Source organism: Paraconexibacter sp. AEG42_29 (assembly GCF_040581415.1).
Lineage (GTDB): Bacteria > Actinomycetota > Thermoleophilia > Solirubrobacterales > Solirubrobacteraceae > Paraconexibacter.
Window position 1 is genome coordinate 3,695,223 of sequence record NZ_CP114014.1, and the last position, 53,782, is coordinate 3,749,004.

The 53,782-nt window shown below is 72.8% G+C and carries 58 protein-coding genes and 1 tRNA gene (2 of these 59 only partly in view); 31 read left to right on the plus strand and 28 right to left on the minus strand.

The window, feature by feature from the left end:
* Nucleotides 1-292, minus strand: partial view of a M3 family oligoendopeptidase gene (locus DSM112329_RS17955; protein WP_354697926.1) — the 5' portion only. 1,505 nt of this gene lie to the left of the window's left edge; the window shows 292 of its 1,797 coding nt (coding positions 1-292); it begins with the start codon at nt 290-292; the stop codon falls past the left edge of the window.
* A 67-nt stretch (nt 293-359) separates the two neighbouring features.
* Between DSM112329_RS17955 and DSM112329_RS17960 the strand changes: the two genes are divergently transcribed.
* The 3 genes from DSM112329_RS17960 to DSM112329_RS17970 are packed head-to-tail and all read left to right on the plus strand — an operon-like array spanning nt 360 to nt 3,075.
* Nucleotides 360-968 carry a DJ-1/PfpI family protein gene (locus DSM112329_RS17960; protein WP_354697927.1) on the plus strand — a complete coding sequence of 203 codons (609 nt, stop codon included), beginning with the start codon at nt 360-362 and terminating at the stop codon, nt 966-968.
* Nucleotides 965-1,474, plus strand: coding sequence for a MarR family transcriptional regulator (locus DSM112329_RS17965; protein ID WP_354697928.1), 510 nt, complete (start codon nt 965-967; stop codon nt 1,472-1,474). The genes DSM112329_RS17960 and DSM112329_RS17965 overlap by 4 nt, the downstream gene beginning before the upstream one ends.
* A 56-nt stretch (nt 1,475-1,530) precedes the next feature.
* Nucleotides 1,531-3,075, plus strand: coding sequence for an HD domain-containing phosphohydrolase (locus DSM112329_RS17970; RefSeq protein ID WP_354697929.1), 1,545 nt, complete (start codon nt 1,531-1,533; stop codon nt 3,073-3,075).
* Here the strand turns inward: DSM112329_RS17970 and DSM112329_RS17975 are convergent.
* The 4 genes from DSM112329_RS17975 to DSM112329_RS17990 form a co-directional block, all read right to left on the minus strand.
* On the minus strand, nt 3,063-3,818 hold the full coding sequence (locus tag DSM112329_RS17975) for an ABC transporter permease (protein WP_354697930.1): 756 nt from the start codon (nt 3,816-3,818) through the stop codon (nt 3,063-3,065). The two genes, DSM112329_RS17970 and DSM112329_RS17975, sit on opposite strands and share 13 nt — an antisense overlap.
* A complete protein-coding gene (locus DSM112329_RS17980; protein WP_354697931.1) occupies nt 3,815-4,807 on the minus strand; it encodes an ATP-binding cassette domain-containing protein in 993 nt (330 codons plus the stop codon). Before DSM112329_RS17980 ends, DSM112329_RS17975 begins: the two co-directional genes overlap by 4 nt.
* A gap of 168 nt (nt 4,808-4,975) precedes the next feature.
* Nucleotides 4,976-5,338 carry a TraR/DksA C4-type zinc finger protein gene (locus DSM112329_RS17985; protein WP_354697932.1) on the minus strand — a complete coding sequence of 121 codons (363 nt, stop codon included), beginning with the start codon at nt 5,336-5,338 and terminating at the stop codon, nt 4,976-4,978.
* Between the two features lie 49 nt (nt 5,339-5,387).
* Entirely contained in the window at nt 5,388-6,719 is a 1,332-nt protein-coding gene (locus tag DSM112329_RS17990) for an aspartate aminotransferase family protein (protein WP_354697933.1), read from the minus strand.
* Between the two features lie 131 nt (nt 6,720-6,850).
* On the opposite strand from DSM112329_RS17990, the gene DSM112329_RS17995 reads away from it, so the two are divergent.
* The 11 genes from DSM112329_RS17995 to DSM112329_RS18045 all read left to right on the plus strand — a co-directional run bounded on the left by DSM112329_RS17995 (nt 6,851) and on the right by DSM112329_RS18045 (nt 20,531).
* Entirely contained in the window at nt 6,851-8,308 is a 1,458-nt protein-coding gene (locus DSM112329_RS17995) for a DUF3089 domain-containing protein (RefSeq protein WP_354697934.1), read from the plus strand.
* A 147-nt stretch (nt 8,309-8,455) separates the two neighbouring features.
* Entirely contained in the window at nt 8,456-10,306 is a 1,851-nt protein-coding gene (locus DSM112329_RS18000) for a DUF3556 domain-containing protein (RefSeq protein WP_354697935.1), read from the plus strand.
* A 6-nt stretch (nt 10,307-10,312) separates the two neighbouring features.
* Nucleotides 10,313-11,779, plus strand: a complete 1,467-nt coding sequence (locus tag DSM112329_RS18005) for an NAD(P)/FAD-dependent oxidoreductase (RefSeq protein WP_354697936.1) — start codon at nt 10,313-10,315, stop codon at nt 11,777-11,779.
* 89 nt (nt 11,780-11,868) lie between these two features.
* Nucleotides 11,869-13,128: a helix-turn-helix domain-containing protein gene (locus DSM112329_RS18010; RefSeq protein WP_354697937.1), complete on the plus strand. Its 1,260-nt coding sequence runs from the start codon at nt 11,869-11,871 to the stop codon at nt 13,126-13,128.
* Nucleotides 13,129-13,167: 39 nt separating this feature from the next.
* Nucleotides 13,168-13,878 carry an NUDIX hydrolase gene (locus tag DSM112329_RS18015; RefSeq protein WP_354697938.1) on the plus strand — a complete coding sequence of 237 codons (711 nt, stop codon included), beginning with the start codon at nt 13,168-13,170 and terminating at the stop codon, nt 13,876-13,878.
* A gap of 103 nt (nt 13,879-13,981) precedes the next feature.
* The gene (locus tag DSM112329_RS18020; protein WP_354697939.1) at nt 13,982-15,367 is read left to right on the plus strand and encodes a nicotinate phosphoribosyltransferase; all 1,386 of its coding nucleotides are present in this window, start codon (nt 13,982-13,984) and stop codon (nt 15,365-15,367) included.
* 34 nt (nt 15,368-15,401) lie between these two features.
* Nucleotides 15,402-16,043: an isochorismatase family protein gene (locus tag DSM112329_RS18025; protein WP_354697940.1), complete on the plus strand. Its 642-nt coding sequence runs from the start codon at nt 15,402-15,404 to the stop codon at nt 16,041-16,043.
* The gene (locus tag DSM112329_RS18030; RefSeq protein WP_354697941.1) at nt 16,040-16,492 is read left to right on the plus strand and encodes an NUDIX hydrolase; all 453 of its coding nucleotides are present in this window, start codon (nt 16,040-16,042) and stop codon (nt 16,490-16,492) included. The genes DSM112329_RS18025 and DSM112329_RS18030 overlap by 4 nt, the downstream gene beginning before the upstream one ends.
* Nucleotides 16,489-18,309 carry an NAD+ synthase gene (locus DSM112329_RS18035; RefSeq protein WP_354697942.1) on the plus strand — a complete coding sequence of 607 codons (1,821 nt, stop codon included), beginning with the start codon at nt 16,489-16,491 and terminating at the stop codon, nt 18,307-18,309. Before DSM112329_RS18030 ends, DSM112329_RS18035 begins: the two co-directional genes overlap by 4 nt.
* A 54-nt stretch (nt 18,310-18,363) precedes the next feature.
* Complete coding sequence (locus DSM112329_RS18040) at nt 18,364-19,890, plus strand: CoA-acylating methylmalonate-semialdehyde dehydrogenase (protein ID WP_354697943.1); 1,527 nt, start codon at nt 18,364-18,366, stop codon at nt 19,888-19,890.
* Nucleotides 19,891-19,901: 11 nt separating this feature from the next.
* Nucleotides 19,902-20,531, plus strand: a complete 630-nt coding sequence (locus DSM112329_RS18045) for a methyltransferase domain-containing protein (RefSeq protein ID WP_354697944.1) — start codon at nt 19,902-19,904, stop codon at nt 20,529-20,531.
* 8 nt (nt 20,532-20,539) lie between these two features.
* Here the strand turns inward: DSM112329_RS18045 and DSM112329_RS18050 are convergent, their stop codons facing one another.
* The 3 genes from DSM112329_RS18050 to DSM112329_RS18060 are packed head-to-tail and all read right to left on the minus strand — an operon-like array spanning nt 20,540 to nt 22,466.
* A complete protein-coding gene (locus tag DSM112329_RS18050; RefSeq protein WP_354697945.1) occupies nt 20,540-20,893 on the minus strand; it encodes a DUF2200 domain-containing protein in 354 nt (117 codons plus the stop codon).
* Complete coding sequence (locus DSM112329_RS18055) at nt 20,890-21,435, minus strand: hypothetical protein (protein WP_354697946.1); 546 nt, start codon at nt 21,433-21,435, stop codon at nt 20,890-20,892. Before DSM112329_RS18055 ends, DSM112329_RS18050 begins: the two co-directional genes overlap by 4 nt.
* A complete protein-coding gene (locus tag DSM112329_RS18060) occupies nt 21,432-22,466 on the minus strand; it encodes a tocopherol cyclase family protein (protein WP_354702495.1) in 1,035 nt (344 codons plus the stop codon). The genes DSM112329_RS18055 and DSM112329_RS18060 overlap by 4 nt, the downstream gene beginning before the upstream one ends.
* Before the next feature lie 110 nt (nt 22,467-22,576).
* Between DSM112329_RS18060 and DSM112329_RS18065 the strand changes: the two genes are divergently transcribed.
* Entirely contained in the window at nt 22,577-23,545 is a 969-nt protein-coding gene (locus tag DSM112329_RS18065; RefSeq protein WP_354697947.1) for a hypothetical protein, read from the plus strand.
* Nucleotides 23,546-23,568: 23 nt separating this feature from the next.
* Here DSM112329_RS18065 and DSM112329_RS18070 read toward each other — a convergent pair whose 3' ends face one another.
* The 7 genes from DSM112329_RS18070 to DSM112329_RS18100 all read right to left on the minus strand — a co-directional run bounded on the left by DSM112329_RS18070 (nt 23,569) and on the right by DSM112329_RS18100 (nt 28,758).
* Entirely contained in the window at nt 23,569-23,961 is a 393-nt protein-coding gene (locus DSM112329_RS18070; protein WP_354697948.1) for a nuclear transport factor 2 family protein, read from the minus strand.
* Complete coding sequence (locus tag DSM112329_RS18075) at nt 23,958-24,920, minus strand: zinc-binding dehydrogenase (protein ID WP_354697949.1); 963 nt, start codon at nt 24,918-24,920, stop codon at nt 23,958-23,960. Before DSM112329_RS18075 ends, DSM112329_RS18070 begins: the two co-directional genes overlap by 4 nt.
* A gap of 45 nt (nt 24,921-24,965) precedes the next feature.
* Complete coding sequence (locus DSM112329_RS18080) at nt 24,966-25,577, minus strand: TetR family transcriptional regulator (protein WP_354697950.1); 612 nt, start codon at nt 25,575-25,577, stop codon at nt 24,966-24,968.
* A gap of 5 nt (nt 25,578-25,582) precedes the next feature.
* On the minus strand, nt 25,583-25,750 hold the full coding sequence (locus DSM112329_RS18085; protein WP_354697951.1) for a rubredoxin: 168 nt from the start codon (nt 25,748-25,750) through the stop codon (nt 25,583-25,585).
* Nucleotides 25,750-26,937 carry an alkane 1-monooxygenase gene (locus DSM112329_RS18090; protein ID WP_354697952.1) on the minus strand — a complete coding sequence of 396 codons (1,188 nt, stop codon included), beginning with the start codon at nt 26,935-26,937 and terminating at the stop codon, nt 25,750-25,752. Before DSM112329_RS18090 ends, DSM112329_RS18085 begins: the two co-directional genes overlap by 1 nt.
* Nucleotides 26,938-27,031: 94 nt before the next feature.
* Nucleotides 27,032-27,445, minus strand: a complete 414-nt coding sequence (locus DSM112329_RS18095) for a GFA family protein (RefSeq protein ID WP_354697953.1) — start codon at nt 27,443-27,445, stop codon at nt 27,032-27,034.
* Between the two features lie 368 nt (nt 27,446-27,813).
* Nucleotides 27,814-28,758 carry a LysR substrate-binding domain-containing protein gene (locus DSM112329_RS18100; protein WP_354697954.1) on the minus strand — a complete coding sequence of 315 codons (945 nt, stop codon included), beginning with the start codon at nt 28,756-28,758 and terminating at the stop codon, nt 27,814-27,816.
* Between the two features lie 71 nt (nt 28,759-28,829).
* On the opposite strand from DSM112329_RS18100, the gene DSM112329_RS18105 reads away from it, so the two are divergent.
* Nucleotides 28,830-29,165 (plus strand): hypothetical protein, encoded by a 336-nt coding sequence (locus DSM112329_RS18105; protein ID WP_354697955.1) that lies wholly within the window; start codon nt 28,830-28,832, stop codon nt 29,163-29,165.
* Between the two features lie 19 nt (nt 29,166-29,184).
* Here the strand turns inward: DSM112329_RS18105 and DSM112329_RS18110 are convergent, their stop codons facing one another.
* Nucleotides 29,185-29,670 (minus strand): helix-turn-helix domain-containing protein, encoded by a 486-nt coding sequence (locus DSM112329_RS18110; protein ID WP_354697956.1) that lies wholly within the window; start codon nt 29,668-29,670, stop codon nt 29,185-29,187.
* Between the two features lie 97 nt (nt 29,671-29,767).
* Between DSM112329_RS18110 and DSM112329_RS18115 the strand changes: the two genes are divergently transcribed.
* The 3 genes from DSM112329_RS18115 to DSM112329_RS18125 all read left to right on the plus strand — a co-directional run bounded on the left by DSM112329_RS18115 (nt 29,768) and on the right by DSM112329_RS18125 (nt 32,870).
* The gene (locus tag DSM112329_RS18115) at nt 29,768-31,192 is read left to right on the plus strand and encodes an MFS transporter (RefSeq protein ID WP_354697957.1); all 1,425 of its coding nucleotides are present in this window, start codon (nt 29,768-29,770) and stop codon (nt 31,190-31,192) included.
* The gene (locus DSM112329_RS18120) at nt 31,189-31,692 is read left to right on the plus strand and encodes a PaaI family thioesterase (protein ID WP_354697958.1); all 504 of its coding nucleotides are present in this window, start codon (nt 31,189-31,191) and stop codon (nt 31,690-31,692) included. Before DSM112329_RS18115 ends, DSM112329_RS18120 begins: the two co-directional genes overlap by 4 nt.
* A 116-nt stretch (nt 31,693-31,808) precedes the next feature.
* A complete protein-coding gene (locus tag DSM112329_RS18125) occupies nt 31,809-32,870 on the plus strand; it encodes an iron-containing alcohol dehydrogenase (RefSeq protein ID WP_354697959.1) in 1,062 nt (353 codons plus the stop codon).
* A 7-nt stretch (nt 32,871-32,877) separates the two neighbouring features.
* On the opposite strand, the gene DSM112329_RS18130 is transcribed toward DSM112329_RS18125, so the two are convergent.
* The 8 genes from DSM112329_RS18130 to DSM112329_RS18165 form a co-directional block, all read right to left on the minus strand.
* Nucleotides 32,878-33,738: an SDR family oxidoreductase gene (locus tag DSM112329_RS18130; protein WP_354697960.1), complete on the minus strand. Its 861-nt coding sequence runs from the start codon at nt 33,736-33,738 to the stop codon at nt 32,878-32,880.
* 68 nt (nt 33,739-33,806) lie between these two features.
* Nucleotides 33,807-35,741: a CocE/NonD family hydrolase gene (locus tag DSM112329_RS18135; protein ID WP_354697961.1), complete on the minus strand. Its 1,935-nt coding sequence runs from the start codon at nt 35,739-35,741 to the stop codon at nt 33,807-33,809.
* A gap of 103 nt (nt 35,742-35,844) precedes the next feature.
* Entirely contained in the window at nt 35,845-36,432 is a 588-nt protein-coding gene (locus DSM112329_RS18140) for a putative glycolipid-binding domain-containing protein (protein ID WP_354697962.1), read from the minus strand.
* Nucleotides 36,429-36,821: a cupin domain-containing protein gene (locus tag DSM112329_RS18145; RefSeq protein WP_354697963.1), complete on the minus strand. Its 393-nt coding sequence runs from the start codon at nt 36,819-36,821 to the stop codon at nt 36,429-36,431. Before DSM112329_RS18145 ends, DSM112329_RS18140 begins: the two co-directional genes overlap by 4 nt.
* 48 nt (nt 36,822-36,869) lie before the next feature.
* Nucleotides 36,870-37,103: a preprotein translocase subunit SecG gene (secG, locus tag DSM112329_RS18150; protein ID WP_354697964.1), complete on the minus strand. Its 234-nt coding sequence runs from the start codon at nt 37,101-37,103 to the stop codon at nt 36,870-36,872.
* Between the two features lie 19 nt (nt 37,104-37,122).
* Nucleotides 37,123-37,509, minus strand: coding sequence for a hypothetical protein (locus tag DSM112329_RS18155; protein WP_354697965.1), 387 nt, complete (start codon nt 37,507-37,509; stop codon nt 37,123-37,125).
* Nucleotides 37,510-37,544: 35 nt separating this feature from the next.
* A complete protein-coding gene (locus DSM112329_RS18160) occupies nt 37,545-39,740 on the minus strand; it encodes a cytochrome c-type biogenesis CcmF C-terminal domain-containing protein (RefSeq protein WP_354697966.1) in 2,196 nt (731 codons plus the stop codon).
* Nucleotides 39,741-40,139, minus strand: coding sequence for a cytochrome c maturation protein CcmE (locus tag DSM112329_RS18165; RefSeq protein ID WP_354697967.1), 399 nt, complete (start codon nt 40,137-40,139; stop codon nt 39,741-39,743).
* Between the two features lie 189 nt (nt 40,140-40,328).
* Here DSM112329_RS18165 and DSM112329_RS18170 point away from each other — a divergent pair, with 189 nt between their 5' ends.
* The 6 genes from DSM112329_RS18170 (at nt 40,329) to DSM112329_RS18195 (ending at nt 46,450) form a co-directional block, all read left to right on the plus strand.
* Nucleotides 40,329-40,586, plus strand: a complete 258-nt coding sequence (locus DSM112329_RS18170; protein WP_354697968.1) for a hypothetical protein — start codon at nt 40,329-40,331, stop codon at nt 40,584-40,586.
* 54 nt (nt 40,587-40,640) lie between these two features.
* A complete protein-coding gene (locus DSM112329_RS18175; protein ID WP_354697969.1) occupies nt 40,641-41,054 on the plus strand; it encodes a hypothetical protein in 414 nt (137 codons plus the stop codon).
* A gap of 180 nt (nt 41,055-41,234) precedes the next feature.
* A complete protein-coding gene (locus tag DSM112329_RS18180) occupies nt 41,235-41,795 on the plus strand; it encodes an HNH endonuclease (protein ID WP_354697970.1) in 561 nt (186 codons plus the stop codon).
* Between the two features lie 27 nt (nt 41,796-41,822).
* Nucleotides 41,823-43,664 (plus strand): ABC transporter ATP-binding protein, encoded by a 1,842-nt coding sequence (locus DSM112329_RS18185; protein WP_354697971.1) that lies wholly within the window; start codon nt 41,823-41,825, stop codon nt 43,662-43,664.
* 113 nt (nt 43,665-43,777) lie between these two features.
* Nucleotides 43,778-44,578 (plus strand): alpha/beta fold hydrolase, encoded by an 801-nt coding sequence (locus tag DSM112329_RS18190; RefSeq protein WP_354697972.1) that lies wholly within the window; start codon nt 43,778-43,780, stop codon nt 44,576-44,578.
* 255 nt (nt 44,579-44,833) lie between these two features.
* A complete protein-coding gene (locus DSM112329_RS18195; protein WP_354697973.1) occupies nt 44,834-46,450 on the plus strand; it encodes an adenylate/guanylate cyclase domain-containing protein in 1,617 nt (538 codons plus the stop codon).
* Here the strand turns inward: DSM112329_RS18195 and DSM112329_RS18200 are convergent.
* Nucleotides 46,421-47,185 (minus strand): 3-oxoacyl-ACP reductase family protein, encoded by a 765-nt coding sequence (locus tag DSM112329_RS18200; protein WP_354697974.1) that lies wholly within the window; start codon nt 47,183-47,185, stop codon nt 46,421-46,423. The two genes, DSM112329_RS18195 and DSM112329_RS18200, sit on opposite strands and share 30 nt — an antisense overlap.
* A gap of 16 nt (nt 47,186-47,201) precedes the next feature.
* A complete protein-coding gene (locus tag DSM112329_RS18205) occupies nt 47,202-48,503 on the minus strand; it encodes an acyl-CoA dehydrogenase family protein (RefSeq protein ID WP_354697975.1) in 1,302 nt (433 codons plus the stop codon).
* A gap of 86 nt (nt 48,504-48,589) precedes the next feature.
* Here DSM112329_RS18205 and DSM112329_RS18210 point away from each other — a divergent pair, with 86 nt between their 5' ends.
* The 3 genes from DSM112329_RS18210 to DSM112329_RS18220 all read left to right on the plus strand — a co-directional run bounded on the left by DSM112329_RS18210 (nt 48,590) and on the right by DSM112329_RS18220 (nt 50,333).
* Complete coding sequence (locus DSM112329_RS18210) at nt 48,590-49,252, plus strand: TetR/AcrR family transcriptional regulator (protein WP_354697976.1); 663 nt, start codon at nt 48,590-48,592, stop codon at nt 49,250-49,252.
* Between the two features lie 126 nt (nt 49,253-49,378).
* Nucleotides 49,379-49,855 (plus strand): hypothetical protein, encoded by a 477-nt coding sequence (locus DSM112329_RS18215; RefSeq protein ID WP_354697977.1) that lies wholly within the window; start codon nt 49,379-49,381, stop codon nt 49,853-49,855.
* Between the two features lie 100 nt (nt 49,856-49,955).
* On the plus strand, nt 49,956-50,333 hold the full coding sequence (locus DSM112329_RS18220) for a hypothetical protein (protein WP_354697978.1): 378 nt from the start codon (nt 49,956-49,958) through the stop codon (nt 50,331-50,333).
* A 25-nt stretch (nt 50,334-50,358) separates the two neighbouring features.
* Here the strand turns inward: DSM112329_RS18220 and DSM112329_RS18225 are convergent, their stop codons facing one another.
* On the minus strand, nt 50,359-51,546 hold the full coding sequence (locus DSM112329_RS18225; protein WP_354697979.1) for a DNA polymerase IV: 1,188 nt from the start codon (nt 51,544-51,546) through the stop codon (nt 50,359-50,361).
* 66 nt (nt 51,547-51,612) lie between these two features.
* Here DSM112329_RS18225 and DSM112329_RS18230 point away from each other — a divergent pair, with 66 nt between their 5' ends.
* Complete coding sequence (locus DSM112329_RS18230) at nt 51,613-51,993, plus strand: hypothetical protein (protein WP_354697980.1); 381 nt, start codon at nt 51,613-51,615, stop codon at nt 51,991-51,993.
* A gap of 50 nt (nt 51,994-52,043) precedes the next feature.
* Nucleotides 52,044-52,116, plus strand: a tRNA-Gly gene (locus DSM112329_RS18235).
* A 573-nt stretch (nt 52,117-52,689) separates the two neighbouring features.
* On the opposite strand, the gene DSM112329_RS18240 is transcribed toward DSM112329_RS18235, so the two are convergent.
* Nucleotides 52,690-53,220 (minus strand): limonene-1,2-epoxide hydrolase family protein, encoded by a 531-nt coding sequence (locus tag DSM112329_RS18240; RefSeq protein ID WP_354697981.1) that lies wholly within the window; start codon nt 53,218-53,220, stop codon nt 52,690-52,692.
* 160 nt (nt 53,221-53,380) lie between these two features.
* On the opposite strand from DSM112329_RS18240, the gene DSM112329_RS18245 reads away from it, so the two are divergent.
* Nucleotides 53,381-53,782 carry the start of an FAD-dependent oxidoreductase gene (locus DSM112329_RS18245; RefSeq protein ID WP_354697982.1) on the plus strand. The gene runs 576 nt beyond the window's last position, so only the first 402 of its 978 coding nucleotides appear in the window; it begins with the start codon at nt 53,381-53,383; its stop codon lies beyond the right edge, outside the window.

Consider the following 53,782-nt stretch of genomic DNA (forward strand, 5'->3'; position numbering starts at 1 on the left):
CGGCGGCGACCGCGTCGTCGGCGTCGGTCGTGACGAGCAGCATCAGGTACGCCGACACCCGGCGGTTGTCGGCCAGGAGCGCGTCGAGCGCGGGCAGCACCACGTCGAGCGCGGCGCCGTCCGCGGCGGTGGCCCGCCGCGCCTGACCGGTCCGGATGTCGTGCTCGTCGAACAGCGACTGCAGCGCCCCGAGGTCCGCCGTCACGGCCGCCACGGCCTGCACCAGCTCCGGCGAATCGGCGCCGGGGTAGATGCTGTCGGTGTCCCAGCGCGGCAGCTCGAGCGTGCTCATGGGCAGGAAGCTACCGCTGCCCGCGACTCGATTGACATCATGCTGTCGTTTTGACATCATGATGTCCATGCCCACTGCCCACATCGCCGTGTACGACACCTTTGCCGACTGGGAGCCGGGCCACCTGCTGGCCGAGCTCCGCACCGGTCGCTTCACCGGTTGCCCGTTCGACGTCGTCACCGTCGCGGACACCCTCGACCCGGTCACGACGATGGGCGGCCTGCGCGTCGTCCCGGACGCCCTCGTGGCCGACCTCGACCCGGCCGCCAGCGACCTCTTGATCCTTCCCGGCGCCGAGCTTTGGGACAGCGGCGGCGGGGACGCCTTCGTCGACGCGGCGCGGCGCTTCCTGGACGCCGGCGTCCCGGTCGCCGCGATCTGCGGCGCCACGTTCGGCCTCGCCCGCGGCGGGCTGCTGGACGCGCGCGACCACACGAGCGCGGCCGCCGAGTACCTCGCGGCGTCCGGGTACGGCGGCGGCGACCGCTATGTCGAGGCCCGCGCGGTCGCCGACCGTGGCCTGATCACCGCCGGCCCAGACGCCCCCGTGCAGTTCGCCGCCGCGACGCTCGAGGCGCTGGGACAGATCGCACCGCAGACCAGGAGCGCGTACGAGGCGGTCTTCGGCGACGGGGACGCCGCCGCCTACGGAACGCTGATGGCCGCCACCGCATGACGGACGCTGCGCGTCCGGTCGTCCCGCCCCGGGCGGATTGGCCCGAGCCGGCGCCGGAGACGGACGCCGGCGCCGCCCTGACCGCGGTGATCATGACCACGTTCCGCCTCAACGGTCGCCTGATGGACGCCGCGCAGGACATGGCCGGACGCGGCGGCCTCACTACCGCGTGGTGGCAGGTCATCGGCGGGGTCCTCGACGAGCCGCGCACGGTCGCGGAGGTCGGCCGCCGGATGGGCATGGCACGGCAGGGTGTGCAGCGGATCGCCGACCTCCTCGTCGCCCGCGGGCTGGCCGAGTACCGGCCGAACCCGGCCCACCGCCGGGCCAAGCTCCTGGCCTGTACCGAGGCCGGGTACCACGCCGTGCGCCAGGCGTCGGTCGCGCAGCACCCCTGGGCCGATCGCATCGGGAGCGCGGTCGGCGCCGACGACCTGCGGGCGGCGCTCGGCGTGATGCAGCGGCTCGTCGACGCGCTGGAGGGCGACGGTGCGGCGGCCCGCTGAACATCGCCCGCCGCCGCGGACTCAAGGGAACGCGCCGAGCACCCGATGACCGATAGATGGACACCCTGCCGCCCGTGTCCCCGGGCGTCGTCTCCCCCCTCTACCGCACGCTCGTCGACAGCCTCGAGCTTGGCGTCGTGGTCGTCGACGGCGCAGGCACCCTGCTCAGCGCCAACCCCAGCGCGGAGCGGCTGCTCGGGTTCGACGCCGGCCGGGTCTGCGGGACGGGCGCGGTCACCTGGTCGTTCGTCGACACGGAGCACCGTCCCGTCGCGCTCGCCGACCTGCCCTGCCAGCGCAGCCTCGCCACCGGCTCGCCGCAGCTCGACGTGACGCTCGGCGCCCAGCGGGCCGACGGGTCGCTCGTCTGGCTCGAGTTCAGCGCCCGGCCGACCGCGCACGAGGGCACGCCGGTGACCGTCCTGTCCTTCACCGACATCACCGCCCGCCGCCACGCGCTGGCGCTGGCGCTGGAGAAGGGGCCCGGCGCCGGGCACCCGCCGGACGCCGTCGATCGCGGCGCGGGGACCGCCGCGCTGGTGGAGCGCGTGTTCGAGGCGGTGGGCCGCGAGTCCGGCAGCCTCGGCATGCAGAGGATCTGCGAGTTCGCGCAGGAGCTGCTCGGCGTGGACATCGCCTACGCGACGGAGCATGACGCGACGCACCAGCACTTCCGCGCGCTGGTCGGCGACGGTCCGTCGTTCGGCGTGGACGCGGCGACCAGCCTGCCGCTCGAGCAGACCTACTGCGCGGCGATCCTCGCCGGTCGTCTGCCGGCGCTGATGACCGACCTCACCGAGCACGCCGAGGCGATGGCCCTGCCGGTGACGGCCGCGGCCCGGGTCGGTTCCTACGTGTCGGTGCCGATCGTGGATGCGACGGGCACCGCGCGCGGCACGCTCTGCGGGGCGTCCCACGGCGCCCGGCCGGACCTGGGCGACCGCGACGTCGCGTTCCTGCGTGTGCTGGCGGCCGTGCTCGCCCATCACCTGGAGGCGGACGACGCCACCGACCGGCGTGCGACAGCCGCCAGCGCGCGGGCGCTCGCCGCAGCGGTCGAGATCCGTGACCGCTACACGGCCGACCACTCGGCGGAGGTCGTCGAGCTCGCCCGCCGCGTCGCCGCCGAGATGGGTGTCACCCCCGCCGAGGCGCGCGAGGCGCAGCAGGTCGCGCTGCTGCACGACCTCGGCAAGCTCGGCATCGCCGACGCGATCCTGCAGAAGCCCGGGCCGCTGACCGACGCGGAGTGGCGGGTCATGCGGACCCACCCCGACCTCGGCGCCGCGATCGTCGCCATCGTCCCCGAGCTCGCGCACCTGGCCGACGCGATCCGCGCCGAGCACGAGCGCTGGGACGGGGCGGGCTACCCGCGCGGGCTGACCGGCGAGGAGATCCCGCTGGCCAGCCGCATCACGTTCGTCTGCGACGCCTTCCACGCCATGACGTCGGACCGTCCGTACCGCGCCGCCCTCGGTGCCGCGGAGGCGCTCGAGGAGATCGCTGCGCAGCGGGGCCGGCAGTTCTGCCCGCGGTCCGTGGACGGGCTGCTCGCCGTCGTCGGGACCGCGGTGCCGGCGCGGCCCGTTCAGCGGTCGTAGTTCTCGATCGCCCGCAGCGACAGCACGGTCAGCAGCGCCGTCAGTCCGACGATCACCGCCGAGCAGTAGGCCAGCTTGTCCCACTCCCAGCCCTCGATCACGAGCGACCGCAGCCCGTCGATGACGTAGCTGACCGGGTTCGCCCGCGCCAGCACCTCCATCACCGGGGAGAGCCGGTCGAACGGCACGAAGTTCGGGGACAGGAACAGCAGCGGGAAGAACAGCAGGAAGCTCGTGTTCGTCGCCTGGACGTTGCGGGTCCGCAGCGCGACAAGGATGGCGAAGCCGGCGTAGCCGACGCCGAAGCAGGCCGCCAGCAGGACCAGGACGATCGCCCCGAGGATCCCGGCCTCGACGTGGGCGCCGAACGCAATGCCGGCGATCAGGACGACGATCGACCCGGCGATGCCCCGGACGAAGTCGGCCGCCAAGCGGCCGAAGATGATCGAGGAGCGCCGGATCGGCGCCGCGAGCAGCTTGTCGAAGTAGCCGCCGTCGATCTCGGTGACGAGCGCGAGCCCGGAGCTGGCGGTGGCGACCGCGAACATCAGCGACACCGGGAGCTGGAAGGCGACGTAGCCCTGGCCCTCCAGGAACGGCGTCGAGGACGGGAACGTCTTGGACACCTGGCCGACGTTCACCGCGAGGAAGAACAGCGGGATGAAGAGCGCAGGGATCGTCGCCTCGGGGTAGCGGGCGATCTCCCGCACCGAGCGCTTGGCGAGCAGCAGGATCTCGTTCATGTGGCGGGGGTCTCCTCGGCACCCTCCAGGCGCCGTCCGGTGGCCTGCAGGAAGACGTCGTCGAGCGACGGGCGGGCGACGGTGATCGCGCTGGCGCGCAGGCCGGCCGCCTCGAGCAGCCGGACGACCTCCGTGATCGACCCGGCGCCGTCCTCGACGTAGAGGGCGAGGCCGTCCGCCTCGGGGACGGTGCGCTCGAGACCCGGCAGTCCGGCGAGCGCCTGTTCCGCGGCCGCGCGGGCGTCCTCGCCACCCCCGTCGCCGTCCGCCGCGAACGCCAGCGTCACGACGTCGCTGCCCATGCGCGCCTTCAGCTCCGCGGGTGTCCCCTCGGCGACGATCGTGCCGGCGTCGATGATCGCGAGGCGGTCGCAGAGCTGGTCGGCCTCCTCGAGGTACTGGGTGGTGAGGAACACGGTTGTCCCGGCCTCGTTGATGCGCCGGACCTCCTCCCAGACCGTGCGCCGGGACGCCGGGTCCAGGCCGGTCGTCGGCTCGTCGAGGAACAGCACCTCGGGCGAGTGCACGAGCGCGCTGGCCAGGTCAAGGCGGCGCTTCATGCCGCCGGAGAACGTCTTGGTGCGGCGGTCCCCGACGTCGGAGAGGCCGACCAGCTCGAGCAGCTCGGTGGTGCGCTCGCGGGCGCGGGCCGCCGAGAGGCCGTACAGCCCGCACTGCAGCTCGAGCAGCTCGCGCCCGGACTGCACCGGGTCCAGGCCGATCTCCTGGAGCGCCACGCCGATGCGGCGACGCACCTCCGCGCCGTCCTTGACGACGTCGAGGCCCGCGACGGTGGCGGTCCCCTCCGTCGGCGGGAGGAGCGTGCAGAGCATGCGGACGGTCGTCGTCTTGCCGGCGCCGTTCGGGCCGAGGAAGCCGAAGACCTCGCCGCGGGCGACCTCGAGGTCGACGCCCCGGACCGCCTCCACGTCGCTGCCCTTGAACGTCTTGCGCAGGCCCTGCGTGCGAATCGCCGCGTCGCTGCTCATCGCCTGCCTCCGTCTCTGCTGCCGCCGCCGAAGTCCACCTCGGCACCTCCTGGTCGTGATTGCTCTGAGTCGGGACGGGGATCGCCGCCGGAACTCATCGGTGCTGCCAGGAACCTCTCACGGCGGACCGCGATGGACCAGGCCCTCGCGGTCAGGAACGGGCCGCAATCAGCCGCGTGCGCAGCTCACGCAGGTGACGGACGCGGGTGCGAAACGCAGCCGGGCCGTCGGAATCGCCTCGCCGCAGCTGTCGCACACGCCGTAGGTGCCCTCCTCGAGCTTCACGAGCGCGCGCTTGACCCGTGCCTCGGCGGGCTCGAGCGCCTCACCGACGCCCGCGTCGGTCATGCGGCTGACGGCCTCGATCGTCCCGTCGCCGACCCGCTTGCCGAAGCCGAGGCCCGATCCGCGCTCGGGCGCGGCCGCGAAGCGCTCGAGCCGCTGGGACAGCTCCGCCTCACGGGCGCGCAGCTCCTGCTCGACGGCCTCCAGGTCGATCGGTGCGTCGGAGTCGGCAGCGCGTCGGGACATCGTCCAGGCATGCCCCGTCGGCGCCCGCGCCATGCCCACCGGGCCTGGATCAGCCGGTGAACGCGGGTGCGACCTCGCCGATCGCCTGGTCGAGGCGTTCGAGGCCGAGCGCGATCTCCTGCTCGGTCGCGGTCAGGGCGGGCGCGATCCGGAAGGTGCCGCCCATCTCGCGCAGCTGGACCACGTTCATGTGCAGCCCGAGCTGCAGGCAGCGCTCGGTGATGGCGACACCGAGGTCGGGCGAGCTCGCCTTCGTCGCGCGGTCCAGGACGAGCTCGAGGCCCATCAGCAGCCCGCGGCCCCGCACGTCGCCGACCACCTCGTGCCGGTCGTGCAGCTCCAGCAGGCCGGCGCGCAGCTGCGCCCCGCGCGTCCGGACCCGAGCCAGGATGTCGTCCTGCTCGAGGACGTCGAGCACCGTGTTGCCGACCGACGCCACGAGCGGGTCTGAGACGTGCGTGGTGAAGAACAGGAACCCGCGCTCGTACGCCGCAGCCTCGATCTCGGCGCTGGTGATCATGGCGGCGAGCGGCAGGCCCGCCCCGAGCGTCTTGGAGAGCGTGATGATGTCCGGGACCACGCCGTCGTGCTCGAACGCGTACCACTCCCCCGTCCGGCACAGCCCGGTCTGCGCCTCGTCGAAGATCAGCAGCATCCCGCGTTCGTCGCACTTCTGCCGCAGCGCCGCCAGGTAGCCGGGCGGCGGGACGACGACCCCGGCACTCGACAGCACCGGCTCCACGATGCAGGCCGCCAGGCTGCCGGCCGACTGCGCGTCGACCATCGCGAAACCCAGGTCCAGCTGCCGGCGCCAGTCGAGCTCGCCGTCCGGGCCCACGACGTCCGGCCGGTAGGCGTCCGGGGTCGGGATCGCGAAGTTGCCCGGCGGCGGCGGCCCGTACCCGGGGCGCGCGGCCGAGTACGTGGCCCCGGCCGCCCCGAGCGTCATGCCGTGCCAGGACCGGCTGAAGGACACGACCTCGTACTTGCCCGTGACGAGCTTCGCCATCCGGATCGCCGCCTCGTTGGACTCGGCGCCGGTGGACAGCAGCAGGACCTTCTCGAGCGGGTCCGGCAGGCTCGCCGCCAGCCGGCGGGAGAGCTCCGCGACGGGCCGGCTGATCATGCCGCTGAAGAGGTGGTCGAGCGTCCCGGCGGCCTCGCGGAGGGTCGCGACGATCGCGGGGTGCGAGTGGCCGAGGATCGCGCTCATCTGCCCGGAGGTGAAGTCGAGCAGCTCCCGGCCGTCGCTCGTGTAGAGGGTGCTGCCGGCCGCGCGCTCGACGATCGCCGGGGTGAAGCTCGGGGCGTAGCGGACGACGTGCCGGTCGACGTCGGCCCAGAACGCGTCGTCGGTCGTCGGTGCCGGCTGCAGGTCCATGTCCCGAAACGCTAGAGCGCGTGTCGAGCGGAGCCCGGGCCGGCAGGCCGCGCGGGAGTCCCCGCAGCAGCACGACTTGAGCGCCGCGGCTCGGCGCACCCGCAGCTGCGCGCCCGGGATAACGTCCGCGCATGCGCAACTGCGTCCGCATGCTCGCCCTTGGCCTCGCGGCCGCCGCGGCCCTCGGCGCGGCGCCCGTCGCCACGGCCGCCAACGGCGACGAGACCGTCTGGCTCTGCCACCCGTCCGCCGCGACCGACCCGTGCCGGGGCAACCTCGACACGTCCGTCCTGCACGGCGACGGGACCGCGGGCGTCACGAGCCCGCTCGTCCCCGCCGCCCCGCCGGTCGACTGCTTCTACGTCTACCCGACGGTCAGCAACCAGCTCGGCGCGACCGCGACCAAGACCGCGGACCCCGAGGTGAAGTCGATCGCGACCTACCAGGCCCAGCGGTTCTCGCAGCAGTGCCGCGTCTTCGCGCCGGTGTACCGGCAGGGGACGGTGGTCAGCATCTTCAACGGCGGCTTCACCGACGCCTCGCGGGAGGTCGCGTACGGCGACGTGCTGCGGGCGTTCAAGGAGTACCTCGCGCAGGACAGCCGCGGCCGGGGCTTCGTCCTGATCGGGCACTCGCAGGGGACGGGCGTCCTGCGCCGCCTGATCCGCGAGCAGATCGACACGGTCCCGGCGCTGCGGAAGCGGCTCGTCTCGGCGCTGCTCCTGGGCGGGAACGTCCTCGTCAAGACGGACAGCGACCGCGGCGGCGACTTCCAGAACGTCCCGCTGTGCCGCAAGGACCGCCAGCTCGGCTGCGTGATCGCCTACTCGACGTTCCTGGACGACCCGCCGGACGCCACGCGCTTCGGCAAGCCGCCGACCGGGGTCGACCGCCTGACTGGCCTTCCGCCGAAGGCCGGCCTGGAGGTCGCGTGCACGAATCCGGCGTCGCTGGCCGCGAACGCCGACTCGCCCTTCACGACCTACGTGCCGTCGGAGCCGTTCGCGCCGGGCTTCCTCGCGCTGGGCGTCATCGCGACGTTCAACGGCCTGCCGCCGACGGCGGGGACGCCGTGGATCCAGCCGGCCGACCGCTACGCGGGGCGCTGCGCCACCGTGAACGGCGCGAACGTGCTGAAGGTGCGTCAGCTCCCGGGCGCCCGGCACCTGACGGCGTTCCCGGACTCCGGCTGGGGCCTGCACCTGGTCGACGTCAACGGCGCGTTCGGCGACCTGCAGCGCGCCGTCGACACGCAGAGCGCCGCCTACCTCGCCCGCCTGGCCGCCGCGAAGCGCGCACCGCGCGTGTCGCTCGTCGCCGCCGGGGGCTTCGGACGCACGCCCGCGGGGCTGCGCTGCCTGCGGTCCGCGACCACCGTCCGCATCGCCGGCGCCGACCGGCGCAAGGTCGCCCGCGTGGACTTCGGCGTCCGCGGGAAGCGCGTCGCCCGTGACCGCACGACCCCGTTCAGCGTGCGGGTGGCGCGGACGTCGTTCCGCCGCGGTGTCCCGGCCCGGGTGACCGCGGCGGTGACGCTGAAGGACGGGCGGACGCGGACGGTGGCGACGACGCTGCGGCGGTGTGGGTAGCCCTGACCCGGCTCAGGCTTGTGGCACCACCACAAAGACACCCCGACATTCGTCAGGGCGTTCCATAGGACGGCGACCGCGCCCGCCGTTAGCTTCGTCACATTGGGAATCCGTCCGGCGTCCGCCGGACCGAAGTGAGGAGAGAGCATGGGACTGAAGGAAGGCGACTTCCCGCCGGTCGATCCGGCGACGTTCGAGGACATGACGTACCAGGAGCGCATCAAGACGCTCTCGCGCCACTGGGCCGAATTCGGCTTCGGCGCGCCGAAGATCACGGCGATCATCTACATCGTCAAGCTGCTCGTCTTCTTCTGCATCGGCGGCATCCTCGTCGGGACGCTGACCTCGGACCTCGATCCGCTCAGCCCGAGCGAGTGGTGGGACCAGCCGATCTTCTGGCAGAAAGCCGTCATCTGGACCATGATGCTCGAGGCGCTCGGCGTCGCCGGCTCGTGGGGTCCGCTCGCCGGGCACTTCAAGCCGATGACCGGTGGCGTCCTGTACTACGCCCGGACCGGCACGCTGCGCAACCCGCCGTGGCCGTCCAAGGTCCCGGCGACCGCCGGCTTCACGCGCACCCCGGTCGACGTCGCGCTCTACCTGACCTTCATCGGCGCCCTCGTCGTCTCGCTGGCGCTCCCCGGCACCACCGACGTCGACACGGTCGCCGGCGTGTCCGTCGACCTCGTCGAGCGGGCCCCGATGGCGGTGGCGATCGTCGCCCTCGCGCTGCTCGGCCTGCGCGACAAGATCGCGTTCCTGCAGGCCCGCGCCGAGCAGTACGTTCCGGCGCTGATCTTCTTCACGCTGTTCGACTTCGTCGACATGGTCGTGGCCGCGAAGCTCCTGATCGTCATCGTCTGGTGCGGTGCGGCGTTCTCCAAGGTCGGCCCGCACTTCGCGAACGTGATCCCGCCGATGGTGTCGAACACCCCGTGGCTGTCGCACAAGGGCATCAAGCGGATGCACTACCGCAACTTCCCCGAGGACATGCGGCCGTCCGAGCGCGCGACGGGCCTCGCCCACGGCGCCGGCACGCTGGTCGAGTTCGGTGCGCCGCTCGTCCTGCTGTTCTCGCAGAACACGACGGTCACCGCGATCGCGGCGATCGCGATGATCGGGTTCCACCTGTTCATCATCTCGACGTTCCCGCTGGCGGTTCCGCTGGACTGGAACGTGCTGTTCGCCTACATCACGGCGTTCCTGTTCCTCGGCTTCGCCAACTACGACGGGTACGACCTGGCGGCCATGGACACCGGCCTGCTGATCGTCGTCGTCGCCGGCTGCCTGTTCTTCCCCATCCTCGGCAACCTGCGACCCGACCTCGTGTCGTTCCTGCCATCGATGCGGCAGTACTCCGGCAACTGGGCGACCGCCATGTGGGGCTTCGCGCCCGGCGGCGAGCAGAAGCTGAACGACCACATCAAGAAGCCGGCCCTGATGCAGAAGCAGCAGCTGACGGAGATCTACGGCGAGGAGGCGGCCGAGGTCGTCATGCAGCAGCTCCTCGGCTGGCGGTCCCTGCACAGCCAGGGTCGCGGGCTGAACTCGCTGATGATGAAGACGCTCGGGCCGGACATCGACACCTACACCCTGCGTGAGGCCGAGTTCAGCTGCAACGCCCTCGCCGGCTTCAACTTCGGCGACGGCCACTTCCACAACCAGCAGTTCATCAAGGCCATCCAGAGCGAGGTCAACTACAAGCCCGGCGAGTTCATCGTCGTGTTCATGGAGTCCGACCCGTGGGGCCCGAAGCGCGGCCGCCAGGACTACTGGATCATGGACGCCGCGGTCGGCGTCGTGGAGACCGGCAGCATCGCGGTGAAGGACTGCGTCAAGGAGCAGCCGTGGCTGCCGAACGGCCCGGTCGCCACCAAGGTCGACTGGACGCTCGACGGCTACGAGCGCGTGCGGTACGAGCGCCCGGCCCGTCCCGCCCCCGACCCGGGCGGCGACGATCCGAGCCAGCTGGCCAAAGAAGCCCGGATCGGCGCGTAGGGCGCCATGGCGACTGCGGTCGTCGTCGGCAGCGGGCCCAACGGGCTCGCTGCCGGCCTCACCCTGGCCGCTGCCGGTGTGGAGGTCCGCATCCTGGAGATGGCGGACCGCCTCGGCGGCGGCACCCGCAGCAGCGAGCTGACGCTGCCGGGACTGATCCACGACGAGTGCTCCGCAGCGCACCCGCTAGCGCTGGACACGCCGTTCTCGCGGCAGTTCGACCTCACCGCGCACGGCCTGACCTGGCGCTGGCCCGAGGTGCAGTACTCCCACCCGCTCGACGGCGGCGGCGGCGCCGCGGCGTGGCGGTCCGTCGAGGCGACGGCCGAGGCCCTTGGTGGGAAGGACGGCAAGCGCTGGCAGTCGATCTTCGGGACGCTGACGAACCGGTTCGACAAGATCGCGTCCGAGATCGTCCAGCCCGTCCTGCACGGCCCCACGCACCCGATCGCCATGGGCATCTTCGGCGCCTTCTCGGGGATGCCGGTCAGCGTGCTGGCGCGCGCATGGTCCACCGACGAGGGCAAGGCGCTGTTCGCCGGCGTCGCCGCCCACGCGTTCCGGCCGTTCGGCGCCCCGATGTCGTCCGCCGTCGGCGTGACGCTCGGCACCGCCGCCCATCGTTACGGCTGGCCGGTCGCCGAGGGCGGCTCGTCGGCCATCAGCGGCGCGATGATCCGCCTGCTCGAGCAGCACGGGGCGAGCTTCGAGACCGGCGTGGAGGTGACGTCGCTCGACGAGGTGTCCGGCGCCGACATCGTGATGCTCGACGTCGCGCCGTCGGCGGCAGCGCGGATCGCGGGCGACAAGATGCCGCGCCGCGTCGCCCGCGCCTACAACAAGTACCGGCACGGGCCCGGCAGCTTCAAGGTCGAGTTCGCCGTCCAGGACGGCGTCCCGTGGACCCACGAGCCGACGCGCCTGGCCGGCACCGTGCACGTCGGCGGCGGCCTCGCCGAGATCGCGGCGGCCGAGAAGGCCACCTCCCGCGGCCAGATGCCCGACCACCCCTACGTGCTCGTCTGCCAGCAGTCGGTCGCCGACCCGACCCGGGCGAACGGCGATGTCCACCCGCTGTACGCCTACGCACACGTCCCGTCCGGCTTCACCGGCGACGCCACCGCGCAGATCGAGGCGCAGATCGAGCGTTTCGCCCCCGGCTTCCGCGACCGCATCCTGGGCCGACACGTGCGCAGCGCCGTCCAGATGGCGGAGCACAACGTCAACTACCTCGGGGGCGACGTGGTGACCGGCGCGAACGACCCGCGGCAGATGGTCTTCCGGCCGCGGATGACGCTGTCGCCGTACTCGGCCGGGATCCCGGGCGTCTACATCTGCTCCGCCGCGACCCCGCCCGGAGCGGGCGCCCACGGGATGTGCGGGTACAACGCGGCCAACGCGGCGCTCAAGCACCTGGGTGTCGAGACGGCCGCATCCACCCGCGCCGAAGGCGAGCCGGTCCACGGCTGGTGACCGCCACGGCTCTCCCATCGTCCCGGAGCGGTACGGTCAGCCCCGGACGCGCGACCGCCGGTCAGGGCGCGGTGGACGGGAGAGAGAGCTTGAGCCGGGACGAGCAGGAGCTGCAGACGGTCGTCGACCGCCGCATCGCCGAGGTGGCCGCGACCATCTCGGCGGACGACCTCGGCCGGCTCATGGGCGCGCGACTGCAGTCGGCCATCCCAGAGCTGACCAGCACCACCGACGAGGACTTCCTCGCCGGCCTCGTCCGCAGCTGCACCAGCAACGTCGTCGAGATCCTGAACAACCTGCAGAGCGGCGCGCCGGCCGAGGCGTCCACCCCGCCCCCGGACGCGATCGCCTGGGCACACGAACTGGTCCACCGCGGCCTGCCCCTCGCGTCGCTGCTGCGGTCCTACCGGCTCGGGCACGGCCTCTTCCAGCAGACGTTCGAACGGGCCGCGTCGGCGATCGACCTCGACCCGGACATCCGCTGGCGCGTGCTGTCCGGCGCTGCGCAGCGGACCTTCGCGTACATCGACATCGTCTGCACGCAGCTCGTCGAGGACTACGAGGCCGAGCGCGGCCAGTGGCTGCGCGGCGCCGCGGCGGTGCAGGCCGAGCTCGTCCAGGCCATCGTGGCCGGCGCGCCGCTTGACCCGGACACCGTCGCCACCACGCTGCGCTACGACGTCACCGCGACGCAGCTGGCGTTCATCCTATGGCGTGATCTCGGCGGCGCCGTCCCGCACCAGTCCGTGCCGCTCGCGTCGGTCGCCAAGCAGCTGGCGGCCGAGCTCGGCGGAACCCACTCGCTGATCCTCCCGGTCGGCGACCACGCCGCCTGGGTGTGGACGACCGGGCCGCAGCTGTCCGACCGGCTGCCGGCGCGGTCGGCCGCGCTCGGCGATCGCGCCGGAGCCGCCATCGGCGGGATCCACCGCGGCCTGGAGGGCATGTGCCGCAGCCACCGCGAGGCACGGGCCGCGCGCCGCGTCGGCGACATCTTCGGCTACCGCCCCGGGACCCTCCTGCGCTTCCCCGCGGTCGCCCTCACCTCGCTGATCAGCGCCGACCCCGAGCAGGCAGCCGAGCTGGCCGTCACCGAGCTCGCCGGACTCGGCGCCGACAGCGACAGCGCACGGCGCCTGCGCGCGACGATCCAGGTGTACCTCGACGAGCGGCTCAGCCCGTCCCGCACCGCGCGCCGCCTCGGCATCCACCAGAACACGGTGACGTACCGCGTGAAGCGCGCAGAGGAGCTCATCGGGCACCCGCTCGACGACCGCCGGCTGGAGCTCGAGCTCGCCCTGCGGCTGTTCGACGGCCTCGACGGCCTGCGAGCGCAGACGACGGAGTGACGCCGGCAGGCAGGTACGATCGCCTTCACGATGAAGGGGATGAAGACCGCCACGAACTCCGACGGGTACGCGACGCTCGTCGGCGCGACCGCGGACCCGGTCGTGCTGACGGTCATCGGCGAGCAGCTGTTCGTGCTCCTCGTCCCGCGCGTGTCCGAGCCGTACGCCGGGATGCACGGCCTGCCCGGCGGGTTCGTGGACTTCGACCAGGCGGGCGGGCACGCCGAGCATCCGCGCCAGGCCGCACTGCGCAAGCTCGCCGAGAAGACGGGCCTGTCCGAGCCCTACGTCGAGGAGATCGGCGTCTTCGCCGCGCCCGGCCGCGACCCGCGCGGCCTGCTGTGGTCGGTGGCCTACCTCGCGCTCGTCCCCGCCAGCGAGCTTCCCGACGACTCGGACGCCGCGTGGCACCCCGTCGACGACCTGCCGCCGCTGGCGTTCGACCACGCGGACATCATCGCGGCCGGGCTCGAGCTCGCCCGCGGCAAGCTCTGGCTCAGCAACATCGCGGTCGGCCTGCTGCCGGCGGAGTTCACGTTCACCGAGGCCCGGCGCGTCTTCACGGCGATCAGCGGGATCACCCCGAACCCGCGCAACTTCGGCCGCGACCTGAACCTGACGGGCCTCGTCGAGCCGGGCGACGGTCCGCCGCGCCGGTCGGGTCCCGGCCCCGGGGCGAACGCGTCGGTCTGGCGCTTCCGCGAACGGACGCCGGCCTGGGGCCGCGCGTACACGAAGCGGATGTCGTGAGTGACGGAGTATTACCTTCAACTTGAAGTTATTACTCCGGCGTGCCATCATGGCGGTACGCAATTCCCTTCAACTTGAAGGGAAACGGAAAAGGACACCAGCGATGACCCTTCCCCTCCCCCACCAGCCGCTCGCCGACATCCTCGACGAGGACCGTTACTGCCTCCGGATGGCCCAGGCGCACCTCGCCGACGGCCGCACCCACGAGAGCACCGTCGAGCTCTTCCTGCGCAAGCCGCCCGCCCAGCGCGGTTACCTGGTCGCCGCCGGCCTCGACGAGGCGCTCAAGGTGCTGCAGGACGGCGCCGTGCCCGCCGAGGCGCTGGCGTGGCTTCAGGCCGAGCAGCACCCGTCGGGCCGCCGCGTCTACACCGACGAGTTCCTGCGGTGGCTCGGCGCCTTCCGCTTCACGGGCGACGTCGACGCCGTGCCCGAGGGGACCATCGTCCCGGCTGGAGTCCCGCTGCTGCGCCTGCGCGGCCCGCTTCCCGAGGTGACGCTCGTCGAGACGGTGATGCTGTCGATCCTGAACCAGCAGGTCGGCGCGGCGACCAAGGCCGCGCGGATCGTCCAGGCCGCGGGCGACCTCCCGGCGTGGGAGTTCGGCGCCCGCCGGGCCCACGGCCCGCAGGCGGGGCTCCTGACCGCCCGCGCCGCCTGGATCGCCGGGTTCGCCGGCACGTCGCTGGAGCGCGCCGGATACCGCTACGGGATCCCGGTCACGGGCACCACCGCCCACGCCTGGATCCTTGAGTTCGGCGGACCGGAGGGCGAGCTCGAGGCCTTCCGCGTCTGGCTGCGTGACAACCCCGAGGGCTCGGTCCTGCTGATCGACACGTTCGACGTCGCCGAGGGCGCCCGCAACGCCGCCCGCGCCGCCCGCGACACCGGCGTCCCGCTGCTGGGCGTGCGGATCGACCGTGACCCGCTCGGCCCGCTGGCGGCCGAGGTCCGCGCGATCCTGGACGCCGAGGGCCTGCCGAACGCCCGGATCTTCGTCTCGGGCGACCTCGACGAGCACCGCATCACCGCGCTGCGCGACTTCACCGGCGCCGTCGACGTGCTCTGCATCGGGACCAAGCTCGCGGTCGTGGAGGACGCGCCCTCGACCGGCGCCGTCTACAAGACCGTCGAGCGCCATGCCCCGGACGGCCCGCGATACGTCGCCAAGCGCCAGGCGGGCAAGCCGTCGGTCCCGGGCGCCCACCAAGCGTGGCGAGGCCCGGACGGCGACGTCCTCTGCCTCGTCGAGGAGACCTGGCCGCGGACCGCCGGCATGCGCGCGCTGCTCGAGCCCGCGCTGCGCCGCGGCGAGCGCGTCGGCATCGGCACCGAGCCGCTGCAGGCCGCCCGCGACCGCTGCGCCACCGAGCTCGCGACGCTGCCGCCCGCCGCCGGGCGGCTCGTCGACCCCGAGCCCCTCCCGCTGGCCCACAGCGAGGTCCTGGTCCGGCTGACCGCCGAGGTCCGCGGGACCACCCTCGCCTGACCCGACCTGACACCAAGCGACCAAGGAGCCGGCCATGCCCATCCAACCCGCCACCACCGCGCTCGCCATCGTCGACGCGCAGAACGGCTTCCTCGATGGCCCGCACGGCGAGCTGCCCGCCCCCGGCGGCCTCGCGGCGATCCCGCGCATCGTCGGGCTGGCCGAGCACCTGATCCGGCGCGAGCGCGACGCCGGCCGCGGGCTCGTGGTCGCCGCATGCGGGGACGAGCACCGCGAGGACTGTCCCGAGTTCACGGGACCGGACGCGCCGTGGCCACGGCACTGCGTCGCCGGGACGGTGGGCGCGGAGCTCGAGGAGCGCATCGCGCCGCTGGTCACGGAGGACGCCGGCGGGCGCTGGTTCTTCGGCAAGGGCCGCACGAACGACGACATCGAGTACTCGATGACGCGCGGGCACGACGACGCCGGCCGCGGGATCGTCGACCGCGCGCGTGCGGCCGGCATCACGGCGTTCGTCGTGACCGGCTACGTGACGAACGTCTGCGTCCTGGCCACGGTCCTGGACCTGCGGGCCGCCGGCTTCGAGGTCCTCGTGTACACGCCGGGGGTCGTCGGCATCCCGGGCGGGGACGGACTGCCGACCCCGGACGAGGCGATCGCGCAGATGGCCGCCGCCGGTGCGGACATCGCCGACTCGGTGGCGGCGGTCGCATGACGTTCTCCTATCCCCACCCCCGGCCGGCCATGACCGTGGACCTCGTCGTCCGCCACGCCGGTCGCGTCCTGCTGATCCAGCGCGGCGGCGAGCCGTTCGCCGGCGCGTGGGCGTTCCCCGGCGGCTTCGTCGACGGCGACCGCTCCGGCGACGCCGCGAAGGAGACCGTCGAGGCGGCCGCCGTGCGCGAGCTGCTCGAGGAGACGCGCGTGACCGTCGCGGAAGACGACCTGCACCTCATCGGCGTCTTCAGCGCGCCCGGCCGCGATCCGCGCGGCTGGACGATCAGCGCCGCGTTCGCGGTCGAGCTGCACGAGGCGCCCTCGCCGCAGGCCAGCGACGACGCCCGCGCCGCCGAGCTGTTCGCCACGGACGCCGTCCCGGACCTCGCCTTCGACCACGCGGAGATCCTCGCGCGCGGCCTGGCCCTTCTGGATCGGCTGCCATGACCGCAGACGAGACCGCACACCCCGTCCCGCGCGACCTGCCCCGCCGCGCGCCCGCCGCCGATCCGCTGCTGCGGGTCGCGCTCGCGCAGCAGAACGCGGTCGTCGGGGACCCGGCCGCGAACGCCGCCGGCCTCGCGATGCTGATCCAGCGTGCCCAGGCCGCGGGCGCGCAGCTCGTCGTCGCGCCCGAGCTGGCCATCTCCGGCTACCCGCCGGAGGACCTGCTCCTGCACCATGACTTCGTGCGCGCCTGCCAGGACGAGTGCGCGCGCCTCGCCGCCGCGTACTCGAAGGGGATCGTGGCCATCGTCGGCTGCCCCTGGCACGACGCCCGCGACCGACTCGTGAACGCTGCCGTCGTCATGGCCGACGGCGCGATCCAGGGCGTGGTCGCCAAGACCCATCTGCCGAACTACGGCGTCTTCGACGAGCGGCGCTACTTCGCGGCCGGCGACGGCGGCGGGCTGCTGCGCCTCGGCCCCTGGAAAGTCGGCATCACGATCTGCGAGGACCTCTGGGTCCCGGCCGGCCCGGTCGCCGACTGCGCGCGGGGCGGCGCGCAGCTCGTGGTCAACCTGTCCGCGTCGCCGTACCACCACGGCAAGCTCGACGTCCGGGAGCGGCTCGTCGGCCAGCGCGCGGCGGACAGCGGCTGCGCGATCGCGTACACCGGCCTGGTCGGCGGCCAGGACGAGCTGGTCTTCGACGGGGGCTCGCTCGCGGTCGACCACCTCGGCGGGCTGATCGCCCGTGGCGATCACTGCGCCGAGGACCTCGTCGTCGTCGACTTCGACCTCGGTGCCGCGCGGGCCGCGCGGCACGTCGACATCCGCCTGCGCGACCTGCCCGCCGCGACGATCCCGACCGTGGCCACCCTCGAGCTGCAAGCGGTCGAGCGCGTGGGTCCGCCGGCGCCGCTGCGTCCCCGGCCGGATCGCCTCGAGGAGGTCTGGGGCGCGCTGCGGCTCGGGCTGCGCGACTACCTGCACAAGCAGGGCTTCGAGCGAGTGGTCCTGGGCATGTCGGGCGGCGTCGACTCCGCGCTGGTCGCCGATCTGGCCTGCGACGCGCTCGGCGCGGGCAACGTGCAGTGCATCGTCATGCCCGGCCCACACAGCAGCACGGCGACCCAGGACGACGCCCGGGCGCTGACGGAGGCGCTGGGCGCCCTGTGCGCGACGATCCCGATCGCACCGGTCTACGAGGCCGCGACGGACGCACTGGCCGGGGCCGGGCTGTTCGACACCGGTGTCTTCGACGTCGCGAACGAGAACACGCAGAGCCGCGCGCGGATGATCGTCCTGATGGCCTATAGCAACCGCCACGGCGCGATGCTGCTGTCGACCGGCAACAAGTCGGAGATGAGCACGGGCTACGCGACCTACGCCGGGGACATGACCGGCGGCTTCAACCCGCTGAAGGACGTCCCCAAGCTGCTGTGCTTCGACCTCGCGCACTGGCGCGCCGGCCTGGTCGACGGCCCGGGCGGGGCGGTCTACGAGCGGATCGCCACCCGGCCGCCCTCCGCCGAGCTGCGGCCCGACCAGCGCGACGACCAGTCGCTGCCGCCCTACGAGCGGCTGGACCCGATCCTGCGGGCGCTCGTCGAGGAGCGCCGCGGCGTCCGGGAGACCGTCGCGCTCGGCCACGACCCGCGGGAGGTCGCGCTCGCCGCCCGCCTGATCCGCGGCGCCGAGTTCAAGCGGCGGCAGGCGCCGACCGGGGTCAAGATCACGCCGGTCGCGTTCGGGCGGGACAGGCGCATGCCGATCGCGAACCGCTGGCTGCCGCCGGTCGATCCGCTGCCGGAGGAGTGACCGCCGCGAGCCCGTCCGCCGATCCGGCACGGGCCGGCGCGTTACGGTCAGTGGATGAGCATCGCCGAGCAGCCCGCCCTCTCTGCCGACCTGGCCACCGTCGGCCACTGGATCGCCGGCCGCGCCGAGGAGGACGCGACGCGGTTCGCGCCGGTCTATGACCCGGCCACCGGCGAGGTCGCCCGCCGGGTGGCGCTGGCGGAGGCTGCCGACGTCGACCGGGCCGTCGTCGCCGCCCGCACGGCGTTCGCGGACTGGTCGCAGGCCTCGCTCGCCAAGCGCAGCGGCGTCCTGTTCCGGTTCCGCGAGCTGCTCGCGGCGGGCGCCGACGAGGTCGCGCGGACCGTCACCGCCGAGCACGGCAAGACGCTGGACGACGCCCGCGGCGAGGTCCAGCGCGGCCTGGAGGTCGTCGAGTTCGCCTGCGGCATCGCGCACCTGATGAAGGGCGAGGCGTCCGAGCAGATCTCCACGCGCGTGGACTCCACGAGCTACCGCCAGCCGCTCGGCGTCGTTGCCGGCATCACGCCGTTCAACTTCCCGTCGATGGTCCCGATGTGGATGTTCCCGATCGCGATCGCCTGCGGGAACGCGTTCGTCCTGAAGCCGAGCGAGAAGGACCCGTCGGCGTCGCTGATCCTGGCCCGGCTGCTGGCCGAGGCCGGGCTGCCGGACGGCGTCTTCAGCGTGGTGCAGGGCGACAAGGTCGCGGTCGACGCGCTGCTGACCCATCCGGAGGTGGACGCGGTGTCGTTCGTCGGCTCCACCCCGATCGCGAAGCACGTCTACGAGACGGCGACCGCGCACGGCAAGCGCGCACAGGCGCTGGGCGGCGCGAAGAACCACGCGGTCGTCCTGCCGGACGCGAACCTCGACGTGGCGGCGGACGCGATCGCGTCTGCGGCGTTCGGCTCGGCCGGGCAGCGCTGCATGGCGATCAGCGCGGTGGTCACGGTCGGCGACGAGGCGGGCGACGCACTGTCCGCTGCGGTCGTCGAGCGGGCCCGGGCGCTGACCGTCGGGCCGGGGGCGGCGGACGGCAGCGAGATGGGCCCCGTCATCAGCCCCGAGGCGCGCGAGCGCGTCGCCGCCTACGCCGGCCGCGGCGCCGACGAAGGCGCGACGCTGGCGCTCGACGGCCGCGAGCTCGTCGTCGCCGGCCACGAGGGCGGGTTCTTCGTGGGGCCGACCGTCCTGGACCACGTCACCCCGGCGATGGACGTCTACAAGGACGAGGTCTTCGGACCGCTCCTCGTCATCCTGCGCGCTGCCTCCTTCGAGGACGCGCTGGCCCTCGTGAACGCGAACCCTTACGGCAACGGGGCGGCGATCTTCACCGCCGACGGCGGGGCCGCGCGCGAGTTCCGCTCGCGCGTGACCGCGGGCATGGTCGGCATCAACGTCCCGATCCCGGTGCCGATGGCGTACTTCTCCTTCGGCGGCTGGAAGAACTCGCTCTTCGGCGACCTGCACGTGCACGGCCGCGAAGGCGTCCTGTTCTACACGCGGGGCAAGGTCGTCACCGAGCGCTGGCCGGAGCGCGCGCACGGCGTCGACTACGGCTTCCCGACCCAGACCTGATCGGCGCTGCCATGGCCGCCACCGAACATCCCGTCTTCGCCCGCGTCTGGAACGCGCTCGCGCCGAAGGCCGTCCCCCGCAGCCACCGGCGCGAGCTGCTGGCCGGCGCGTCCGGGAGCGTCGTCGAGATCGGCGCCGGCACCGGGCTGAACTTCCCGTTCTACGGGCCGGGGGTGACGTCGGTCCTGGCCGTCGAGCCCGAGCCGTTCCTGCGCGACCGGCTGGGCGAGGCCGCCGCCGAGACGCCCGCGCCGGCCATCGAGGTCGTCGACGGGACGGCCGCCGCGATCCCCGCCCCCGACTCGTCGTTCGACGTCGCCGTCGTCTGCCTGGTGCTGTGCTCGGTCCCCGACCAGGGCGCCGCGCTGACCGAGATCCGCCGCGTCCTGCGGCCCGGCGGCGAGCTGCGGTTCTACGAGCACGTGATCGCCGACAGCACGGCGGGCGCCGGGCTGCAGCGGGTCCTGGACGGCACGCACGTCTGGCCGACGGTCGGGGCCGGCTGCCACCTGGCGCGGGACACCGGGGCGGCGATCCGGGCGGCCGGCTTCACCGTCGAGCGTTACCGGCGCCTGGTCTCCGGCCCCGGACCGGGCGACCGCGTCGGCCTCCCCCACATCCTGGGGACCGCGCGCGCCTGAGCGCCCGGTCACGGCGTCCGCAGGATCTTCTCCATCGCCTTGCCGCGCGCGAGCTCGTCGACGAGCTTGTCCAGGTAGCGGATCTCCTGCATCGTCGGCTCCTCGACGTCCTCGACGCGGACACCGCAGACCACGCCGGTGATCAGGCTCCGCGACGGGTTCATCCGCGGGGCCTGAGCGAACAGCGTCTCCATGTCCGTCCCGTCCGCGATCACGGTGGCCAGCCCGTCTTCGCTGTGGCCCGTGAGCCAGCGGACGATCTCGTCGACCTCCGCCTGCGTGCGGCCCTTCTTCTGGGCCTTGGCGACGTAGTGCGGGTAGACGCTGCCGAAGCTCGTCGTGTAGATCCGGTGCTTCTTCATGGTGTGGCGGAACTCTCCTCGGCCATGCGGACGACCAGCGACAGCGGCTCGGCGCCGATCAGCCGCTCGAACGGGCTGACCGTCACCCACAGGGCCTTCAGCGCCCACTGCGCGCGGCGGTCGGTCGGCTGCACGCGCGCCTCGCTGACGATCGCGCTGCGCCCGTCCGGCTCCTCCTGGACCCAGTTGGCGAACAGGACGCGGACCGTCCCCGATTCGTCCCACGTCAGGTACTGCTCGGCGTCGACGTCTGGGTAGTCGTCCCGTGTGGTCCAGATCCGGCCGCAGAGCCCGGACACCGACCAGCGCTCGCCCTCGTCGAGCACGGTGAAGGGGTGGGACGCGAGCAGGCCGCGGAAGCCGATGTCCGGCGGCGTCCCTGGGATCCGCCACTGGACGAGGCGCCCGAGGGTGCGGGTCTGGTCCATGCGCAGCGACGCCGCCGCGTCCCAGACGGCGTCCGGGTCGGCCCGCGCGACGCGCCGATGCCGGGTGCGGATCGACGGGTCCGGCAGCCAGCGGTCGAGCTCGGCCTGCTTCATGTCGCGGCGCCCTCGGCGGTCACCTGGTCGGTCGCCCGGCGCCGCGCGATCTCGGTCTTCAGCTGCTCGACGCCGCCGCGCTCCAGCCCCGCCAGCGGGGAGGTCCCCGAGAACTGCACGCGGCCCCGCCGGCGGACGACGAGCCGCAGCTCGCCCGCGAAGTGCTGCAGCGCCCCGGCGACGCTGTAGCCGCTCGCGGGCAGCGGGACGGGCAGGACATGGGCGTCCGACGGGCCTGCGGTCGCCTCGATCTCGACGCTGTACCGCGGCCCGCGCGCCCTGAGCGACCACGAGCCGTCGCGTGCGACCACGCGGGCCCGCGACAGGACCGGGTCGCCGAGGCGGATGAGCCGGTCCCCGAGCCGGACGGCGACCGCGCTGGCCGTCGTCGTCAGGCCGGCGACCGCGACGGTCCCGCCCGCGAACGCGACGCACGTATCCCCCTCGGGGAAGCACTGCGCCTGCCCCCACCACCACTGCTCCGGGAAGCCCTCGCGGCCCCAGTTCTTCTCCGCGTACACCCTGAAACCCGCGAGGTCGACGGCCTCGCCGCCCACCTGCGCGGTGCCGGACGCGCGCGCGCCGAGCACGTACGGGTGCCAGTGCTGGCTCAGGACCGGCGCCACCTGCCCGATGCCGAGGCCGCCGAGCGAGCGCCGGGACCACGGCCGGACGTCGTCGAGCCGCAGATCCAGGCGGGCGTCCGGGCCAAGGTCGACACGGACACCGCGTGCATCGGCGTCCAGGACGCCGTCACCGGCACGCACCCCGAGCGCCTGCGGATCGGCGAAGGCACTGTCCACGTCGGCGGCGGCCACCGTCCCGCCCGGGTGCGACGCCAGCGCGACGTTGGCCCAGGTCTTCCCGGCGCGTCCGCGGTGCACCCCGCAGAGCGCGACGATCACGCGGCCCGACGCGGGATCGCTCAGTCGCCAGAAGTACCCCTCCATCGCGACCCCGTGCGCGCGCAGGGGATCACCGAACGGCAGATCGGCCCCCGTGGCGCGGTAGCGGCTCAGCATCCCGCCCATCTTGCCCGACGCGCCGGGGAAACACACGGCCGGGGCGGGGTACGCTCGGCCGCGGGTGTGCCGGAGCCCGCCCGCCGTCACCATGTCCGGCCCGGGCCGTTCCCTCTCCGATGCCCCGCTCCGTCGCGATCGCGCTCGCCCTCTCCAGCCTGCTGGTCGGCCTGACCGCCTGCGCGGTCGCCGCCACCAGCACCGCGAAGAACGCCTACATGGGGCGCACCTGCCTGCCGCCGAAGGGGCACAAGGTGGCGGACTGCCGCGTGGGGCGCAACGGCGCCCCCGACCTCAGCCGGAAGGCCTTCCGTGCGCTGCACGACCAGGAGGTGACCATCACGAACCGGCTGCGCGGCCTGGCGCCGAACCCCGCGGCCGGCGGGGCGCGCGACTGGCCGCTGCTCGACTCGCTCGGCCAGCCGATGGGCCGGGTCAGCGCGAACGAGAACGGCTACATGACCCTGACCGACACGGCGGGCAGGACCTACGGCGTGGCGCAGGCCAACAGCCGCGGCCGGGGCTGCGCCGCCGATCCGCAGCAGGACCGCTCGCATTTCCTGATGCAGATCGTGGCGCTGAAGGCCCGCGCCTCGGGGACGCAGGCGTTCGTCGACCAGGCCGCGCTCGACCGGACCACCCCGTCGGGGAAGGCCGCCTTCGACGCCCTCGTCGGCCAGCGCGGCGGCGGGACCGGCTGCGGCCCGGCGCTGAAGGAGCGCAACGCGGTGCGGCAGCTGCGCAGCCCGAACGTCGGCAAGGCAGCCCACGCGCGCCTGGGCGACGGGACGCTGAACACGGTCACCGAGTACGACGCCAAGCCCGAGTTCGGCAACGTCCTGTACTTCTCCTCGAACACGACGGACGTGAGCGCGGGCGGCATCGCCCGCGGGATGGTCAAGGTCGGGACACCGGTCGTCACGCTCGACGCGTTCCCGTACTGCGACCCCAACAGCGACGGCACGCTGCTCTGGCGCTACGTCGCGATCCGCACCGGTGCGACGGCCGCCGGACATCGGAAACGCATGTACGGCTGGATCCCGGCGCGCTGCCCGGCACGACTGAAGGACGTCGCACCGCCGCGCTGACCGGCGCCGCGGCGCGATGTCGGTCAGCCCGGCGGGCTCTCCATGATCGCCGCGAACTGGACCTTCATCGCGGCCGCGACCGCGTTCGCGGCGGACAGCGGGCGCACCATCACCGTGAGCTCGGTGATCAGTCCGTCGTCCCCGGTCGTCAGGATGTCGACCCCGTGCACGTCCACGTCACCGACGCGGGCCTTGAACTCGAGGACGTGGACACCAGGACCTTCACCCCCCACCTCACGCTCGTAGCGGAAGTCCTCGAACACCCGCGAGACCCCGAGCAGGATCGCGCCGACCATCGCGCGGCCGTGGTAGGGCTTGAAGGCGACGGGGCTGCGGAAGACGACGTCCTCCGCCAGCAGGGCCGGGATGGCGTCGAAGTCCCAGGACTCGACGGCGGTCTTGAACGGATGGCTCATTGGGTGAACACGATCTTCCCGGCGGTCTCGCCGTCGAGCATGGCGCGGAAGCCCTCCTCCGCCTGGTCCAGCGGCAGCTCGCGGCCGATCTGCGGCCGGATGTCCTGCTGGGCGCAGAAGCTCAGCAGGTCCTGCAGCTCGTCGCGCGTGCCCATCGTCGAACCGATGACGCGCAGCTGCAGGAAGAAGATCCGCTGCAGCTCGGCGGCCTTGGGCTCACCGGTGGTGGTGCCGGAGATGACGATGACCCCGCCTGGCTTGAGCGCCTTGACCGAGTGGGACCAGGTGGCGCCGCCGACCGTCTCGAACACGCCGTCGACGCGCTCGGGCAGGCGGGCGCCGGACTCGAACACCGCGTCGGCCCCCTGTGCGGTCGCCAGGGCGCGCTTCTCCTCGCTGCGGCCGGTCGCCCAGACCCGCATGCCTGCGGCCCGGCCCAGCGCGATCAGCGCGGTCGCGACGCCGCCGGAGGCGCCCTGCACGAGCATCGTCTGGCCCGGGCGCAGGCCGGACTTCACGAACAGCATCCGGTAGGCGGTGAGCCACGCCGTTCCCATGCAGGCGGCCTCGCCGAAGCTCAGGGCCTCGGGCTTGGGCAGGACGTTGCGGGCGGGGACGATGACGCGCTCGGCGAACGTCCCCTGGTGGACCTCGGTGAGGATCGAGCGCTTCGGGTTCAGCGTCTCGTCGCCGGCCCAGTCCTCGGAGACGACCGCGTGCAGGACGACCTCGCTGCCGTCGTCGAGCGTTCCCGCACCGTCGCAGCCGAGGATCATCGGGAACGCCTCCGGCCGGATCCCGACGCCGCGGAGCGTGAAGAGGTCGTGCATGTTGAGCGTGGCCGCCTTGACGTTCACGGCGACCCACCCGTCCGGCACCTCGGGCTCGGGCCGGTCCCCGATCGTCAGCCCGGCGAGCGGGTCGTCGGGGTTCGGCGCAGCGGCATAGACGGCTTTCATGGCGTCGAGTCTATGCCGGGCGTCGCCGCCACGGCCGGTGCTCCGTCAGCTCGCGGGTCGCAGCACGCGGTCGACGAACGGGGCGAGCAGCCGGGCGACCGCGGCGGCGGTCTGCTCGGGGTCGGCGGTCGGCAGCGCGGCGTGGCTGATCGCAAGCCGGACCACCGTCTCGGCGAGCAGTTGCGTGTCGGGGGCGGGCGCCTGGGGCCAGCCTTCGTGCATGACGAGCGCCAGCCGCGTGGTCGCGATCCCGAGCACCGGCCCGCCGTCGGTGGTGACGAGGGCGAGCAGCCCGTCGCTGCCGTCACCGCCGGCGATGGCGCGGATGAGCGGTCGCTCGGCGGCCGCCTCCAGGAACAGGCGGAACGCGGCCTCCACCGCGGTGCGCGCGTCGCCCGAGTGCTCCAGCACGCAGTCCCGGACCGCGGTGACGAAGCGATCGGCCTCCCGCAGGACGTACTCCTGCGCGAACGCCTCGCGTGACCCGAACTCGTTGTAGACCGTCTGCCGGCTCACGCCGCCAGCCTTGGCGATGTCGGCCATCGAGATCGCCGACCAGGTGCGCTCGCGCAGCAGGTCGTCGGCGCCGTCGAGCACCCGCGTGCGCAGCAGCTCGCGGGTGGCCTCGGCGAACGACGGGCGTGAAGGTGCGGGCACGCGCGTCATGAGCTCGCCGCCTGGAAGTCGACCTTCTCGCGGACCGCGCAGTCGGGGCACGCCCAGTCGTCCGGGACCTCGCTCCACGCGGTCCCCGCGGGGAAGCCCTCGCGCGGCGCACCGGTCGCCTCGTCGTAGACGTACCCGCACCCCGGGCACTCGTACGCCGCCATCAGGCCGTCCCCCCGTACTGGCGCACGACCTTGGCCCGCCGGCGCGGCGAGATGTTCGCGCGGGTCACGTCGCCGTCGTAGTGGTCCAGCACGCGCTTGTCCATCACCCGGCGCCAGAGCGGGGTGAAGTAGGCCAGCGTGATCATCGTCCCGTAGCCGCTCGGCAGCTCCGGCGCCTCGTCGAAGTGCCGCAGCGCCTGGTAGCGCCGGACCGGGTTCGCGTGGTGATCGGAGTGCCGCTGCAGGTGGTACAGCAGCACGTTCGACGCGGTGTTGTTCGAGTTCCAGCTGTGCTCGGGACGACAGCGCTCGTAGCGGCCGTCGTCCTGCTTCTGGCGCACCAGGCCGTAGTGCTCCAGGTAGTTCACGACCTCCAGCAGCGAGAAGCCGAAGACCGCCTGCAGGAGCAGGTACGGCAGGACCTCGACCCCGAACGCGGCCACCAGCACCCCGAACAGGACGACGGTCATGAGCCAGGCGTTCAGGACGTCGTTCCTGATCGTGAACGTGCGGCTGCCGACCCGGTCCAGGCGGATCTTCTCGAGCTCCCACGCGGACTTCAGGCTGCCGCTGACCGTGCGCGGCAGGAAGGCGTAAAACGACTCGCCCAGGCGCGAGGACGCAGGGTCCTCCGGCGTCGCGACGCGGACGTGGTGCCCGCGGTTGTGCTCGATGAAGAAGTGGCCGTAGCCCGTCTGCGCGAGCGCGACCTTCGACGCCCAGCGCTCGCCGTTCTTGCGCTTGTGGCCGAGCTCGTGGGCGGTGTTGATCGCGATGCCGGCGACGGTCCCGACCGTGAACGCGAGGCCGAGGCTCTCGAGCGTCGACAGCTCGCCGCTGCCCCACATCCAGCACGCGAAGACCAGGCCCGCGTACTGCAGCGGGATGTACAGGTAGGTGCACCAGCGGTAGTACCGGTCGGCCTCCAGCTGCTTGACGACGTCCTCCGGCGGGTTGGCCTCGTCGCTGCCCACGAAGGTGTCCAGGAGCGGCAGGACGACGTACATGAACATCGGCCCGAACCACCAGAACACGCCGAGCCCGGTCGCCGCGACGAGGCCGAGGGCCAGGAAGGGCAGCGTCGGGACCAGCAGGCCGAGCAGCCACAGGTAGCGCTTGGGGTCGCGCCAGGTGATGCCGTCCTCGGTCGCCGGCTCCTGCGCCGGCCGCATCGTCGCTGCTTCCATCCTGCCCTCCCGATCGCCGTTGACAGGCGCAGGTCGTCGCGCCTGCCTGCTTTACAGCGAGCGTATCAGGTGTAAAGCGCGCCGGCGAAGGCGCCTAGCCCGGGCCGCGCGCGAACGCCGGCTTGCCCGAGCCCTCGCCGATGGCCCACTGCTGCAGGGCGGACTCGGTCCACACCTCGAGCTGCGGCTCGACAACCGTCGGGTCGTCCAGCGACCCCGCCTTGATGAACACGAGGTCCGGCATCGCCGACGAGACGCTGACGATGGGCGTGCCGCAGCTGCCGCAGAACTTGCGCTGGGTCGGCTGACCGTGGTCGGTCCCTGTGGTGATGAACTCGGCGAGCTCGCCGCCGGTGACGGTGAACGACGGCGCGGGCACGCCGACGACGGTCGAGAAGGCCGATGCCGTCTGGCGACGGCAGTCGGTGCAGTGGCAGTTGGCGACGAGCGCGGGCTCGGCGTCGGCCTGGTAGGTGATCTGGCCGCAGAGGCAGTGTCCGGTGAGCATGGGGGCGAGCCTCGCCGCTCCGGGCACCAGAAGCAAGTCGAGCTTGCGCGCGCGGGCGAGCGGCACGCTAGAGTGGGAATCCGACGCACCCCAACTCGTCATGGTTCGCCGTGGCGGGAGTGTCTATTCCCCAGGCACGCCACATCAATTAGGTCCTGGGACTCGTATTAATTGGGTGGGTGTGATCGGCAGGCGCTGAGCGGACAAGAGTCGTCCGCTCATCTTGCTTAACGGGTCAGGTGGCAGGCGGGGACCGCCACGACCCCGCCGCTTCGGCACGCTCGTCCCTCGCTTTGCCGGACGACGCTCTGGGGTCATGGCGCCCCCCACCAACGAGGGCCGTCAAGCGGCGATTCGCGAGCCGGGAGCTAGGAGGCGAGCGAGAGCTCGCGCCGGGCGGCGCCGAAGTCGGCGCTGATCTCGACCAGGACCTCGAGCATCGCCTCGCGGGCCGGTGAGCAGTAGGAGCCGCCGAGGGTCGCCGCGAGGATCCGGCGCACCGGCGGGCGGGCGCCGAGCGAGCGCACGACGACGTCGTCGCGCAGGTTGATCAGCGCGAGGTCGGGCACGAAGGCCAGGCCCATCCCCGCCGCGACGAAGCCCTGGATCGACGGGTAGTCGTTGGACGCGAACGCGATCCGCGGGTCGAAACCGGCCGTCTGGCAGGCGCGCAGGAAGATCGACGCGTCCGGGCAGCTCCCGGTCGAGCCGAGCATCCACTGCTCGTCGGTCAGGTCCTCCAGCCGCAGGGACCGGCGATGCGCCAGCGCGTGCGTCTCGGGCAGGATCACGTACATCGGGTCATCGAGCAGGTGGTGCTCCTCGATCGAGTCGCCGTAGATGCACGTCCCCGCGTCGGCCGCCGTCGCGATGATCAGGGCGATGTCGACCTCACCGGCCCGCAGCAGCGCGACGCCGTCGTCCGGCTCTGCGGGCTGCAGGGTGAGCTCGACGGCCGGGTGGCGGTCGCGGAACGCGGCGATGGCGCGCGGCATCACCGAGGCGCCGGCGCTCGGGAAGGCCGCGAGTCGCAGGCGCCCACCCCGCAGGCCGGCGATCGCCTCGAGCTCGGCCTCGGCATCCGCCAGGCGCGCGAGGATCGCGTCCGCGTGGCGGACGACCACCGCACCGGCGTCCGTGAGGCGGACCCCGCGGGCGCTGCGCTCGACGAGCTTGGTCCCCGCCTCCCGCTCCAGCGCCGCGATCTGCTGCGAGACCGCCGACTGGGTGTAGGCGAGCGCCTCGGCTGCGGCCGAGAACGACCCGCGCTGGGCAACTTCCCTTAGGACGCGCATACGGCGGACGTCGAGCATCAGCACATCTTATATGACATGCCGTCGAATGTCATTTGTACTGATGGCTCATGGAGAGGAACATTCCTGTCATGAGCCAAACACACACCGCCCCCGCCCCCCAGTCCGTCGCGATCCGCACCGCGACCCCCGACGACTCCGCCACGATCGTCCGCCTTGCGGCCCTCGACAGCAGCGCCGTGCCCGCCGGACCGCACCTGATCGGCACCGTCGACGGCGTCCCTGCCGCGGCGATCAGCCTGAGCACCGGCGCCGTCGTCGCCGATCCCTTCACGCCGACCGCTGCTCTCGTGGCCCTGCTCCGCATGCGCGCCGAGCACCTGCGCGGCCCCGCCCGGTCACCCGGTGGGCTGCGAGGCGCGGGGCGGATCGGCCTCAGCGTGCGCGGACGTCGCGCGCTCACCTGAGCCGTGCGGCTCGGCGGCCTCAGCCGGCCTTCGACAGCAGCGGATGCCCCTCGGCCGCGCCGGGGCCGGCGATCGCCTCGGACTGGCGCGGCGAGCTGACCAGCTCGCCGCAGGCCTGGCAGACCCGGTCGGCGTTGAGCTCTCCGCCGCATCCGCGGTGCGTGGAGATCGTCGGCCGGCCGCCGGGGCTGGGCGCGAACTCGTCGCCCCAGGACATCAGCGAGTGGATGACCGGCCAGAGCCCGAGGCCCTTCTCGGTCAGGAAGTACTCGAAGCGCGCGGGCCGGTCCTGGTACTGCCGGCGCTCCAGGACGTCGTGCTCGAGCAGGTGCTCGAGCCTCGCAGTCAGGACGTTCCTGGCGATGCCGAGGTCGCGCTGGATGTCCTCGAACCGCCGGATGCCGAGGAAGGTGTCCCGGATGATCAGCAGCGTCCAGCGCTCACCGACCACCTCGAGGGACCGGGCGATGGAGCAGGTCTGGTCCGTGTAGGTGCTCCCGAGCATCGACCTGCACTCTAGCGCAGGCAAGTTGCGTCATGCAACGCAAAGTCGTACAGTGCGTTTCGTCAAGCAACGTGCAAGCAGCGCACTGGGAGTCGGAATGGAACGTCGGTGGCAGGTCCTGTCGGTCGTCTGTGTCGGGGTGTTCGTCGCGAGCCTCGACCTGTTCATCGTGAACATCGCCTTCCCGGACATCCAGTCCGACTTCGAGGGCTCGAGCCTCGGCGCGGTGTCGTGGGTGCTCAGCGCCTACGCGATCGTGTTCGCCGCGCTGCTGGTGCCTGCGGGCCGCTGGGCCGACGCGATCGGCCGCAAGCGCGTCTACCTCTCCGGGCTGGCGCTCTTCACCTTCGCGAGTGCGCTCTGCGCGTTCGCCCCCGGGGTCGAGCTGCTGGTCGCGGCCCGTGTCCTGCAGGCAGCGGGCGCAGCCATGCTGATGCCGACGTCGCTGGCGCTTCTGCTCCCCGAGTTCCCGCCGGAGAAGCGCCCGGTGGCGATCGGGATCTGGGCGGCCGCCAGCGGTGTCGCGGCCGCCTCGGGTCCTCCGATCGGCGGGCTGCTGGTGCAGCTCAGCTGGCACTGGGTGTTCCTCGTGAACCTGCCGATCGGCATCGCGGCGATCATCGCCGGCAGCCGCATCCTGCGCGAGACCCGCGACCCCGCGGCCGTCCGACCCGACCTGATCGCCGCTGTGGCGCTGGCGCTCGGCGTCGCCACCCTCGTCGGCGGCATCGTCAAGGGCGAGGACTGGGGCTGGGCCAGCGGCCGGGTCATCGGCGCCTTCGCGGCGGCCGCCGCCCTGCTCGCGGTCGTGGTCCAGCGCTCGCGCACCCACCCGGTGCCGGTCATCGAGCCGGCGCTCGTCCGCGTCCGGACGTTCAGCCTCGCGATCCTGGGCGGCACGCTGTTCTTCGTCGCGTTCTCGGCGATGCTGCTGGGGACGGTGCTCTTCCTCACGAACGTCTGGGGCGAGGACACCCTGCGCGCCGGGCTGATGGTCGCCCCCGGGCCCGCGACGGCAGCCCTGTTCAGCGTCCCGGGCGCACGGCTCGGCGCCCGCTACGGGAACCGGCTGGTCGGCACGGTCGGCGCGGCGCTGATGGGGCTCGGCGCTGCCTGGTGGCTGCTGTTCCTGTCCGCGGACCACGCGTACGCGACGGACTTCCTGCCCGGGTTCATGATCGGCGGCGCCGGCGTCGGACTCGTCAACCCGTCCCTGACCGCGGCGGCGGCGGCGTCGCTGCCGGCGGCCCGCTTCGCGACCGGTGCGGCGCTCATCACGATGGGGCGCCAGCTCGGGTCGGCGGTCGGCGTCGCCCTGCTCGTGCCGGTGCTCGGGTCGAACCTGGACGCGGCCGCGTTCGACGGCGCGTGGATGCTGATGCTCGGGTTCGCGGCGGCGGCCGCGGTCAGCCTCTGGTCGATGGGGCGGCTGCCGGCACCCGCGGCCGGCCCGTCGTCCGCAGAGGCCGCCGCCGCGCCGGGCGGGCCCCCTGCGGTCGCGGCTGCTGAGGTGGTGGCATGACTCCCCCCGGCGCGGGCACGCGCACCTTCGATTGGCAGGATCCGACGCCGACGTGGCAGGCGACGGCGACGATGTCCGGCCTGCAGATCTGGCAGGCGATCGCCGCCGGCGAGCTTCCGGAGCCGCCGATCGGCGCACTCATGGGCCTGCGGGTCCCCGTCGTCGAGGAGGGCCGCGTGGTCTTCGCCGCCGACGCCGCACCGTGGATGCTGAACCCGATCGGCTCGATCCACGGCGGCGCGATCGCGACCCTGCTGGACTCGTGCGTGGGCTGTGCGATCCACACCACCCTCCCGGTCGGCGTCGGCTACACGACCCTCGAGCTGAAGATCAACTTCGTCCGCGGCGTGTCGGCCGACGACGGTGAGCTGCAGGCCGAGGGCAAGGTCATCCACCGCGGCGGGACGGTGGCGACGGCCGAGGGGCGCCTGGTCGCAGCGTCGGACGGCCGGCTACTGGCCCACGCGACGACGACCTGCCTGATCCTCAAGCCCCGCTGACGCGCGTCGCCCGTCGTCCGCCCCCACCCTCCCGGGAATCGAACGTCGGTTCCCCCGTCCCCACGCGCGGGGAAACCGACGTTCAGCGCCCGGCGCGTGAAGGCTAGGGTCGGGGCATGGTCAGCACTGCACCCTTCACCTGGCAGGACGGCGAGCGGACGTTGCGGTTCGGCCGTGGCGCGATCGCCGATGCGCCCGCGCTTCTCGGCGACGACTACGTGCTGCTGACGACGGACCGCGGCCGGGACGCGGCGCCGGCCGTCGTCAGCGGTGCCGCGCACGTGCTCGACGTCCGGCCGGGGCTCGTCGACGAGATCGCCGCCGAGCTGCTCGCCGACGGGCTGCCTGAAGGGGACGGGCTGCTCGTTGCGCTCGGCGGGGGCCGCGTCATCGACACCGCGAAGGCCCTGGCCGCGGCGACCGGGCGCCACGCCGGCGCGATCCCGACCACCCTCAGCGCGGCCGAGATGACGAAGGTCCACCGCCTGCCGGCCGGGGTCAGCGGCGTGTCCGGCGTGCGGCCGCGCGTGGTGATCAACGATCCGGCCCTCAGCGCCTCGCAGCCGGACGCCGAGCTCGCCGCCTCGGCCGCCAACTCGCTCGCCCACGCCGTCGAGGCGCCGGTGACGACGCTGGCCTCCCCCGTCCCGACGCTCGCCGCGCTGGAGGCCGTCCGCCTGACCGCCGCGGCCTACCGCACGGGGAGCGCCGATGACAGCTCCGGCGGCGATCAGGCCGCACACCTGTCATCGACACCCGGCGGAGCCCCGGTCGAGCCCGATCGCGATGCCCTCGCGCTGGCCGCGTTCCTGTCCGGCTACGGCATCGATGCCGCCTGGTACGGCCTCTCGCACGTCTGCTCCCAGACCCTGGTGCGCGTCGGCGGCGCCGCCCACGGTCCCGCGAACGCCGTCGTCCTGCCCCACACGATCGCGGCGCTCAGGCGCCGTTTCCCCGACGCCTTCGCCGGCCTCGACGACGCCTGCGGCGAGGCGGTCGACGCACTCGCCGCGCGGCTGGCCGCCCGCGCCGGCGCCGCCCGGATCCGCGACCTCGGCGTCGACGAGGAAGCGCTGGAGAAGTGCGCGGACGCCGCGGCCGGCCGCGCCGAGCTGCAGCACACCCCGCCCGCCGCCGACCGCGACGAGCTGCTCGCGATCTACCGCGCCGCGTGGTGACGCCGGGTCAGCGGCGACCGTAGCCCGCGACCTTCGTCAGCTGGTCGTTCATCACGCGCATCACCAGCTCGTACGGGAGCGCGAACTTGCGCTGGAAGAAGTAGCCCACCTGGATGTCGCGCGAGGTGAAGACCATGTAGCGCCCCTTCTCGAGGCCCTCGAGGATCGACCCTGCGACGCTGTCCGGCGACTCGGCGTGCGCCTGGAACCGCTGGACCATCTTGCGCATCTTCGGGTCGTCCTTGTCGACGCCCGCGATCTCGACGGTCCCCACCAGCGGCGTGTCGACCCCGCCCGGGCAGACCAGGTGCACGTCGATGCCGTGCCGGCGAAGGTCGAAGCGCAGGACCTCCGAGATGCCGCGCAGGCCGAACTTCGTCGCGCTGTACGCCGCGTGCCACGGCAGCCCGAACAGCCCTGCGGCGGACGAGACGTTGACCAGGTGACCACCGCGCCGGGCCTCGACCATCGGCGGGACGAAGCACTCGATCACGTGGATCGGCCCCATGAGGTTGATGTCGACCAGCCGCTGCCAGTGCTCGTGCTCGAGGTTCTCGACCGCACCCCAGATCGAGATCCCGGCGACGTTCATCACGACGTCCATGCTGCCGTGGGCGTCGTGGATCTCCGCCGCCATCGCCACGACCGCCGCGTGATCGGAGATGTCGACCGCCTTCACGTAGTCGACGGTGCCGCCGCTCGCGGTGATCTGCGCTGCCGTCTCCTCGAGGCCGGCGGCGTTGATGTCCGTCAGCAGGACGCGGCCGCCGCGGGCAGCGGTCGCGATCGCGGTGGCGCGGCCGATGCCGCTGGCGGCGCCGGTGATGAAGCAGCGCTTGTCGGTGACGGTGCGGGGGGCTGAGGGCATGACGACTGATCTCTCGGTGAACGGATGAATGGATGGACGAGCGGGCGGGCGGGCGGTGGGCTGCGCGGTCAGGAGGGGCGGTCGACGCACGGACGGTACGTGCGCGTCTCGGTCACGCGGCGGCCGGTGGCGGTCCGCGCCACGACGCGCACGGTGACCTTGCGGCTCGAGCGGCCGCGGAGGTCGATCACCGCGGTCATCCGGCCACCTTTCCGCGCGACACGGACCGCGCGTCCGTTCAGCGTCACGCGGGCGGACCGCAGCGCGCGGCCGGCCGGCTGCCGCAGCCGGATCGTGAACCGGCGCTTGCTGACGCACCGTGACGCCGCTGCGAGCGCCGCGTCCCCGGCCCCCTTGGCCGCGCTGTCCGGGAGCACGGGCAGCAGGAACCGCGACGGGGTGCTCCCGCCGAGCGCGACGGTGTTGATCGCCGGCGTACCCGGAAGCATGTAGCCCGAGATCCCGGTCAGGTAGACACGGATGCGGTGCCCGGCGGCGAAGCGGTTGCCGACCGGCCAGAACTCGACGTGGTACTCGCGGGTCTGCCCCGGAGTCGCCGGCTGCTTGCGGTCGTACACGCCGTACGGCTGGACCACCTCGCCGGCCGCGTCGATCAGCGACCGGGAGCGGTCGATGTCCGGGAAGGTCGTCCGCAGCCGACCGACGCCGACAGCGAAGGCGCGGCCGTCCGGGAAGACGTCCGCCACGATCGCGTGGATGACGGACTCGGGCGCGCTGCTGGCGAGGAACACGTTCAGCGAGGCCGGGCCCGCGACGTTGACCGCGGACGCGAGCGGCGGCCCCGTGAAGCTCAGCGCCCCCGGAGCGGCGAGCGCCAGGTCCGTCAACGGACCCTGGATCCCGAGCACCGAGCTGGTCTGAGGGTCGCTGGCCGTGGGCAGCGAAGCGATCGCCGCGTAGTTCTGCCGCGTCTGGGCGGCGGGCGGGTCCGCGGCGAGCGACCCCGCGTTGAGCGTGTTCGCGGCCGGTCCGCCGGCGCGGGCGGGGTCCAGGAACATGCGCTGCCACTTCGTGCCGGGGACAGGCCAGTCCTTGGCGGCGTAGCGCGTGAAGCGGCCGGCCCGCAGCTCGGGCTGGCTGCCGTTGCCGAGGTACAGCTGCACCGGCGGCTCGCGGTCGATGCCGTTCGCCTTGCCGAGCAGGTAGCGGTCGAACCAGCGCCGGTACTCGGGTTCGGCGCCCGCGGTGCCGGCCGGGTAGCCGTCGTGCGCGCCCATGACCAGCAGGTGCGTCCCGGGATGCGCGCGCCGGACCATCTGGAAGCTCTCGAAGGGACCGCGCGCCTCGGGGTCGTAGAAGCTCGTGCCGGCCAGGATCGGGAACCGGTTGGGGCCAGGCCGCTGGGTGTGACCGATCCAGTAGTCGTTGAGCGTGGGATTGCCCAGGATGTCGACGAACGTCCCCAGCAGCCCGACCCCGGACTGCACGGTCTGCAGCAGCCCGCCTTCGAGCGTCCGCTGTGGTCCGCTGCCGAGCAGCAGCCCGCCGACCGCGGCCCCCACCGCCGTCGCCGGGACGAAGTTCGTGACGCCACCCGGGTACAGGAGGTCGCGGTAGAGGTCAGAGGTCCCGGCCCCGAGCGAGGCCGCGTCGACGCAGTCCATCGGCAGGTGCAGCGAGTTGTAGACGGCGATCGCGCTGGCGGAGAAGCCGTAGAGACCCAGGTGCCCGTTGCTCCACGGCTGCCGGCACGCCCACGTGAGGAACTCGGAGACATCCCGCTGGTCGCGGGGGCCGACGGCACCCCAGACGCCCTCGCTGCGGCCGGTGCCGCGGGCGTGCACCTGGACGAGGTTGTACCCCTCGCCCCAGTCGGTCCCGCAGCACCCGGGTGCGTACGGGCTGAACTCGATGATGGTGGGACGGGGCCGCAGGTCACCCTCTCCGCTGACCGCGGCGTGCAGGCGCACGCCGTCCCCGGCGGTGAACGTCAGGTCCTGCTGCACCCGCGCCGCGCCCGCGACGGCGGGACCGGCAAGCATCGCTGCGAGGAGTACTCCGAACGCTGCCACCGATCTGCGAACACCCATGTTCGCAACGGTAACACGCAGGACGGCCCCGAGTCCAGGACCGACCTCCGCGGGCTCAGACGATGCGGTCGGCGATGCCCGGATACGCGACGACGAAGCCGGACCCGTCGTACTCGATGACCGCTTGGAAGTCGAACTCGGGCGCGTGGTAGTCGTAGCGCGAGCGGCCGTCCTCGTCGTCGATGCGCCGGTACGTCTGGTCCGCGCGCCGCGGCGCCTCGGCCGCGATCCGGACGTAGGCCGCCGGGGCGTCGAACTCGTCCCCCACCCCCGGGGACAGGCGCCTGACCGGGAACGCGTTGGTGAGCGCCGAGCACTCCAGGTCGAGGTCCAGGCAGCCCTTGAGCTGCGGCGCAGGGAGGCCGTCGACCCGCCAGCGGCCGTCGCCGTCGTAGTCGAGCGTCGTCATCCGCTCCTCGGGGTCGGCGTCGGCAAAAGTGGTGACGACGGCATGCCGCAGCTGCCACTGGGCGTCGAGGGCGATGTGGTACCGGACGGCCCAGCCGTGCCCGTCCTCGACGGCGACCGTCCGGCCGTCGATCAGGTAGCCGTGGCTGGAGCGGTGCAGGAAGGCGACCTCGATGCCCTCCCGCGAGGTGCCGTGCCGCCAGGCGACCTGGTGCGGCAGGGCGGCGGCGGTCATGACCCCTCCGGCCAGTCGATCTGCAGGAGCTCGCCGTCGCCCTCGTGCCGCGGGCCGAAGACGAGCAGCTCGAGCCCCTCGTCGCCGGCGTCGAAGCTGCGAGCGACGCCAGGGCTGACGCGGATCGCGTCGTGCTTCGCGAGGTCCCGGACCTCGCCGTCGAGCAGCATCCGGCCGCTCCCTGCGAGCACCACGTAGACCTCCTCCGCCTCGTGGTGGCGGTGCGCGAAGGGCACCTTCCGGCCCGGCTCGAGGGTCTCCAGCGCGAACCCGGTCCTCTCGCAGTCGAGCGCGTCGGCGGCGAACCGGGCGGAGAAGCCGTCGCCGAAGCCCTGCTTGGCTGCCGCGTCCTCGACGTCGGCGAGGTTCTTGTGCGTATAGCTGCTCATGCGGCCGAACCTACCCGACCGCACGACACCGGGAACCAGCCCCGGGGACTACTCCCAGGGCTTCTTGAGCAGCAGGATCGTGTTCAGGAAGAACACGACCGCGAAGGCGACGGTCCAGCGGTTCAGATTGCGCTCGACCAGCGAGCCGCCGCCAAGCGGACCGGCACCCGTACCCACGCCGAAGGCACCAGAGAGGCCGGCGTCCTTGCCCGAGTGCATGAGCACGAGGAAGATCAGGCCGACCGAGATCGCGACCTGCAGGACGGAGAGGATCGTTTCCACGACCGCAGATGGTAGCCGGTCAGGCGCGCGGTGCGTCCACTGCTTGCGCCGCGTCGGCGTCCGCGTCGACCTCGGCGGTCGCCGCGTCACCGGCCGGCGCAGCGCGCGCCGGCGCGGGTGGATCGTCGTCGTCGGCGCCGAGGTCGTCGAGCGCTCGCAGGATCTCGATCGCCTCGGCCCGCCTGGCGCGGTCCTGCGCCCGGAAGTCCTCGTCGCTCAGCTTGCCCGTGCGATGGTCGAGCTCGAGCTCGCGGATCTCACGGTACTTCGCCTCCTTCGCGGCGAGCAGGCCGTCGCGCTCGACGGCGACGCGGTCCTCCCCGCCGCCCGCACGGGCATTCCGGATCGGGGCGCTCACCACCCACACGACCAGCCCGAGCACAGCGATGACGATCAGCGGTTCCACGGCGAGGAGGCGGACCCTAGAGGACCCGCCGACGGTCAGGCGCGACCAAGCTCCTTCGCGACCCGGGCCGCGTACCGGCCACGCGCCCGCCGACGGACGCCGTCCGGGGCCGGCCACATGGCGATCAGGCCGCCGCCGAAGGTGATGAACGCACCGATCCAGATCCACATCACCAGCGGCGAGACGATCACGCGGAACGTCGCCGGAGGGGTGTTGTTCACGTAGCGCCGGATGACCTCCGCGAAGATCGCGCCGCGGACCTCGCCGAAGCGCGCCGGGTTCACGGTCCCGGCGGCCTTGACGGCCTCGTTCAGGCGCGTGTCCTGCTGCTCGATGTACGGGCGCAGCGCGCCGAGGTCGGGCTGGACGGCCATCCACACGTCCCGGCCGAGGCCCGCCTTCATGCCGACCTCGGACGTCGCCTCGCCGTCGAACGCGCTGCTGATCGGGACGGCGGGGGCGTTGACCGGGTAGTACCCGCGGTTCGGCCGCAGCGTCGCGACGCGCTCGCCGTCCTTGGTGACCCGCATCACCGCGCCGAACTCGATGCGCTCCAGGCGCCCGCCGTTGGTGACGATCTGCCCGGTCGCCTTCGCGTACGAGAACGTGTAGCCGTTGACCTTCGCCGTCTGCCCCGGGACCAGCTGGACGTCCTTGGCGTGCTGGAACGCCGAAGACGCGGCGACGCCGACGAGGATCGTCGCGAAGCCGACGTGGGCGATGTAGCCGCCGTAGCGCCGGCGGTTGCGCCGGATCATCGCGACGAACGCGACGGGGACGGAGCCGCCCGCCATGGCACGGCGGGCCCGCACCCCGCGGACGAACTCCTGGCCCACGGTGATGAAGACGAAGGCGCCGCAGAAGAACATCCCGAGGGCGTAGGGCCGGGTCTCGGCCGGGGTCAGGATGACGAGCGCCACCGCGATGGCCAGCGAGCCGAACAGCGGAGCGGTGAAGTTCCGGCGGGCGTTGACCGCGGTCGCACGCCGCCAGGCGATGACGGGACCGATGCCGCTGAGGAGAACGAGCAGCAGCGCCAGCGGGACGGTGTAGCGGTCGAACCACGGCGGTCCGACGGCGGACTTCGTGCCGGTGGCCGCCTCGGAGATCAGCGGGAAGAACGTCCCCCAGAACGTGACGAACGCAAGGCCGACCAGGACGAGGTTATTCGCGATGAACACCGACTCGCGCGAGAGCAGCGAGTCGAGCCGGTTCTCGGACCGCAGCGAGTCGCGGCGGGAGACGACGAGGCCGATCGACCCGGCGATCAGCACGGCGATGAAGATCACGAACGGCGTCCCCAGCGTCGACGCGCCGAAGGCGTGGATCGAGTCCAGGATGCCGCTGCGCACGAGGAACGTCCCCATGATCGCGAGCGTGCCGGTGGCCAGGATCAGCGACGCGTTCCAGACCTTCAGCATCCCGCGGCGTTCCTGGATCATCAACGAGTGCAGGAACGCGGTGCCGGTGAGCCAGGGCAGCAGCGAGGCGTTCTCGACCGGGTCCCAGGCCCAGTAGCCGCCCCAGCCGAGCTCGGAGTAGGACCAGCGCGCGCCGAGGACGATGCCGATCCCCAGGAAGAACCATGCGGCGAGCGCGAACCTGCGCGTGGCCGTGATCCACTCGGCGTCGACCCGGCGGACCAGCAGCGCCGCGACCGCAAAGGCGAACGGCACCGTGAAGAGCGTGTACCCCGAGTACAGCATCGGGGGGTGGATCATCATGCCCGGGTGCCGCAGCAGCGGGCTCAGGCCGGCGCCCTCGGTCGGGACCGTGGCCAGCGTCTGGAACGGCGACGCGGCGAAGACCAGCAGGCCGGCGAAGAACGCGGCGAAGACGGCGAGGACGGCGGTGGCGTACGGCGTCACGTCCCGCATGCGGTTGCGCGTGAGGTAGAGCACGAGGCTGGACCACAGCGACAGGAGCCACAGCCACAGCAGCAACGAGCCCTCCTGGGAGGACCAGGCAGCGGCGGCCTTGTAACCGGTGGGCGTCGTCGTCGACGAGTGTGAGACGACCGTGGCGAAGCTGAAGTCGGACCGCAGGAACGCGAGCTCGAGGATCGCGAAGGCGACGGTCGACAGCGCGGCGAGCGTGTAGACCGCGCGACGGGCGGAGGCGGCCCAGTCGCGGTTCTGCGAGCGACCGGCGTGGACGGCGGCGCCGATGCCGTAGAGCGCGACGCCGAACGCCAGGATCAGCGTGGCGCGGCCAAGCGTGGCGCTGTCCATCTAGGCCGGCGTGTCTTTGTTCTCGTACTTCGACGGGCACTTCGTGATCAGCGAGTCCTTCTCGCCCACGAAGGCGGTGCCCTGCTTGCGGACCGTGATGATGACCTCACGGCCGTTACGGAACGGGTCCGGAACCGGGCCGTCGTAGGTGACGGGGACGGCGCGGGCGCCGTCGCGGTCCCGGAGCATGAAGCGCTGCACCGAGCCCTGCTTCTTCCAGGCCGAGACCTTGCCGGTCACCTGGTAGGACTTGCCCGGAACCGCGCTGGCCGCGAGCTTGCTGGGGGTGACCGAGGGGTCACCGGCGCTGAAGCTCGTGTACATCAGGCCCCCCGCCAGGAAGATGGCGGCGGTGAGGGCGACGATCAGGCGTACGGTGCGCTTGCGGGCGGGGTCCATGGGCGTCGTGAAGTCTACGAGACCCGGCGGCCCTTTCGCGTCACCGGGCATCCGCGCGGTGGGCGGAGGCGGTCGGCGCGGGTCGCCCCAGGCGTCCGGCGGCATCAAGTTCGACGGGTGCGCTGCCGAACATCGGGGTGGAAACTTTCCCGGCGCTCAGGCGTCTAGGGGGACGAGGACCTCCTGATCATGCGACTCAGCCGAACCACCGACAACCGCCGCCCCACCGCCCGCCCGCGCGCGCGGCCCGCCGCCCTTCCGCAGGTTCCGCCGGGCCCGACCCCGCGGACCCGCGGCACCGATCCGCTTGCCGCCGAGCGCCGCCTGCGCAGCTCCGGCGGACCGGTCGACAACGCGACCTACGGCTGCGGCTGCGGGTACGTCTTCGAGGCGCCCGTGTCGACCGGCGTCACCTGCCCGCACTGCGGCACCGGCCAGGCCTGGTAGTCGCCCGCCCGGCAGTGGGCGGCAATTTGAACGGTCCCGTATCATTTGCGGTGCATGCTCGGCCAGGGGAACAAGCTCGTCGCTGTCTCGCTGATCGCTGTGATGGCGGTCGGCAGCGTCGTCATGTGGCTGGGCATCCCGTTCGGCTGGATCTACGTGGTCTCGCAGTCGGTCGAGTCCTCACAGCCGTCGATGGGCCCGTACGTCCTGCTGATCGTCGGCATCCCGGTCTCGATGATGCTCGTCGGCCGGCTGCTGGGCAGCCTCAACCGCTACTACGGGCGCGTCACCCACACCACTCCCGAGGTCCGCGTGAACCTGCCGTGGCACCGGTCGCTGCGCGAGAGCCGCGACTCGAGCCACCCGCGGACCGTGCTCGACGTCGTCATGGTCATCAGCGTCGGCGCCGCCCTGACCTGCTTCGGCGCGTGGTTCTTCCTGCTCGCCGGCTCGCCGCTGCCGTCCTGACGCGGGACGGGTGGACCGCCGCACGGGAGGTACCGCGCGGGCGGCTGGGGCGCCTCGGCACGGACGCGGGTGAAGCCGCGGTCGCGGGCCGCTGCAGCGCTGCCGCCCGGTCACTTCGCAGGGCGGGGCGCGCGCAACGTCGCGTGCATGACGTCGGGACGTCGGCGTAGGACTCGGGCCATGCTCCGCGAGGTGAAGGACGGCGCCCTCGTCGGCGACGGCCGGTCCCTGCTCGGGCGCCGGTGGCGCTTCGAGTCGGGCCGGCAGGTGTCGAGCGCGCGCTGGTCCGCGCGGCAGGTCCGGCGGCTGCTGCGGGCGGCGGACGACGATCCCGTCCTGCTGCTCGACGACGGCCGCGCGCGGTACTGGCTGTACTCGGGCCGCTTCTACCGCGAGGACGACGGCCTCGACGCGGATGACGTGCTGGCGCTGGTGACCGACCGCGACGTGCGGTCCCGCCGCCGGCTCGAGCGGGCGCGGGCCGTCCTCGCGCAGGAGGAGGAGAAGCGGTCGCCCGGCACGCCCCCGGACGGACGGGCGCCCCGCCGCGAGGCCATCCCCCGCGCCATCCGCCTGGCCGTGTTCGAGCGCGACGGAGGATCCTGCGTGGACTGCGGCGCGACGTTCGAGCTGCAGTTCGACCACGTCATCCCGCTGGCGCTGGGCGGCTCCAGCACGCCCGCGAACCTCCAGGTGCTGTGCGCGCCGTGCAACCAGCGCAAGGGCGCATCGCTCGGCTGAGCGCCCGGCTGCCATCGTGTGTCAGGCATGCCTGACGTCCCCGCCTCCCCCACCGCTGCCGTGACCCCTCCGGTCGCCGACGAGGCCAGCCCGCTGCGCCGCCTCATCCGGTACGCCGAGCCGCACCGGCGCTCGGCGCGGATCGCGGCCACCTGGAGCATCGCGAACAAGATCTTCGACATCGCCCCGGAGCTGCTGATCGGCGTCGCCGTCGACGTCGTCGTCCGCGGCGAGGGCTCGATCGTCAGCGACGTGTTCGGCGTCGAGGACCGCTTCCACCAGCTGCTCGTGCTCGCCGCGATCAACCTCTTCGTCTGGATCCTGGAGTCCGCGACCGAGTACCTGGCGGCCGTCGGCTGGCGCTCCCTCGCGCAGACGATCGAGCACGAGGCGCGGATGGACGCCTACACCCACGTCCAGCGGCTCGAGCTGGGTGCGCTGGAGGACCGCGAGACCGGTGACCTGCTCGCCGTCCTCAACGACGACGTCAACCAGATGGAGCGGTTCCTGGACGTCGGCGCCAACGACATCATCCTCACCGTCATGAACGTGATCCTCGTCGGGATCGTGTTCGTCGTCATCTCGCCGCTGCTGGCGGTGCTGGCCTTCCTCCCCATCCCCGTCATCGCCCTCGGTTCGCTGCGGTTCCAGAAGCGCCTGGAGCCGCTGTACGCGACGGTCCGTGAGAAGGCGGGCGCGGTCGCGGGCGTGCTGGCGAACAACCTCGCGGGCCTCGCGACGATCAAGTCGTTCACCGCCGAGGACCGCGAGGTCGCGCGCATCAGCACCGCCTCGCTCGAGTACCGCGACGCGAACCGCATCGCGATCCGGGTGTCCAGCGCGTTCGTCCCGCTGATCCGCATGGCGATCCTGGCCGGCTTCACGACGACGCTCGTGATCGGCGGCAAGGCGGCGCTCGACGGGAGGCTCGAGGTCGGGGCGTTCAGCGTCCTGGTGTTCATGACGCAGCGCCTGCTGTGGCCGCTGACCCAGCTCGGCGAGGTCCTCGACCTGTACCAGCGCGGCATGGCGTCCACCCGCCGGATCCTCGACCTGCTCGACGTCCCGGCGCGGATCGTCGGGGGGACGGACACGCTCGCCGCCCCCGTGGCCGGCGCGGTGCGGCTGGACGGGGTGCGGTTCGCCTACCAGCACTCCCAGGCGTCCGGCGTCGAGGTCCTGCGCGGCGTCGACCTCGACGTCCCCGCGGGTGAGACACACGCGATCGTCGGCCCGACCGGTGCCGGCAAGTCCACGCTCGTCAAGCTGCTGCTGCGCCTCGAGGACCCCACGGCCGGGGCCATCACCCTCGACGGCGCCGCGCTGCCCTCGCTGCGGCTCGAGTCGCTGCGCGGCGCGCTCGGCTACGTCGCGCAGGACGTGTTCCTGTTCAGCGGGACGATCCGCGAGAACGTGGCCTACGGGCGTCCGGGTGCGTCCGACGAGGAGGTCCGCGGCGCACTGGCGGCGGCCGAGGCGCTGACCTTCGTCGACGGCCTCCCGGACGGGTTGTCGACCCTCGTCGGCGAGCGCGGGATGCGGATGAGCGGCGGGCAGCGGCAGCGCCTGTCACTCGCGCGCGCGATCCTGCGCGACCCGGCCGTCCTGCTGCTGGACGAGGCGACCGCCGCCGTCGACACCGAGACCGAGGCGGCGATCCAGCGCTCCCTGCGGACCGTCAGCGCCGGGCGCACGACGATCGTGATCGCCCACCGCCTGTCGACCGTCCGACACGCCGACCGGATCCACGTGCTCGAGGCCGGGGCCGTCGTCGAGTCCGGGACCCACGACGAGCTCGTCGCCGCGGGCGGGCGGTACGCAGGGCTGTGGGCCGTGCAGATCGGCGAGGCCGTCACCGACTCCGCCTGACGCCGGCGGCTCTCCCCATCGGAGGGTGAGGCTCGCCACCCGGTGGGGCGCTCGCACGCGGACCGCGGGATAGCGTCGTGGTCGACCACTCCCGAAAGCGAGACCCACCCGACATGACCCCCACCGTTGACGTCCTGCAGGGCAGCCACGGCGACTACCACGTGCACGTCTGGGACGACTCAGACGCGCGCTACATCGCGCTGCTCGCCCACGGCATCGCCGAGCACGCGCGCCGCTACGACCACGTCGCCGCCGCGCTGGTCGCCGACGGTGCCGCCGTCTACGCGCCCGACCACTACGGCCACGGCCTGTCGGCCGGCGAGCGCGGCCTCGTCGAGGACGTCGAGGCCTACGTCGACGACCTGCACCTCGCCGCCGAGCTGGCCCGCGGCAGCCACCCTGGCCTGCCGGTCGTCCTCATCGGCCACTCGCTCGGCGGCATCATCGCGACGCGGTTCGCGCAGCGGTACATGGATGAGCTGACCGCCCTGGTCCTGTCGGCGCCGGTCATCGGCGGCAACCCGGGCTTCGAGGCGCTGCTGGCGATGGACCCGCTCCCCGAGGTGCCGCTGGACCCGGCCGCCCTCTCCCGCGACGCAAGCGTCGGCGAGGCGTACGCGGCAGACGACCTGGTCTACCACGGCCCGCTCGCGCGCAAGACGCTCGAGACGATCTTCGGCGCCGTCGACACGATCGCGCAGGGCCCGAAGCTCGACCTCCCCACCCTCTGGCTCCACGGCGACCAGGATCCGCTGGCGCCGTACCCCGTGACGGCGGAGGCGGTCGAGCGGCTGCGGACCGACAAGGTCTCCGAGAAGGCCTACGCGGGCGCGATGCACGAGATCTTCAACGAGACGAACAAGGACGAGGTCATCGGGGACGCCGTGGCGTTCCTGCACGCGCAGACCACGTAGCGCGACGTCCGCTCGCCCGGCCGCCGAACGTCGGTTTCCCCGTCCGTGGACGCGGGGTTTCCGACGCTCGCGTGCCGCGGCGCCCGGCGCAGCGCCGAGCGGCGGTTTCCCCGTCCCTGGACCGCGGGGGAACCGACGTTCGATGACGGCGCGGCGCTCAGGCCCGGCTGCGCACCGCGGGGCACACCCGAGGGCGCACCCTGAACTTTCCGCCGCAGCCGACGCCCGGGCCCCGGTGCGGGGTAGGGTCCGCACGTGGCTGCACCGTCGCCGGCCTCGACCACCACCCTCCGGGCCACCGTCGCGACGTTCCTGCGATCTCCGGAGGACGAGCAGAGCGGGGACGACCTCGCCCGTGCCATCGCCGCCGTCCTGATCTTCGCGATCGTCGTGGCCAACCTGATCGGATCGGTCGCCGTCCTCGCCGTGACCTACCTGATCCTGCCGCTGCCCGCGGTGGACGACGTCGGTCAGGTCCGCGCGGTGAACGCCGCGACAGCGGCGACCTACATCACCGCGGCGATCACGATCGGCGTGGTGCTCGGCCTGCGGCGGCTCCGGGGCCTGGTCGCCTGGCTGCGGTCGGACGCCCCGGCGGACGAGGCCATGCAGCGTCTGGTCATCACCGCGCCGCTGGTCCTGTTCCGGCTCCAGGTCGCACTCTGGTTCGGCGCGGCGGTCCTGTTCGGCGTGCTTAACACGGGCTTCTCGGGCGCCCTGGCGGCGACCGTGGCGTTCACGGTCGCCGTGACCGGCATCACGACGGGGGCCTGCGCCTACCTGCTCGTCGAGCGGATCCTGCGCAAGGCGGCCTCGCGCGCGCTCGCCGAGGCCGTCCCCGATCGCCTCGCCGTACCGGGTGTCGGCACCCGCGCCGTGCTGGCGTGGGCGTTCGGGTCCGGCGTCCCGGTCCTGGGCCTGGTCGCCGTCGGCGTCAGCGCGCGCGCCGGCGGTCCTGCCGGCGACCAGCTCGAGGTGACGATGATCGGCCTCGGCGGGATCGCGCTGGTCATCGGCCTGCTGGCCGTCGTCCTCGCCGCGCGCGCCACCGCGGACCCGGTCGAGGGCGTGCGTCGCGCGCTGCAGTCGGTCCAGGAGGGCGACTTCGACGTGCACGTCCCCGTGTACGACGGGACGCAGATCGGCAAGCTGCAGCTCGGGTTCAACCGCATGGTCGACGGGCTCGCCGAGCGCGACCGCATGCGGACCGCGCTCGGGATCTACATGGACCCCGCGGTCGCCGAGCGGGTGGTGAGCGAAGGCGTCGACCTCACCGGCGAGGTCGTCGAGGTCACCATCATGTTCATGGACGTGCGCGGGTTCACGGCGTTCGCTGAGGACACGCCCGCGCCCGAGGTCCTCACCGCGCTCAACGGCCTGTTCGAGCAGGTGATCCCGGTCATCCAGGAGCACGGCGGCCGCGTGGACAAGTTCGTCGGGGACGGGCTGCTGGCGGTCTTCGGCGCCCCGCAGCGACTCGAGAACCACGCCGACTCCGGCCTGGCCGCCGCGCTCGCGGTGGTCGACCTCGTCAGCGACGGGATGCTGCCGATCGGCATCGGCCTGAACTCGGGCAGCGTGGTCGCCGGGAACGTCGGCGGCGCAGGCCGCCTGGAGTTCAGCGTCATCGGCGACGTGGTGAACGTCGCGGCCCGGGTCGAGTCCGCCACCCGCGAGACCGGGGACATGCTGCTCGTGACCGAGCACACGCGTGCGCTGCTCTCCCGTGAGCCGGTGGCCGTCGTCGAGCGGCCGGGCCTGGTCCTCAAGGGGAAGTCGACGACGGTCCGCGTCTTCGCGCCCGAACCCGGTGCCGCGGCCGGCGGCGACTCCCGCGGCGGCTCAGAGCACGATGCCGCCGTCGACGGGTAGCACCGTGCCGGTGATGTAGGCGGACGCCGGCGCGGCGAGGAACGCGACCCCCGCAGCGATTTCGGCCGGATCGGCGCTGCGGCCGACGGGGATCGAGCGCGCGATGTGCGCCCGGCTCCTGTCCGACAGCGACGCGGTCATGTCGGTCTCCACGAAGCCCGGCAGGACCGCGTTGACGGTGATGCCGTCGCCGGCGACCTCCGCAGCGAGGCAGCGGGTGAGCCCGAGCTGCGCGGCCTTCGCCGCCCCGTACGCGACGTCGCCGGGGAACGCACGCACCGCTGCCGGACTGGAGATCGAGACGATCCGGCCCCACCCCGCGGCGCGCATGAGCGGGACGGCACGGCGGGCGCAGAGGAAGGTCGCGCCCAGGCTCGTGCGTACGACGGCGTCGAAGTCGGCGATCGCCAGCGCGTCGATGCGGCCGCCGCGGTGGATGCCGGCGTTGTTGACGAGGACGTCCACCCGGCCGAGGTCGCGCTCGACGACGTCGAACAGCCGGTCGACGGCCTCCGGATCGCCGACGTCGGCCCGGACGGCGACGGCACGGCCGCCCGCCGCGGCGATGGCCGCGACCACGTCGTCCGCCCGGTCGGGACTGGTCGCGTAGTTGACCGCCACTGCCGCCCCGTCGGCGGCCAGCCGCAGCGCGATCGCCCGCCCGATGCCGCGGCTGGCGCCGGTGACCAGCGCGACCTTGCCGGCGAGCGGCCGGCCTTCCGTCGAGTCCGGCACGCGACCCGGTCGTCCGTCAGTCGTTCGCCGTCGCGGCGACGAGGATGTGCTGGAACTTCTCGCGGGCCGCCGCGCGACGCGTCGGGACGTGCTCGGACGGGATGCCGTCGACGGGCGCGCTGTAGCCGCGCAGGAGCTGCCGCGCGACGGACTGGCGGTGGACCTCGTCCGGCCCGTCGTAGAAGCGCGCGCCACGCGAGAAGCGGTACATCGCCTCGAGCGGCATGTCGGTCGAGTAGCCCAGCGACCCGTGCGCCTGCAGCGCACGATCGACGACGTCGTGCATGACGCCGGCGCCGAAGAACTTGATGAGCGAGATGTCGGTGCGCGCCGCGCTCGCCCCCTGGGTGTCCATCTTCCAGGCCGCGTGCAGGGTCATCAGCCGGGCGGCCTGCATCTGCGCGGCGCTGTCGGCGATCCAGTTCTGGACCGTCTGCTTGTCCGCCAGCAGGCTGCCGCTCGCGTAGCGGGACTGCGCGCGCTCGCAGAGCATGTCGAACGCCCGCTGCCCGACGCCCAGCCAGCGCATGCAGTGATGGATGCGGCCGGGCCCGAGGCGGTGCTGCGCGATCAGGAAGCCGGCACCTTCCTCCCCCAGCCGGTTCTCGACCGGGATGCGGACGTTCTCGTAGAGGATCTCCGCGTGGCCGCCGAGCTTGCCGTACTCCTCCTGCGGGTGCTCCATGGTCGAGACGTCGCGAAGGATGTTCACGCCCGGGGTGTCGGCCGGGACGATGAACATCGTGGCCCGCTGATGCGGCCGCGCGTCGGGATCGGTGACCGCCATCACGATCAGGAAGTCGGCGATCGACGCGTTCGAGGAGAACCACTTGTGACCGTCGATGACGTACTCGTCGCCGTCGCGGACCGCGCGCGTGGTGAGCAGGGTGGGATCGCTGCCCGCGGTGTGCGGCTCGGTCATCGAGAAAGCGGACTTCAGGTCGCCGGCGAGCAGCGGGTGCAGCCAACGGTCCTTCTGCTCCGGCGTTCCGACGAGGGCGAGGATCTCGCTGTTGCCGGAGTCGGGGGCCTGGCAGCCGAACGCGTTCGGCGCGAACGGCGAGCTGCCGAGGATCTCGTGCATGAGTCCGAGCTTCACCTGGCCGAAACCCTGGCCACCGAGCTCGGGGTCGAGGTGCGCCGCCCACAGCCCGCGCTCCTTGACGCGCTCCTGCAGTGGCGCGTAGATGGCGTCGACCTGGTCCTGGTCGAGCTCGCCGTAGACGGTGTCCAGCGGCCAGATCTCCTCCCGGACGAAGTCGCGCATCCACGCGAGCTGCTCCTCGAAATCGGGGTCGGTGCTGAAGTCCCAGGCCATGGCGATGCTCCCTCTCGTCGAACGGTCACCGTCCAATCTAATGCACTTGCATTGAATGTCAAGTCAGGTACATTGACTCGCGACCGATGCCCGCCGCCGCCCGCGACACCACGCCTGACCTTCGCGCCCGACTCGTCGCGGCAGCGGAGGAGCTGTTCTTCGCCCGCGGCGTGGAGGCGGTGTCCCTGCGTGAGATCGGCGTGGCGGCCGGGGCCCGCAACGCGAGCGCCGTGCAGTACCACCTGCGTGACCGCGCCGGGGTCATCCAGGCGATCCTGGACAAGCACCGTCCCGACGTCGACGCGCGGCGACATGCGCTGCTGGACGCCCTGGAGGCGGACGGCGACGGGGACCTGTGGCAGCTGGCAGCAGCCTACGTGCGGCCGCTCGCGGCGAAGCTGACGGACCCGGCCGGCGGTCCCGGGTATCTCCAGGTGATGGCCGATCTCGTCACCCGGCCTGAGCCGGTCGTCGCCTGGATCGGCGGCGAGGACCCCAGCGACAGCACCGCGCGCTGGCGCGCCCTCGTGACCCCGTTCATGGCGCCCGGCGGCGTCGAGCTGCACCGTCGCTTCACCGCCATGCAGTTCACGCACACGCAGCTCGCCCGGCGCGCGCACGAGACGCGGCGCAACGACCAGCGCCTCTTCACGAGCCACCTGACCGACCTCGTCGCCGCGCTGCTCGGGGCCCCGGTCTCACCCCAGACCGCTCGCCTGCGGCGATCCACGCGCAGCACGTCGCGCTGACCTCGTGCTGTGCCCGCGCCGGAAAGCGGGCGATCGATCGGATGACCGATGGTAGGACGGCTTCCGACCAACCAACCATGCGATCGGGTGAGGTGCCGACAGGATCCGTCCGACGATGATCACGCCATGATCGCCCGTGTCCCCGCCTGCCCCACGACCGACGGCGCCGCCCGCACCCAGGCCGAGCAGCGCGACGAGGCGCACCGGCTGCTGGCCGAGCTGAACGGGACGCTCACGCGACTGGAGGAGCTCACCGCCGGCACGCTCACCCCCGCGGTCGCCGACGACGTCGCGCACGACCTGCTCGCGACCGCAGCGCGGACGGGGTCGATGCTCGTCGCGGTCGCCGACACCAGCTACCGCGCGCAGGCCGCCGAGGCCGTCGCGCACGCACCGGGCGACCAGGCGGACGCCGACCGCGTCCTGGCCGTGGCCGGCTGGCTCGGCGCCGCCGGGAGCACGCTGCGAACGTCAGCCACCCAGGCCGCGGCATCGGTCGGCGCACGCAGCCTGCTGCGCGCCGGCTGGTCGGTCCGCAGCGTCGCCGCCACCGCGGACCCCGCGCCACGCGCGGCGAACGCGAGCGACGCCGCCGCCGCCTAGGCCCGCACCCTCCGCGTCCGGGGTAGCTCCGGGGGACGCGCAAACTTCGGGGGTGCACCCCCAATGTCGTCTGGGACGCGGCCCGTCATCGTCCCTCCTCATGGACACGAACGCCGGACGCAACGACCAGCCGCCCCGCCCGCGGCGCGGGACCGACGTCGCCGAGGCGCGACCGGACCGGGAGCGTGAGGGCCGTCGCAGCACGGACACCGCGTGGCCGCGGGGCGCCGCCACCCTCGCCGACCCGCGGGTCGTCCTCGCGATGGCCGACGGCCACCCGGCCGGCATCAAGCAGTTCCTGCAGTTCTGCCTGGTCCTCGTCTACCCGGCGTTCCTGTTCCTGGTCGTCGTCGCCTGGCCGCTGTGGGCGGTCGGCAAGGTGCTCGAGTGGGTCCTGGTCTTCCTGTTCTGGCCGCTGCGTGCGTACCTGGGCCGCCGGGAGGAAGCGTCATCGGCGGGGGCCGGCGCGGGCCACTGAGGCGCATCCGCGGCCGGCGCGGCGCTCAGCCAGGTTCGGGGGCGGACGCGTCCGGCGCCGAATCGAGCGAGAGCTGCAGCTGCTGCGACGCCGGGCGGCCGGTGTCGTCCAGGCCGGCACGCTCGACGTGCTCGAACGAGCCCAGGCGGACGCCGAGCAGCCGGACCGGTTCCGCCGGCCGATGCTCCTCCCACAGCCGCATCGCCTCCGCGGCGATGATCGCGGCGTCGTCCGTGTAGTGCGGGAGGGTCGTCGCGCGCGTGTAGGTGCGCCACGCGCCGGTGCGGATCTTCACGGCCACGTTGCGTCCCCGGAACCCGCGGCGCCGCGCACCCTCGGCGACCTCCTCCGCCATCTTCGCGATCTGCTCGCGGAGCGGTGCCGGGGCCCCGCTGGACTCGTCCGGGTCGGGGTCGACGTCCTCCTCGAAAGTGTGCTCGCTCGAGATGCTCTTGCGCTGGCGGACCGGCTGCAGGGGGACGTCGACGCTGAGATCGGCGACCTGGGCCAGCCAGCTGCCACGGCTCTCGCCGAACGTCCGCACGAGCATGTCCGCCTCCGCGCGGGCCAGGTCGGCGAGCGTCCGGAACCCGAGCTGCTCGAGGGTCTGCGCCGCCTTCGGCCCGATGCCGGGGATGATCGACAGCGGCCGGCCCGCCAGTCGCTCGCGGGCCTGCTCGCGCGACAGGACGACGAACGCCGCCGGCTTCTCGAGGTCGGAGCTGATCTTCGAGATGAGGCGCGACGGCGACACGCCCGCCGACAGCTGGATTCCCGTCTCCGCCCGCACCTTCTCGATCAGGCCACGCAGGAACGCGAGCGGCTTCTCGATCTGCACGAGCTCGGCGTAGGCCTCGTCGATCCCTGCCTGCTCGAGGTGCGCGATCGGGCCGTCGTCGGACTCGAAGACCGCCCCGGCCGCCACCAGCTCACGGCTCGCCAGCTCCCATACGCGCCGGGACGTGCTGGTGTACAGCTCACGATCGGGCGCGATCACGACCGCCGCCGGGCACAGCCGCAGGGCGCGGCTCATCGGCATCGCCGACCCGACGCCGAACCGGCGCGCCGGATAGGACGCCGTCGTGACGATCGACCGCGGCCCCGAGCCCCCGACGATCACCGGCCGCCCACGCAGCGACGGATCGCTGAGCTCGTGGCAGGTCGCGTAGAACGCATCAGCGTCGAGGTGCGCGATCACGCGACGGACGGCCACCGGGTCGAATCTACCGTCCTGGTTCCGGTGACCCCGGGCGCCTGCGGCTGCGATGATCCCAGTCGGATGACTGGCCGCCCGCACCCGATCGACGAGTTCGTCACCGTCCGCGTGATCGGGGATCCCGGCGGCAACCCGCCCGACTGGGTCAAGGAGGCCTGGATCGGCATCGAGTTCGACGCCGTCCGCTTCGAGGGCAAGGCCCGCATCGGCAGCAGCCGCGGGCGGGCCTGGTTCGCGAAGACCCGTCGCGGTGGCTGGAGCGTCCCGGCCGACGAAGCCGTCGCCGCCCTCGCCGCCGCCGGCCGGACCGAAGCGGCTGACTGGTGGATCGCGACCGGTCAGGTCGACCGCTTCGCGACGCTGATCTTCCACGCCGAGTCCTGCGTCCCGGTCGAGACCCCGGGACCGGACGGCGTGCCCGGGAACGGGCGACCGCTGTCCTAGCGGCACCTGCGACGAGCCATCGGCCGCGAAGCCGATAAGGTTCCGTGGACGCGGGAGTAGCTCAGTTGGTAGAGCATCAGCTTCCCAAGCTGAGGGTCGCGAGTTCGAGCCTCGTCTCCCGCTTATGGAAAACCCCGCAAAATCGCGGGGTTTTCTTTTGCCGGCGCGCAGGCCAGCGCCTCCACCTCCTCGACCTCAGAGCAGTCAAGCCGCGCCGGCGGATTCTCACGGCGCTTGTCCGTCGCTCCGGCGGCATGGACGCCAGGCCGTACGTGTCCGGGCGCATCCCGTACTTCAGGATCGAGACGAGCGCCTGCCGGTGCTGGGTGACGTTCCGCGGACCCAGCTCTTTCGCATCGAGGGCCTTCGGCCAGTCCGCCACCTCACGCACCGTCACATCTTGCGCTGGCCTGTCGCCGAACGGTCCCATGACGCGGCCAGGGTGACCCGATCACGCCGTACATCGTGCCGGCAGCAGGCCCAGCGAGAAGGCTCGCGACGAGATCGAAGGTGCTCATCGCTGCGAGGTGGGTCCGAACGCGCAAACCGCCCGCCGGCGCTTCCGACGGGCAGTCCGTCTGGCCTACGGCGCCGTGGCCCCACGACGTGACGGCTGGCGCATCCTGTGGTGCACCGCGGCTGCCGCTAAGCGGTGGTCCGTGTTGCTCCCACGGTGGGATCCTGTTCCTCGATGGCTCAGCGGGCGCGTCGGATCAGGGCGTTGCGCGGCATCTGCAGCGCGAATCCGACCGCATCGAAGTGCTCGCGCCATGCGACGAGATGGTCGCCGTCGAACTCGAGGATTCCCGCCACGCGGGCCGAGGCGATGAGCGACCCGTCGCGGCGGCGCAGATGGTCGATGCGTTCGCACAGCACGACGTTGCCGGTGGCCACCAGATGCGGCAGCTCGACGTCAATCGTCTCGAGGCCGAGGAGCTGGTGAGACAGACGGAGGAATCTCAGCGCGCCGACCCGGGTGTTGGTGACCATGAGCGGACGTTGCTCCCAGCGGCAGGCCGGCGCCAGCAGCGACTCGAACGCGGCGCACGTCTCGTCGAAGGAGACCGCCCAGCGGCTGAAGAAGCGGGTCGCAAGTTGCGCGTAGTCAACGCTTTCCTGCGCAGTTGTGTCGTGTCTGGAGGCCACCATCGCGGGCCAGCCTAACCCGTTGATGAATGCTCCTTCAACAATGATCAATGTTTCACCGTGGAGGTTCGGGTATTCCATTCACCGCTCTGGCGCTCTGGAGCGCTTCGGCCGGAGACGCGGCGCTCGAGTCCGCCGGACACCGAGTGCGGTGAGATACGGGACAATGAAGTCCCGAGGCCTCCTAGACCACGATGGCGGCCCCGCCACCCGGCGACGCGCACCTGCGAGGCTCCGCGGGGTGAGCCAGGAAGCAGCAGCAGGCGAGCCGGTCGCCGTCGTCGGCGCGGGGGTCGTCGGCCTGAACGCCGCCTTGGCGCTTGCCACTGCAGGGCATCCCGTGGTCGTCCTCGCCGCGGACGAGGCGGCCCGCACGGTGTCCGCCGTCGCCGGCGGGCTCTGGTCGCCGTTCCGCGCCGGCCCGGCCGCGGCGGTCGCCCGCTGGGCCCGCGTGGGCTACGACGCCTACGCGTGCCTCGCGGACGCCGTCCCCGCCGCGGGTGTTCGTCTCCTCGACGTCGTCCTCGTCGTCGAGGACGACGCGCGTCCGCATCCGTGGGAGGCCTGCGCCCCCCGCGCCGGCCGCCCTGCCACCCCGGCCGAGCGGCCGCCGGGCGTGAGCGCGTCGCGCGTCCTGCGGGTC

Excerpts from the sequence above, each read along its gene's own strand:
- DSM112329_RS17960 (WP_354697927.1), top strand. The coding sequence starts at position 360 with ATGCCCACTGCCCACATCGCCGTGTACGACACCTTTGCCGACTGGGAG.
- DSM112329_RS17965 (WP_354697928.1), top strand. The coding sequence starts at position 965 with ATGACGGACGCTGCGCGTCCGGTCGTCCCGCCCCGGGCGGATTGGCCC.
- DSM112329_RS17970 (WP_354697929.1), top strand. The coding sequence starts at position 1,531 with ATGGACACCCTGCCGCCCGTGTCCCCGGGCGTCGTCTCCCCCCTCTAC.
- DSM112329_RS17975 (WP_354697930.1), bottom strand. The coding sequence starts at position 3,818 with ATGAACGAGATCCTGCTGCTCGCCAAGCGCTCGGTGCGGGAGATCGCC.
- DSM112329_RS17980 (WP_354697931.1), bottom strand. The coding sequence starts at position 4,807 with ATGAGCAGCGACGCGGCGATTCGCACGCAGGGCCTGCGCAAGACGTTC.
- DSM112329_RS17985 (WP_354697932.1), bottom strand. The coding sequence starts at position 5,338 with ATGTCCCGACGCGCTGCCGACTCCGACGCACCGATCGACCTGGAGGCC.
- DSM112329_RS17990 (WP_354697933.1), bottom strand. The coding sequence starts at position 6,719 with ATGGACCTGCAGCCGGCACCGACGACCGACGACGCGTTCTGGGCCGAC.
- DSM112329_RS17995 (WP_354697934.1), top strand. The coding sequence starts at position 6,851 with ATGCGCAACTGCGTCCGCATGCTCGCCCTTGGCCTCGCGGCCGCCGCG.
- DSM112329_RS18000 (WP_354697935.1), top strand. The coding sequence starts at position 8,456 with ATGGGACTGAAGGAAGGCGACTTCCCGCCGGTCGATCCGGCGACGTTC.
- DSM112329_RS18005 (WP_354697936.1), top strand. The coding sequence starts at position 10,313 with ATGGCGACTGCGGTCGTCGTCGGCAGCGGGCCCAACGGGCTCGCTGCC.
- DSM112329_RS18015 (WP_354697938.1), top strand. The coding sequence starts at position 13,168 with ATGAAGACCGCCACGAACTCCGACGGGTACGCGACGCTCGTCGGCGCG.
- DSM112329_RS18020 (WP_354697939.1), top strand. The coding sequence starts at position 13,982 with ATGACCCTTCCCCTCCCCCACCAGCCGCTCGCCGACATCCTCGACGAG.
- DSM112329_RS18025 (WP_354697940.1), top strand. The coding sequence starts at position 15,402 with ATGCCCATCCAACCCGCCACCACCGCGCTCGCCATCGTCGACGCGCAG.
- DSM112329_RS18030 (WP_354697941.1), top strand. The coding sequence starts at position 16,040 with ATGACGTTCTCCTATCCCCACCCCCGGCCGGCCATGACCGTGGACCTC.
- DSM112329_RS18035 (WP_354697942.1), top strand. The coding sequence starts at position 16,489 with ATGACCGCAGACGAGACCGCACACCCCGTCCCGCGCGACCTGCCCCGC.
- DSM112329_RS18040 (WP_354697943.1), top strand. The coding sequence starts at position 18,364 with ATGAGCATCGCCGAGCAGCCCGCCCTCTCTGCCGACCTGGCCACCGTC.
- DSM112329_RS18045 (WP_354697944.1), top strand. The coding sequence starts at position 19,902 with ATGGCCGCCACCGAACATCCCGTCTTCGCCCGCGTCTGGAACGCGCTC.
- DSM112329_RS18050 (WP_354697945.1), bottom strand. The coding sequence starts at position 20,893 with ATGAAGAAGCACCGGATCTACACGACGAGCTTCGGCAGCGTCTACCCG.
- DSM112329_RS18055 (WP_354697946.1), bottom strand. The coding sequence starts at position 21,435 with ATGAAGCAGGCCGAGCTCGACCGCTGGCTGCCGGACCCGTCGATCCGC.
- DSM112329_RS18060 (WP_354702495.1), bottom strand. The coding sequence starts at position 22,466 with ATGGGCGGGATGCTGAGCCGCTACCGCGCCACGGGGGCCGATCTGCCG.
- DSM112329_RS18065 (WP_354697947.1), top strand. The coding sequence starts at position 22,577 with ATGCCCCGCTCCGTCGCGATCGCGCTCGCCCTCTCCAGCCTGCTGGTC.
- DSM112329_RS18070 (WP_354697948.1), bottom strand. The coding sequence starts at position 23,961 with ATGAGCCATCCGTTCAAGACCGCCGTCGAGTCCTGGGACTTCGACGCC.
- DSM112329_RS18075 (WP_354697949.1), bottom strand. The coding sequence starts at position 24,920 with ATGAAAGCCGTCTATGCCGCTGCGCCGAACCCCGACGACCCGCTCGCC.
- DSM112329_RS18085 (WP_354697951.1), bottom strand. The coding sequence starts at position 25,750 with ATGGCGGCGTACGAGTGCCCGGGGTGCGGGTACGTCTACGACGAGGCG.
- DSM112329_RS18090 (WP_354697952.1), bottom strand. The coding sequence starts at position 26,937 with ATGGAAGCAGCGACGATGCGGCCGGCGCAGGAGCCGGCGACCGAGGAC.
- DSM112329_RS18095 (WP_354697953.1), bottom strand. The coding sequence starts at position 27,445 with ATGCTCACCGGACACTGCCTCTGCGGCCAGATCACCTACCAGGCCGAC.
- DSM112329_RS18100 (WP_354697954.1), bottom strand. The coding sequence starts at position 28,758 with ATGCTCGACGTCCGCCGTATGCGCGTCCTAAGGGAAGTTGCCCAGCGC.
- DSM112329_RS18105 (WP_354697955.1), top strand. The coding sequence starts at position 28,830 with ATGAGCCAAACACACACCGCCCCCGCCCCCCAGTCCGTCGCGATCCGC.
- DSM112329_RS18110 (WP_354697956.1), bottom strand. The coding sequence starts at position 29,670 with ATGCTCGGGAGCACCTACACGGACCAGACCTGCTCCATCGCCCGGTCC.
- DSM112329_RS18115 (WP_354697957.1), top strand. The coding sequence starts at position 29,768 with ATGGAACGTCGGTGGCAGGTCCTGTCGGTCGTCTGTGTCGGGGTGTTC.
- DSM112329_RS18120 (WP_354697958.1), top strand. The coding sequence starts at position 31,189 with ATGACTCCCCCCGGCGCGGGCACGCGCACCTTCGATTGGCAGGATCCG.
- DSM112329_RS18125 (WP_354697959.1), top strand. The coding sequence starts at position 31,809 with ATGGTCAGCACTGCACCCTTCACCTGGCAGGACGGCGAGCGGACGTTG.
- DSM112329_RS18130 (WP_354697960.1), bottom strand. The coding sequence starts at position 33,738 with ATGCCCTCAGCCCCCCGCACCGTCACCGACAAGCGCTGCTTCATCACC.
- DSM112329_RS18135 (WP_354697961.1), bottom strand. The coding sequence starts at position 35,741 with ATGCTTGCCGGTCCCGCCGTCGCGGGCGCGGCGCGGGTGCAGCAGGAC.
- DSM112329_RS18140 (WP_354697962.1), bottom strand. The coding sequence starts at position 36,432 with ATGACCGCCGCCGCCCTGCCGCACCAGGTCGCCTGGCGGCACGGCACC.
- DSM112329_RS18145 (WP_354697963.1), bottom strand. The coding sequence starts at position 36,821 with ATGAGCAGCTATACGCACAAGAACCTCGCCGACGTCGAGGACGCGGCA.
- DSM112329_RS18160 (WP_354697966.1), bottom strand. The coding sequence starts at position 39,740 with ATGGACAGCGCCACGCTTGGCCGCGCCACGCTGATCCTGGCGTTCGGC.
- DSM112329_RS18165 (WP_354697967.1), bottom strand. The coding sequence starts at position 40,139 with ATGGACCCCGCCCGCAAGCGCACCGTACGCCTGATCGTCGCCCTCACC.
- DSM112329_RS18170 (WP_354697968.1), top strand. The coding sequence starts at position 40,329 with ATGCGACTCAGCCGAACCACCGACAACCGCCGCCCCACCGCCCGCCCG.
- DSM112329_RS18175 (WP_354697969.1), top strand. The coding sequence starts at position 40,641 with ATGCTCGGCCAGGGGAACAAGCTCGTCGCTGTCTCGCTGATCGCTGTG.
- DSM112329_RS18180 (WP_354697970.1), top strand. The coding sequence starts at position 41,235 with ATGCTCCGCGAGGTGAAGGACGGCGCCCTCGTCGGCGACGGCCGGTCC.
- DSM112329_RS18185 (WP_354697971.1), top strand. The coding sequence starts at position 41,823 with ATGCCTGACGTCCCCGCCTCCCCCACCGCTGCCGTGACCCCTCCGGTC.
- DSM112329_RS18190 (WP_354697972.1), top strand. The coding sequence starts at position 43,778 with ATGACCCCCACCGTTGACGTCCTGCAGGGCAGCCACGGCGACTACCAC.
- DSM112329_RS18205 (WP_354697975.1), bottom strand. The coding sequence starts at position 48,503 with ATGGCCTGGGACTTCAGCACCGACCCCGATTTCGAGGAGCAGCTCGCG.
- DSM112329_RS18210 (WP_354697976.1), top strand. The coding sequence starts at position 48,590 with ATGCCCGCCGCCGCCCGCGACACCACGCCTGACCTTCGCGCCCGACTC.
- DSM112329_RS18215 (WP_354697977.1), top strand. The coding sequence starts at position 49,379 with ATGATCGCCCGTGTCCCCGCCTGCCCCACGACCGACGGCGCCGCCCGC.
- DSM112329_RS18220 (WP_354697978.1), top strand. The coding sequence starts at position 49,956 with ATGGACACGAACGCCGGACGCAACGACCAGCCGCCCCGCCCGCGGCGC.
- DSM112329_RS18230 (WP_354697980.1), top strand. The coding sequence starts at position 51,613 with ATGACTGGCCGCCCGCACCCGATCGACGAGTTCGTCACCGTCCGCGTG.
- DSM112329_RS18240 (WP_354697981.1), bottom strand. The coding sequence starts at position 53,220 with ATGGAATACCCGAACCTCCACGGTGAAACATTGATCATTGTTGAAGGA.